Below are 55,275 nucleotides of genomic sequence, written 5' to 3' on the forward strand. Positions count from 1 at the left end.
CTGTCCCTGGTCGTGCAGGGTAGAGCCTAGAGCCTCTCGCGGATGTCGCGCAATGCCCGCTTCTTCACAGGACGCTCGAGGCCGTCGATGAAGAGCTGCCCGTCGAGGTGACCGACCTCGTGCTGGATGAGCCGCGCGACGATGTCCTCGCCCTCGAGGACCACGGGGCGTCCGTCGAGGTCCGTGCCCTCGCAGCGGGCGAAGACGGCGCGGGTGCGGGGGTACCAGAGACCGGGCACCGAGAGGCAGCCCTCCTCCCCGTCCTCCTGGAGCTCCTCGGAGAGCTCAGTGATCTCGGGGTTCAGGACGTAGCCGAGGCTGCGCGAGCCCTCCTCGTCGTCCAGGCGCCAGGAGAAGGCGCGCAGGGTGACGCCGATCTGGTTGGCGGCGACGCCGGCACGGCCCTCGTCGTCCACGGTGTCCAGGAGGTCGGCGACCAGAGTGCGTACCCCGTCGGTGATCTCGCGGACGGGATCGCACACCGTCCGCAGCACGGGGTCGCCGATCACGCGGATGGGCCGGACCGTCATCGCTGCTGCGCCTCGCGCTCGTCGTCCTCGAGAGCGGAGTCCAGGCCGAGGATCTCGTGGTCGACCCCGACGCCCGGGACCACGGTGCGCTGCACCGTGCACGACGCCTCGATGGATCGGTCGATGACCGCGCGGAGCCGGCGGAGCTCGTCGGCCGAGAGCCCGTCGAGGTCCAGCTGGATCTGCTCGTGGATCGCCCCGTAGCGGTTGGAGGTCTCGTCGGAGGTGCCGTGGGCCCAGAGCCGCAGTGCGAAGTCCTCGCCGAGCCGGCGCGAGGCGGGGATGTCCATGCTCATCCCCGCGCAGCCGATCAGTGCAATCTTCAGCAGCTCCCCCGGGTCGACCTGGCCCTCGCCCTTGCCGATGGGGATCTCGACACCGCGGCGGTTGCGGCCGACGAGAGAGCGCTGGCCCACGCGATCCACCCACACGCTGCCCTCGCCGAACTCGTCGGGGAGCGGGAACGTCGCCTCGGGAACGCTGGTCATGATCGCCTCCGGTCTGCCGGCGGTGGGTGACCGCCTCCGCGCCGAGGTCCGTCCCCGCCGCGCGCAGGAACAGGTCAGCCCCGGCCGTGACCGGGGCTGACCTGTTCCTTCTGGCTCCCGCGACTGGACTTGAACCAGTAACCGTTCGATTAACAGTCGAATGCTCTGCCGATTGAGCTACGCGGGATCGCGACCTGGACGACTCTAGCAAAGCACGCCCCGGCTCGCACCCCGGAAAGGGCCTCCACGCGGGGATTATGACGCAGTCCACGTTCGCTCCGAGGCTGCCGTGCGGGCCACGGCGACACGGTGTGCACGGCCAGGGATCGCGGGCGTAGCGTGCGCCGGTGACCACTTCGGAGAACACCCCCGCATCGATCCCCTCCTACGCGCAGGAGGCGATCGAGCACCTCCCGGACCTCGTCGCCCTGCGGCGCACCCTGCACCAGGACCCCGAGCTGGGCCTGGACCTCCCCCGCACCCAGGAGCGCGTGCTCGCGGCCCTGCAGGATCTGGGGCTGCGCATCACCACCGGCGCGTCCCTCAGCAGCATCGTGGCCGTCCTCGAGGGAGGCCGCCCTGGCCCCGTGGTGCTGCTGCGCGCGGATATGGACGCGCTCCCCCTGCAGGAGCGCACGGGCCTTCCCTTCGCCTCCGCCACGGGTCGGATGCACGCCTGCGGGCACGACCTGCACACCTCGGCGCTCGTCGGCGCCGCCCGACTCCTCGCCGCCCATCGCGAGGAGCTCCCCGGCCGGATCGTGTTCATGTTCCAGCCCGGCGAGGAAGGACCCGGCGGGGCCGAGCCGATGATCCGCGAGGGAGTGCTCGAGGCCGCGGGCGAGCGTCCGATCGCCGCCTACGGCATCCATGTGGGCCCGGGGCCCCGTGGCACCTTCATCACGCGTGCGGGCACGGTCATGGCGGGCGCCGCGAACCTGCGCGTGCGCGTGCACGGCGCCGGAGGGCACGGATCCCAGCCCATGCGGGCGATCGACCCGGTCGCGCCGCTCGTCGAGATCGCCGGCTCCCTGCAGACGATGATCTCGCGACGCTTCTCCTCTGCGGATCCCGTGGTGGCATCGGTGACCACGCTCGAGGCGTCCAGCGCCATCAACGTCATCCCGGACTCCGCGGCCCTCGGGGCGACCGTGCGCACGATGACGGCGGAGTCCGCTGATCGCTTCGGGGAGCTCGTGCGGCAGTTCGCGGAGAACATCGCCCGCGCCCACGGAGCGCGCGCCGAGGTCGACTGGGAGATCCTCTACCCGGCGACGGTCAACGACGACGCGGAGGAGTCGTTCGCCGTCGCGGAGCTGCGCGAGGCATTCGGCCCGGCGCGCGTGCACGAGTCGCCCCAGCCGCTGATGGGCTCCGAGGACTTCTCCTACGTGCTGCAGGAGGTGCCCGGGTGCTTCGTGTTCCTGCTGTGCTCTCCCGACGAGCTGCCCGAGGGGGAGCTCGCGGTCAACCACTCCCCGGAGATGCTCTTCGACGACTCGGTGCTGGCCGACCAGTCGGCGGCGCTCGCCTCTCTCGCTCACGGCCGGCTGCGGAAGGCCGACGCCGGCTCCTGAACCGGCGACCGGGCCTCCCCGGTGGTCGGGATCAGACGATGATCCCGACCACCGTGGCGCTCACGAAGGACACCAGGGTCGCGCCGTAGAGGAGGCGCAGACCGAAGCGGGCGATCGTCTCGCCCTGCTCGGGAGCCAGCGACTTCGCGGCTCCGGCGATGATGCCGATCGAGCTGAAGTTCGCGAAGGAGACGAGGAAGGTCTGGGCGATGGCCGTGGCCCGCGCGGACAGCTCGAGCTTGCCGCCGGGGTTCGCGTCGGTGAACGAGAGCATGGCCACGAACTCGTTGGAGATGAGCTTCGTGGCCATCAGCCGGCCGACGTCCACCGACTCCGAGACCGGCACGCCCGTGAGCACGGCCAGTGGCGCGAAGACGTAGCCGAGCAGCTGCTGGAAGCTGATGCCCAGGACGGAGTCGAAGATCCCGTTCAGGATCGCCATCAGCGCCACGAAGCCCACGAGCATCGCGACCACCGAAAGCACCACCTTGCCGCCGTCGGTGATGTACTCCCCCAGCACCTGGAAGAAGGACTGCTTCGAGTGCTCGGGCTCGACGATCACGTCCTCCTCCTCGGTGAGCGTGTAGGGGTTCAGGAGCGAGACGATGATGAAGGCCCCGAAGAGGTTCAGCACGATCGCGGCGACCACGTACCGCGGCTCGATCATCGTCATGTACGCGCCGACGATCGACATCGACACCGTGGACATCGCCGAGGCCGCGATCGTGTAGAGGCGGTGCTCGGGCAGCGTGGGCAGGATGCGCTTGATCGCGATGAGGTTCTCCGACTGCCCGATCATCGCCGAGGAGACCGCGTTGAACGACTCGAGCTTGCCCAGGCCCGTCACCTTCGACAGGACCAGGCCGACGCCCCGGATCACCAGCGGCAGGATTCGCAGGTACTGCAGGATGCCGATGAGCGCGGAGATCACGATGATGGGCATGAGCGAGGTGAAGATGAAGGGGCCGCTGCCGTCCGCCTCGACGTCGACGAGCCCGCCGAACACGAAGCTCACGCCCTCGCGCGCATATCCGAGCAGGGTCTCGAAGACCGCGGCGATCACGGAGATGACCGCCTGCCCCACGCCGGTGCGGAGCATCAGCAGACCGAGCACGAACTGCAGCGCGAGCATGATCCCGATGTAGGGGGCCTTCTTCTTCAGCATCCCCACGTCGCGGGAGGGCAGGAAGGCGAGCGCGAGGAAGACGATGAGTCCGGCGATGCCGACGAGGACGTGCATGAGGGTCCGATCCCTGGGAGGCGGTGGCCGCCAGGCACCCTACTCGCACCGCGCGCGGAGCGGCATTCCAGGAATCGAGGCGCTGGGACGGTGGACGGGCGCGCGGCGCGGAGACGATATGCTCGCTCCCGTTGTCAGGGGCCAGTAGCTCAGCCGGTCAGAGCAGCGGACTCATAATCCGTCGGTCGCGGGTTCAAGCCCCGCCTGGCCTACTTGACCAGCGCAGACGTTCTCAGCGCCTCGCTCGGTCTGTGTTTACTCTGTGTTCTGCTCGGCACGAGGGCGCATCAGGCGCTCGGCAGAGCCAGCCGGTCAGCCACCTCGAGCACCTGCATTGGCACGGTGGCGCGGTCGCTGTAGGTGGCAGCGTTGACCGCTTCGGTGTGTCCCAGGAACCGCGCCGCCGTCACTGCCGGGACGCCCCGCTGCTTCAGTCGCACCGAGAGTGTGTGTCGCAGCCCGTGGTACGTGAGCCACGGAAAGCCTGCCCCGTCCAGCGCAGTGCGCACGTCCTTGTTGACGTTGTCGACGTTGGGGATGCGCCCCTTCGGACTCAGGAACACGTGGGCATCCCGGATCTTCTGCACCTCGCGGTCGCGGTGCTTCGGCATCATCGCCCGCTCGTCTCGACGCCGACGCAGCATGTCGATCACGTCTTGGTGTACCAGGGGGATGGTGCGACGGCTCGCAGCAGACTTCGGCGTCCCGTGCCAGATGATCCCCTGGCCCTTCACTGGCTGGAGAGTGCCGGCGACAGTGAGTGTCGGGTGCTCGGACTCGAGGTCCAGATCCTCCCATCGGAGGGAGACGGCCTCGGCGATGCGCAGCCCTTGGTACGTCCCCAGCAGAAGAAGGTCGGCGATGCCCTTCCGGGCGGCGTCGGGGTCGGCGTAGACCTTCCGCAGCAGAGTGCTCGACTCCTCCTCGGTGAGGACACGGGACGTGTCGTGCGCAGCGCCGTTGCTGTGCGTCCGCCCCTTCGGCTTCTCCAGCTCGAGCGGCTCCATCAGGCGAACGGGGTTCACTGTTACCGCCCCAGCGAGGACGGCCTCGCGGAAGACGGCAGACCAGATCGCCTTAGCGTGGTGGACATGCGAGGCCATACCCTCCTCCCCCATCGCTTGCGCTTCGCGCATGAGGTCCAGCGGGGTGATGTCTGCCAGCGCCATGCCTGAGATGAGCGACGACTCGCGCAGTACGTAGCTGTTGACCACCTGCCGGTAGGTGCGCACCGTCGACGGAGACCGCTTCGGCTTGCCAGCCTCGAGGCCCTCGAGGTACTGCCGCACGCCCTGCTCGAGGGTCCGCCGGCCTAGCTCGGGTGCAGCAGACTTCGTCGTCTCCTGCTCCATCCGCACAGAGATCCTCGTCCTCGCTCGCTCCTTCGCCGTGTCCTCGGCAGAGAGCGGACGGGGGCGCTTGGCCTTGCCGTCTTGGTAGAGCACGGTTGCCCTCCACCTCGAGGGCCGCAGCTTCTCAGCCTTGACCGTCTCCTCCTTGACCCATCGTCCTTCGACCAGCCCGGAGAGCTTCACCTCTCCGAACTCCCCACGTGCTAGCGCCCTGCGTGCCATGTCGTCCTACTCCTCGTGCGCCGTATCAGGCAGCGCTGCTCGTGCCGTCGGCGATGTCTGCCAGCTCTTCGCGTCGATCTGTCGGCAGCCAGTCGGATGCCAGGCAGCCCCTGCAGTCGCACTCGCGGGCGTCCTGCCGGGCCTTGGCGATGATCCGCTGATCGTTGGTGTCCATGTCGTCTCCTTCATCGGGTGCTGATGGAGGCACCGTACACCAATACACAGACTTTGTCACCGGGTTCTAAGCCGCGTCATCCCAGCGCACGCCGGCAACGGAGCATCACAGCAGACCCCTGGGGTATGAACCCTCGAGCGAGAATCCACTTCCCCCGCCCGGTCACAGCCGGCCCGCAGGTGTACGGGTTCCAGTAGGCCCGAGTCTCGGGAGATTTCTACTCCTCGGGAGGCTTTGGCGACGGCGGTTCCAAGCCAAGTTCCGCTAAGAACTGCGAACTCTCGTCGACGTACTTTCGTTGCTTGGTCCACCTCCACAGCACGCGCGGCAACCAACGGCGCTGGCTATCCTTGAAGCCCAGGTGCACTTGGTAGTACTTGTCGAACTTCTCCAGCTCTTCGTAAGCCGACTTGAGCATCGTGATGTTGCCTAGTGGCTTCTCGCCGGCGATGAAGCAGCGGCCGCGTAGGTACCCCAGGTACATGGCGGTCCTGCCGATGTGGGAGCGATGCTTCACCACGTAAGGGAGCCCGAGCCCCGAAAGGGCTCGAGAGGCAGCATCCGTCGCAGCGTCAAGCTCCGAGATCGCACTCTTTGCGAACTCGTGCAGCCTGGGGTTGCGAGCCAGGAAGTCATCGCTGGGGAGCGCTCCCGCGAGTTGTCCCACTCGCTGCATGGCGAGTGTGAACGCGTCGACCGCAGCCCGGTTCTGAAGCAGTCGCACCTTGCGAGCTTCGAGGCGAGGCTTCGCCAGGTACTCAACCAACAGTGTGCCGACGACGGCGACAACGATCGGCGTAACGATGCTTCGCCAAAAGAAGTGATCCATCGGCGCACTGTAGCCGCCCTAGCGGACTGGGTGCCCATGCGCACAGCGCGCCGCGCAGAGCTAGGAGAGGTCAAAACAGGCCTACCCCTCCCCGGGCACCCCGGACCCTAGTTCTCGTCTCCAGTGCTCGCCCCTCGCACTGTCTGAGCGATGTTCTGCTCCCACTGCAAGCTAGTAGGTTTCGAGCCGGGAGAGCGTCTACCCCACTACGGGTGCCCCTCGGGCATCACGCTTCACGAAACGCACTGGTGGACTGTAGACAACTGAGTGTCTCGAGGGTCTCGAGGCTCCCAGCAGACGACAGAAAGCGCCCCTGCCCCGACGTGATGTCAGGACAGGGGCGCTGTCTGTTGCAGGTGCAGCGGACGGTCAGCCGGCGAGTGCTCGCGCGTCGGCGATCAGAGCCTCGGTGTCAGCGATGATCTGATCCCGTTCGGCGATCAGCTCTCGCCGGATCTTGGCTCCGACCTTGCCGGCGTAGTTATCCTTCTCGCAAGAAGGACGGACGTTCTCGAGGCTGTGGTGACCTCCGTCCTGCACGGCCACGGGGAAGTGGTCCAGATGTTCCCACGGACCGCCGCAGTGGAAGCACTGATCTCCCCAGCGGGCCGCAACGTCTGAGCGATCGAACATCTCCACTGCGGGCTCATGGCCGGCTCGACGTGCCCGGCGCCGGTACTCCATCCGCCAGTGGTTCGCCTCGACCCTGTCCCGGTTCTGCTCGCGCCACGCCTTGCCGGTCGCGGCGACCTGCTCCGGGTGAGCATCTCGCCATGCCCGAGATGCTGCTCGGACCTTGGCGGGATCCTCGGCGTAGCGCCGCCGGGCGTACTCGGCCGCGCACTCTCGACAGTTCGGACGCCTCCCGTCCTTCGCCTTTCGGTTCCGATGAAACTCTTCGAGCGGCTTCACGATGGAGCACTTCGTGCACCTCTTGGTTTCCTCGCTCATCGCCGGCCGTTCGCCGTGATGTCGAACCGGAGGCGGTAGCGGATCTTCTCCGCCTTCAGACCCGACGGGAGATCGGCAAAGCCGGCACCTGCTCCCAGCGTTGCCCCGGTGATGCTCACGTCGCCGACGGAGAGGTCCACGGAGCCGAAACGCAGGGTGCCATCTTCGGGTGCGTAGTGGGACTCCGATGCAGGGATCGTCTCGCCGAGACGGAGGATGTCCCGAGCCAGAGGTGCGATGGGCTCGAGGCGCTCGTGCTTCGCAGGGTCGCGGTAGCAGACAGCCTCGAGGATGAGGACGTACTCGCCGAGGCCCGGCAGCGCGTCCACGGGGTCGTGCGCGATGTTCACCTTCGAGGCGACGAGCCGCCGGCGGAGAAGGTGGACGGGGGACACATGGCCCGTGGGGTCGAACGGGAAGAGGTCCACGTCTCCATCTGCTCCTCGGAGGATCTGCTCAGCGAGAGTGAGGACATCAGCCCTCTGATCCCCGGTGAGAGTGTCCTCGTCGAACGAGACGATGGCGGCGAGAGGGGAAGCGGTGGTGGTGGTGCTCATGGTGTTCTGCTCTTTCGTGATGGTGCCGTCGTGTTCGGTGGTGTCTTCGATCAGCGCCACGCCTGCCCCAGGTAGTCGGCCTCGCGGCTCTGGGCAATGTGGCGGCGCACTCCGGCGTCGCCCTTGGAGACGACATCGCCGACCACCGTCGATGCCGACTGGTCTCGGTACTCGTCACCGTCAGCGAGGACGGCAGTGATGTTCCCGCTGTGGGAGTCGTAGGGTCGAGCGACCCGAACCTGCACCCGGTGCAGAGGATCCGTCACCCCCTCGACCAGACCAACGGCCCGGGCCTTGGTGGCGATGGAGTTGTACGCCGTGGACCACTCGTCCGTGGCACTCTTCAGCTCCTCGATCCCGGCGAGTATCTTCTCCTCGGCGAGAGAGCGATCATGGGTGAACCTGTCCCATGCGGCAGGGAGTGAACCCGCCCCGTCGGCTCCGAGGGAGGCCAGCTCCAGGGCGGTGATGCTCTGCTCGGCGATCCCCTTCACCCGCTCGAGGTGCTCGAGGCGCTCATGCTTCCTGGGAAGGTGCTCCTCCTCCAGCTCAGAGAGTCGCTCGACATCGGCGAGGATGGAGCCGGCCTCGATGTCAGCGAGGATCTGATCCCGTTCTCCCTCGAGCTTGTCCACCTCAGCCGCGACAGCGGCGAGGGCGTCCTCGGCTTCGGCGAGGGACTGATGCGCCGCGTCAGCGGCGCTAGGGGTCTTGGACTTCTGGGTCTTCGATGAAGTAGACATCTTGAACTCCTCTTCGTTGGTGGGCCGCTTCGCGGCCCTTTAGGCGCAACGAGTAGGAGAGGTTCTCCTCTTCGACTCCTCGTTGCAGTGGGTCTAGAACTCCGATGGCCGACAGGCCAGGGAGCGCTTGGGCTCTTGGGAACTAGGGATCCTTGAACCCCTAGAACTCTTGTCCTCGTTGCACCTCGAACTAGAACTCCCGATGGCCGGTAGGCCAGGGGACGCTTGGGCTCTTGGGATCTAGGGATCCTTGGTCAAGCTGTCCATCTCTCCTCTTCGTTGCCCTATAGATAGTGGACATATCTCTGACCTGCACTGTTACCCGTGAAAGCGCATGGATACCTTGCGGATTTCTGCTCGTTTGGCAACAGACGGCAACAAGATCTAGGAACGTGGTCGCGATGGACCGGCGTACCGCCTGCCGATGGTCTCCATGTGCCTACGCTCAGCCAGCCGGCGCGCTTGCCCGGTGCCATTCGAGACGCCGACCAGGAAGACGTGGCGAGAGGTCGACTCGTCGGCAATCACGCCCGCTCGCTTGAGCTTGGCTAGGGCCGTACGGACGGCTTGCCCGCTCACGTTGAGGATCGCCTCAAGCTCCCGTGAGTCGAACAGTGCGTGCCCCACGTAGTCGCACCTCTCGGATGCCGCCATCCAGAGCCGCATGGACGTGGGCAACTCCTGCTCGAGCATGAACGCCTCGGCGTGCCCGTGACTCAGCATGGAGAAGGTCATGCGGCCACCGTCTCCGAGTCCAGGGAGGGCAGGTGCCCACCGATCTGCCGGCGCTGGGCGCTATCGGGCTCCTGCGCAGCCGCCGCGAGGACACGCTCAGGCATCGCCAGCGCCGGCCTCCAGGTGGTCGCGTAGTCGGCGAACACCCCCGCCGCCTTGAGGTGCTCGACAGCCTCGGCGATGTCCGCCGGGGACGCCTTCCCCAGAGCCCGCTGGTAGCCCTCACGGAGCCCCACCTCCCAGGCACCGGAGGGCCCGGCATTCTGGAGAGTGAGCGCGAGGAGAAGGAACTCCAGACCCGCCCCGTTCTTCTGCATCGCCTCTACGGAGTCAGCGATCTGCACGCGGTTCATGCGGCCCCCTCGTGCTCCTGCACCTCGGCTCGACGGCCGATCATGCTTCTGAGCTGCTTACGCCTCGATCCTGGAGCCAGCGCCCCGGCCGCGATCACGTGGAGCACCCGCTCACGGCACTCCGGGTACGTGAGCTGCACCTCCCCCGGGCTCAGCCAACGAGGCACAGTGCGTGAGCCGAACGTGGCGATGCCTTCCTCGTCGGCGAACAGCAGGGAAGCCAAGATGATCTTGGCGTCGTCACTGAGTGCCTCCGGTCCCTTCGCTCGCAGTAGGGCCATGACTTCATCCGTGATCAGCTCGACGTGGACGACATCAGGAAGACGGATCCAACTCACTCTGCCCCACCGCCCGTGAGCTGAAGGTGCCTCCACTCGCACTCACGCTCGAGGACGCCCTGAGACTTGAGCTGCCTGATGGCCACCTCGACATCGACGACAGAGCACTTGTCCTCCTTCGGTCCCGCCAGCGCTCGCCGCAGCGAGGCCATGCTCGCCGGCGACCAGTGGCCGCTGTCGTCTCGGTTCTCGTGGATCAGCAGAGCCAGCCTCAAGCCTCGGTAGGCCCCCGACTCCTTCATCCGCCGATGGTGGATCTGCGAATCGAAGACGACTTCGCTCATGCGGCATCACCGCCCTCGAGCTTGTCCATCCATGCGATGAGTGCGCTCTCCCTGTAGCGGACCGAACGGCCGACCTTCAGGAAGGGCGGGGCATCGGCCTTACCGTCGCAGCGCCAGGTGCGCAGCGTGCCGGCGGTGGAGCCGATCATCTCCGCAGCGTTGTGCTCGTTTAGCAGCCGATCGGCGTAGGTGGTGTTGGACATGTCGATGTCCTTCAGTGGTGGATCTCGACGCCTTCAGCCCCGGGACTCATCGGTCCTCATCGGCGGGCGGTTCAGAGATCGGATCTCGGCGAGGGTCGCGGTTCGCTCCGCGTCCTCCTCGTGCAGTGGTCTCAACGCCAGCGCGTTCCATCGCGCCGTCTGGAAATGATCCAACTGCCGCAGGTCCTCGACGCCTGTACGCCTAACTCGCGCACCACGTGGAGTGGGGAACCTGCTCGCCTTCTCGCCGGGAGGCGATGGGGCGGGGCCTGCTAGGTGCGGCCCTCGACCGGAAGTACCCATCGTACACCTGTTCGACTGGGTGTCAAGGTTCATCAGTGGTCGCGCTTTGACCAGCGAGGGTGGACGCGTCCGATAGACCCACACCTATGTACCACGGCTAGGTGATACACTATCAGGTTAACCAGCTACGATGCCTGCATGAACATCACAGAGATCTCGACCCATTGGCACGCCGCAGTCATCGCACCGGAGGCCGGAATCGGCGTGGCCATGGCAGCAACCCCGGTCTGCGACTGCCCCGGCTGTCTCGTCCGGGTGTGGCAGGACCGGGAGTGCTTCGACGCAGAGTTGCGCGTGCTCGGCATGGCGCGCGTGGACCTCGCCCCCGGCGACGGCGAACAGGAAGTGCTCTACGCGCTCGCCGAGGTGGAGCCGCAGTGGACCGAGGGCGGGATGCTCCAGGCTCCGTGGTCGCCTGACGGCTTGCCGGTTGCCGAGTACGGCGGCGATGCGGAACAGCTCCGGGATCACCCGCTCGTGCCGGCGCTGTGGGGACGCCTCGAGGCTCTCGTGCGAGATCTTGACCGCGAGGCCGACGGCGCGTCGGCGTAGATCCCTCAGGACATAGCAGAGCACCCCGGTCCTCCATCTTCGGGAGGCCGGGGCGCTTGTGTGTTCGGAGGCGTCAGGGCCGGGGCGCAAAACACAGACTCTGTGTCTACTCTGTCTTTTGCTCCTCAACTCGGAACATCCCGAGTCATGCCGCACCACTTGGGAAGAATCCTTCTACGCAGGTCACGGATCCGTCATGCGGAGTCACCGCGGGTGACGAATCTGGGTGCCCACGATTCCGTCGGTCGCGGGTTCAAGCCCCGCCTGGCCTACTTCACCAGCGAGGATGCTGACGCGGACGCCTACGGGTAGTCCGGAGTGCGCGAGTGCCTCGCGAGGACGACGGGGACGACCCGCCCCCGACCCTGCGAGGGCCCCTCGTCCACCCGTCCAGTCGTCCACACGGCTGATCGGGTCATCGACCGAGGTCGATGTCGCATGGAACGTTCCGAGCGCTACCGTGTGATCGCACCGTCGACCTCCGAGGAGCCCTCCATGACGTATCCCCCGTCCTCCCCGCTGGGGCAGCCGTCCGCCGGCGATACCGCCGGCGACCCGTCCGTCAACGGCGGTTCCGGCGCGCCCGGGTATCCCGCCGGCCCGGCCTCCGCTGGAGCGCCCGGGTACCCCGGCGGCACCGAGTACCCCGGCGGCACCGGCTCCCCCGGGTACCCCGGCGGCCCCGGGTCCCCCGGTGGCCCAGGCTCCCCGGGCGGACCGGGAACGCCCGGTGGCCCTGGCATCCCCGGTGAGCCGCCGTCGGGCGGGGGCTTCAGTCCCGGTGGCGGCGCGTCGCCCGGCGGGCCGCCGGCACCCAACCTCGTCAACGGCGCGACGACGCACGGGATCCTCGGCCAGCGGGGCATCCGCCACCCGTGGGAGATCCCGCTGCTGATCGTGGGCATCGTCGTCACCCTGAGCGCCTACCTGCTGTGGACGATCCTCGTGGTGATGAGCATCGTCAACGCGATCCGCGGCGAGGGACCGACCCTGCTCGACCTGCAGACCGGCCCCTTCGGATCGCTCGTGATCCAGCTGTTCGCGATCGTGATGCTGCTGCCGCTCATCCTCTGGATCTCCCGTGCGCTGCTGTACGCGCAGCAGCGCGCCTCAGGCATCCGGATGTCGCCCACCCAGTTCCCGGAGGGCTACCGCATGGTGGCCGAGGCGGCGGCCCACCACGGTCTGCGGCGCGTGCCCGATGCCTACGTGGTCCTGGGCAACGGCCTGATCAACGCCTTCGCCTCGGGTCACGGGTTCCGGCGATTCGTCGTCGTCTACTCGGACCTGTTCGAGGTCGGCGGCGCTGTCCGCGACCCGGAGGCACTGCGGTTCGTGATCGGGCACGAGGTGGGTCACCTGGCCGCGGGCCACGTGTCCTACTTCCGTCTGCTGTTCAGCAATCTCCTGGCGCAGATCCCCCTCCTGGGCGCCGCCTACTCGCGCACGCAGGAGTACACGGCGGACAACTTCGGCTACGCCTTCTGCCCGCAGGGCGCCCCGGGCGTGATGGCCGTGCTGGGTGCCGGCAAGTACCTCAATGCCGATGTCAACGTCAACGAGCTCGCCGACCGCGCCGCGACCGAGAAGGGGCTCTGGCTGCACATCGCCAACTGGCAGGCGAGCCACCCGATCAACACCTGGCGCGCCCATGCGCTGCGCGACCGCACCCGACCGGGCCACCTGTGGTTCCGGCCGGGGCTGTTCGGGGGCGGCGCGGGCGCCTGGTACCCGCCGGTCCTGCCCGCGGGGAGCTCGTTCAGCGACCGCTACCCGACGCCCGATCAGGCCCTGTCCCTGCTCGAGCGGGCCGAGGCGCAGCACGCCTCGGGACGCACCGACCAGTTCGGGCGGTTCCCCGGCGTCGACTACGCCCGCCAGCCGAGCGTGCGGGAGGTGCAGACGGCCTCGCCCGTCATCTGATCGGCTCCCGCCCCTCGGGCTCTCACTCGTCCCGCGAGTGCAGGGCCCGTCGGCGTTCCTGGGCGGCGGTGAGCTGGCCGAGGATGCGCTGGTACTCCTCGGGGTCCGCACCGGCATCGGTGCGCTGCAGCCGCTGGCGCAGCACGGAGAACTCGCGGGTGATCGAGAGCTCGGTGAGCCTGTCGAGCAGCGAGGTCGCGAGGCGCTGGAGATCCTGCTCGTCGCGCGCGGGGAGCTCGACGTTGGCGATCTCGATGATGAGCGGGCGCACCGTCTCCCCCGCGATCTCGAGCACCTGATCGATGAAGCGGGCCGCCTCGAGCGTGCCCTCGACCGCGTCGAGCAGGGTGCCGGTCGCCAGGATCACGTCCCACACCCCCTGCAGGGCGGGGACGTGGAAGGAGTCATCGGGCAGGGAGCCGACGCGCTCGACGTCGAGCATCCGCGGCACCTGCAGCATCACGGCGAGGGACTGCAGCTCGACCTGGCCCACGGGGTCCCGGCGGTTCACGACGTCCGCGAGGCGCATGATCGGGATGCCGGCCGCGGCGTCGTCGGCGCCGGCGCGGGCCCCGTCGGCCGAGGAGCCCTGAGAGCCGGTGCCCTGTCCGGCTCCGCCCTGCGGCGCCGTCTCCCCGGGGCGCTCGGCGTGCCGGCCCTGCTGCGGGGCGGTGCGGGCGGCGTCGTGGACCGCGCGCAGCACCGTGCGCTCGTCCATCCCGAGCCAGCCGGCGAGGCGCCGAGCGTACTCGGGGCGCATGGCGCGGTCGCGGATGCGGGCGATCACCGGTGCGGCCATCCGCAGGCCGGAGACCTGGCCCTCGACGGTGTCCAGGTCGACCTGGGCGAGGACGGAGCGGATGGCGAACTCGAAGAGCGGCTTGCGGGAGTCCACCAGATCGCGCACCGCCGCATCGCCCTGGGCGATCCTCAGCTCGCAGGGATCCATGCCGCCGGGCTCGACGGCCACGAAGGTCTGGGCGACGAAGCGCTGGTCCTCCTCGAAGGCGCGCAGCGCCGCCTTCTGGCCGGCGGCGTCGCCGTCGAAGGTAAAGATGACCTCTCCGCCGAGCCCGCGCCCGTCGGCGTTCAGGCGCAGTCCGGCCGAGGGGTTCGTGTCCCCCATGATGCGGCGCACCACCTTCACGTGGTCGGCGCCGAAGGCGGTGCCGCAGCTCGCGACGGCCGTGGTCACGCCCGCGAGGTGCGCGGCCATGACGTCGGTGTATCCCTCGACGACGACCACGCGGTGCTGGGAGGAGATCTCCTTGCGGGCGAGGTCGAGGCCGTAGAGCACCTGGGACTTGTGGTAGATCGGCGACTCGGGCGTGTTGAGGTACTTGGGGCCCTGGTCGCTCTCGAGCAGCCGGCGGGCGCCGAAGCCGATGGTCTTGCCGGTGACGTCGCGGATGGGCCAGACGAGCCGGCCGCGGAAGCGGTCGTAGACCCCGCGCTGGCCCTGGGAGACGAGGCCGCTCGCGGTGAGCTCGGGCTCGGTGAAGCCGCGCCCGCGCAGATGTCCCAGCAGGCTGTCCCAGCCCTCCGGGGCGAAACCGACGCCGAAGCGCTCGGCGGCCTCGCGGTCGAAGCCGCGCTCTGCGAGGAAACGCCTACCCACCTGCGCGCTCGCGGTCGCGAGCTGCTCGCGGAAGTACTCCTCGGCGATCGCGTGGGCGTCCAGCAGGCGCTGGCGGGTGCCGAAGTCGGGGCGATCGCCGCCTCCGCGGCCGACGTCCTCGTAGTGCAGCTCGACGCCGTAGCGGCCGGCGAGCATCTCCACGGCTTCGACGAAGCTGAGGTTGTCGATCTTCTGCACGAAGGAGATGACGTCCCCGCCCTCCCCGCAGCCGAAGCAGTGCCAGTGGCCCAGCTGCGGACGGACGTTGAAGCTGGGAGTCTTCTCGTCGTGGAAGGGGCACAGGCCCTTCATCGAGCCGATGCCCCCGCTGCGCAGGGTGACGTGCTCGCCGATGACCTCGTCCAGGCGTGCGGTGCCCCGGACCTTCTCGACGTCCTCGCGGCGGATCCTGCCCTGGCTCATCGGCTCCTCGTCCCCTCCTTCGGTCCTTCTCGTGGTGCTGCGGGCGCTCCCCCGCCGCTACAGGTCCGAACCGAGTCCCGGGAGCGGCGTGTCCGCGGCGGTCACGTGCGTGGTGCCGCCGCGGTAGAGCGTCTCGTGCAGGCGGCGCGCGGTGACGTCGGTGAACGAGGCGATCTGGTCGATGACGACGCGGGCCCTTCCGGCATCGTGCTGGGCATCCTCCCAGAGCTCGGAGAAGATCGGGCTGAGATGCACGCTGCCGGTGTTCCAGAGATGCGCGTAGAGATCCCGCAGGATCTGCTCCTGCTGCGCGTAGACGGGCCGCTGGGCCGCGGAGCTCATGACGTAGGCGGCCGCGAGCCCCTTGAGCACCGAGATCTCCAGCCGCGTCTCCTCGGGGACGACGACCTCCCCAGCGAAGCGCGCGATCGGGCCGTCTCCGTGGCGCTCGCGCGTCGCCTCGACGACGGCGTGGGTGAAGCGGCCGATGAGCTGGCTGGCCATGTCCTTGAGCGCGGCGGCGTCCCGCATCGAGCCGGTGTAGCGCAGCACCCACCAGGGCTGGTCCTCGAGCCGGGCGAGGGCCGCGTCGAGCACGTCGATCGGGTCGGTCGGCGTGTACCAGTCCTGGACGACGTACAGCGCGGCGGCGCGCTCCATCGGGTCCGCCAGGACTGCGAGGTCGAGGGCGCCGCCGGTGACCGAGTCCTCGATGTCGTGCACCGAGTAGGCGATGTCGTCGCTGATGTCCATGACCTGCGCCTCGGAGCACTTGCGGATGCCCGGAGCGCCGTTGCGCGCCCAGTCGAAGACGCCCTGGTCATCGGGGTAGACGCCGAACTTCGAGGAAGCGGGGTCCGGTCCCTCGCCGCGGCGCCACGGGTACTTGATCGCGGCGTCCACCGTGGCGCGGGTGAGGTTCAGCCCGAAGGGGCGGTCGGCCCCGATGAGCTTGGGCTCGAGCCGCGTGAGCAGGCGCAGGGTCTGCGCGTTGCCCTCGAAGCCGCCGATGCCGGATGCGAGCTCGTCGAGCACCTTCTCGCCGTTGTGGCCGAACGGCGGGTGGCCGAGATCGTGCGAGAGGCAGGCGGCGTCGACCACGTCGGGATCGCAGCCGAGGGCCGCGCCGATGTCGCGGCCCACCTGGGCGACCTCGAGGGAGTGGGTGAGGCGGGTGCGCACGAAGTCGTTGGCGCCGGCGCCCAGGACCTGGGTCTTCGCACCGAGGCGACGCAGCGCCGAGGAGTGCAGGACGCGCGCGCGGTCCCTCTGGAAGGGCGTGCGAGTGTGCGACTTGGGAGGCTCCTCGCCCCAGCGCTCCTGGTCGGAGGCCGTGTACCCCGGCGGGAGGGCGACCAGCGGGGAGTCCGCGGAGGTGCCCCGCTGCGTCAGGTGCTCCATGCGGGCGCTCATCCTCCCGAGGTGTCCAGCTCGGCCTCGTGGAGGCGGGCGCGGTGCTCGTCGCTCAGCTCCCGGGAATCCATCCATCCCTCGGGGCAGACCGCTCGCTTGGGGGTGCCGGCGCGGCCGCGGGGCCCTTCGGCGTCGGCCCCGGGGTAGGGCGAGTCGAGATCCAGCTCGGCGAGCTTCGCGTCGAGGTCGGCGAGCGACTCCATGGTCGCGAGCCGGTGCCGCATCTCGCCGCCGACGGGATACCCCTTGAAGTACCACGCGACGTGCTTGCGCAGGTCGCGCATGCCGCGGCCCTCGTCCTCGAAGAACTCCACGAGGAGCTCGCCGTGGCGGCGCATGGTGCGGGCGACGTCGCCGAGGGTGGGACGGATGCGCTCGGGACGGCCCGCGAAGCCGGCGGCGAGGTCTGCGAACAGCCACGGGCGGCCCTGGCAGCCGCGGCCGACGACGACGCCGTCGGCGCCGGTCTCCTCGACCATGCGCAGGGCGTCCTCGGCCGACCAGATGTCGCCGTTGCCGAGGACGGGGATGTCGGTGACCAGCTGCTTGAGGTCCGCGATGGCCTCCCAGTGCGCCTGGCCGCTGTAGTGCTGGACGACGGTGCGCCCGTGCAGCGCGATCGCGGACGCGCCGACCTCCTGGGCGATCAGGCCGGCGTCGCGGTACGTCAGATGGTCCTCGTCGATGCCCATGCGGGTCTTCACGGTTACCGGGACGTCCGCGGCGGCCTCGACGGCCCCGCGGACGATGCGCGTGAACAGCTCGGTCTTCCAGGGCAGGATGCCGCCCCCGCCGCGGCGCGTCACCTTGGGCACCGGGCAGCCGAAGTTCAGGTCGATGTGGTCGGCGCGGTCGCGCTCGACGAGCATCTCGACCGCGCGGCGCACGGTGGTCGGGTCCACGCCGTAGAGCTGGACCGAGCGCGGCGTCTCGCGCTCCCCCATCGTCACCAGGCGCCATGACTCCGCGTGGTCCTCGACGAGGGCGCGAGAGGTCACCATCTCGGAGACGAACAGACCGCCGTCGTCCTCCGAGTGCAGCGCGCCGAACTCGCGGCACAGCAGGCGGAAGGCCATGTTCGTGATGCCGGCCATCGGCGCGAGCACGACGGGCGTGTCGACGGTGTGCGGGCCGATGGCGAGGGTGCGCCGCTGCGGCTCCGCGGACGGGGACGCCGGGGAGCTCGGTGCGGTGGGGGCGTCGAGGGTGGTCATCACCGCCGATTGTCCCATCCCCTGTGCCGCACCGGGAGGCCCGGGAAGGGTGATGTGCATCGGAGGGGCCTGGGGAGGACCCGTGAGAGGGCCTGCGCGCCTACGATGCGGCTATGCCCCAGGTGAGCGACCAGCAGCGCGTACCCGCGGCCCCACTCGACTCCCCCACGGAGGACCGATGACCACGCAGACGCACTCCCCCGATCGACGTCGGCCCCGGAGTCTGGGCTTCCTCGCCTTCGTCGACCACACGGGCATCGAGCCCGCGCGCACGGCGGGCGGGCGCTCCCAGGGTCTCGACGACGGCCTCGACCTCTTCGAGCGGGCCGAGGGCATGGGAATCGACGCGGGATACGTCCGGCACCGTCATCTCCAGGACTTCCTCTCCGCGCCGCTCCCCTTCCTCGCGGCCGCCGCCCAGCGCACGCGCACGATGGCGCTCGGCACCGCGCTGATCCCTCTGCGCTTCGAGCAGGCGGGCCGTCTCGCCGAGGACGCCGCGACCACGGATCTGCTCGCCGGCGGCCGACTGCGTCTGGGCGTGGGATCCGGGTACGCGAAGCAGGACGCCGTGAACGAGCGCGCCTTCGGCCCGGTCGACGGCGACGTGCGCGCACGGGTCGACCAGGTGCTCGAGGACCTGCTCGCCTTCGTCGACGGCGAGGTGGTCGCGACCGCGGACGAGTTCTTCGAGACCGAGGACGCCGGCACACCGCTGCGCGTGCGCCCGCAGGCCCCCGGCCTCCGCTCGCGCATCGCCTACGGCGCCGGCTCGATCGCGAGCGCCGAGAGGGCGGGCCGGCTCGGGATCGGCCTACAGGTCTCGACCCTGCAGCCGGCCGACGGCACGGGCCGTTCCTTCGAGGAGCTGCAGAGGGCGCTGATCGAGGCCTACCGCGCCGCGAGCCGGACATCCGGCCACGGCGAGGGGCACGTCTCCGCGAGTCGGCAGGTGCTTCCGGTCACGCGCCGGTCGGATCTGGACGATTTCGCGCACCTCATCAAGCGGGACCGGCAGCGGCAGGCGGCGATGCGCGAGGGCACGGCGCTGATCGGAGGACGGCCCGCCGCCTTCGGACGCGTGGTCGCGGACTCCCCCGAGGAGGTCGCGCGCTTCCTCGCCGACGACGTCGCCCTGCAGGCGGCCGACGAGGCGATCCTCGCGCTCCCCTTCGGCCATCCCTACGACGTGGTCCGGCGGATCACCACGGTCTTCGCCGAGCAGGTGGCGCCGTCGCTGCGGCAGGCATGGGTCTGAGGCGCATGGGTCCCGGGACCGCGGACGCCCCGCACGGCACGCGCACGGCTCGCGGGGATCGGGCGGCGCGCTGGGAGCGGACCACGCGCTGGCCGCTGCTCTCGATCTCGCTGCTGTTCCTCGCGTCCTACTCCGTGCAGGTGATCGCGCAGCCGGACGGGCTCGTGCGACATCTTCTCAACGGGATCACCTGGGTGGTGTGGGCGGCATTCGCCGTCGACTACGTGGTCAGCCTCGTCCTCGCGCAGCACCGTCTGCGCTGGATCGTGCGCCATCCGCTCGACCTCGCGCTGGTGATCTTCCCGGGCCTCGCGATGCTGCGTCTGGCGCGGTTCATCTCGCTGGTGGTGCTGCTGCAGCGGCACGCGGGCGCCCTCGTGCGCGGGCGCGTGGTCACCTACGTGGTCGGTGCGTCCTCCCTGGTGACGTGGGTGGCCGCCGTGGGCGTGCTCGACGTCGAACGGGGCGCGCCCGGAGGGAACATCGAGACCATCGGCGACTCGCTCTGGTGGGCGATCGCGACCATCACGACCGTCGGCTACGGCGACTACACCCCGGTGACGCTGCCGGGTCGGCTGATCGCCGTCGGCCTCATGATCTGCGGGATCGCCCTCGTCGGCGTCATCACCGCGACCTTCGCTAGCTGGCTCATCGGCCAGGTCCGCACCCCGGCGACCGCCGGGACGGGGGCCACGGGGCACGACGCCCCGCAGCCCCCGGCCGACGCCGACCGGTCCTCCGTCAGGCCCCGATCAGACGCTGCGCCAGGTAGCCCTTCACCTCGGTGAGGGCCACGCGGGTCTGCTCCATCGAGTCGCGCTCGCGGATGGTCACGGCCTGGTCCTCGGCGGTGTCGAAGTCGACCGTGATGCAGAAGGGCGTGCCGATCTCGTCCTGGCGGCGGTAGCGGCGGCCGATCGCCTGCGAGACGTCCATCTCGACGTTCCACAGCGGGCGCAGCTCGTCGGCCAGGGCCCGGGCGCGCGGGACCAGGTCCTCGCTCTTGGACAGCGGCAGCACGGCGACCTTGACGGGCGCGAGGCGCGGGTCGAGGCCCAGCACGGTCCGGGTGTCGACGCCGCCCTTGGTGTTGGGGGCCTCGTCCTCGCGATAGGCGTCGACCAGGAAGGCCATCATCGAGCGCGTGAGCCCGAAGCTGGGCTCGATGACGTACGGCGTGTACCGCTCGCCCGAGGCCTGGTCGAAGTACTGCATCTTCGTGCCGGAGACCTCCGTGTGGCGCCCCAGGTCGAAGTCCGTGCGGTTGGCGATGCCCATGAGCTCGCCCCACTGCCCGCCCTGGAAGCCGAAGCTGTACTCGATGTCGATGGTGCCGTCGGAGTAGTGGGCGCGATCCGCCTCTGGGACGTCGAAGCGGCGCATGTGGTCGGGATCGATGCCCAGGTCCACGAACCAGTTCCAGCAGTCCTCGACCCAGCGGTCGAACCACTCCTGGGCCTGCTCGGGCGGGGTGAAGAACTCGATCTCCATCTGCTCGAACTCGCGGGTGCGGAAGATGAAGTTGCCGGGCGTGATCTCGTTGCGGAACGCCTTGCCGACCTGGCCGATGCCGAAGGGCGGCTTCTGGCGCGCGGCGGTCACCACGTTCAGGAAGTTCACGAAGATGCCCTGCGCGGTCTCGGGCCGCAGGTAGTGCAGCCCGGACTCGTTGTCCACGGCGCCCAGGTAGGTCTTCATGAGCCCCGAGAACTGCTGCGGCTCGGTGTACTCGCCGCGGGTGCCGCAGTTCGGGCACGGCACCTCGGCCAGCCCGCCCTCGGGGGCGCGGCCCTTCTTCTCTTCGAAGCCCTCGAGGAGGTGGTCCTCGCGGAACCGGCTGTGGCAGCTGCGGCACTCCACCAGCGGGTCGGTGAAGGTCTTGACGTGCTCGGAGGCCTCCCACACGCGCGTGGGCAGGATGATGGCCGAGTCCAGGCCGACCATGTCCTCACGGCCCTGCACGAAGGTGCGCCACCACTGCTTGCGGATGTTCTCCTTGAGCTCGACGCCGAGGGGACCGTAGTCCCAGGCGGAGCGGGTGCCGCCGTAGATGTCGCCCGAGGGGAACACGAACCCGCGCTTCTTGGCGAGGGCGATGACGTTGTCCAGGGTGCTGGCGGGGGCCTTGGCCACGGTGTGACTCCTGCGATGCGGCGGTGGTGGCGCTCCGCGGAGGCCCTGGAGGCCGGCCCTGCGCGAGGACGCGGAGGGGTGCGACGGATCCAGGTGCGGCGTGGGCCGCGACGGCGGGCGGAGCGCCGGGACGAGCGTCCAGCATATCGACGAACGCGCCCGGCGTCGGCGCGCGCCAGGACCGACCCGGCGCGCCGCCGGGGGTCCGCTCCCCCGTCGGCCGACGAGGCGCGATGCGCGCCACATCCGCCACCTCCTCGAGCGCCGCGAGCTTGCACTCGGACGAGGTCAACTCTGATAATCACTCTCATGTTCGCCACGCCCCGCTCCCCCCGCCGCCCCTCGCGCACGCACCCGTCCGACGCCGCCGCAGCGCCCGCACTCCTGCGCTCGACGACGACCACGCGACGATCGCTGCTGGGCCTCGCAGGCATCGGCGCGGCCGGTCTCGCGCTGAGCGCGTGCGGAGGGACGTCCGGATCCTCCGGGAAGCCCGTCGTCATCACGGGCTGCTACGGCCTCACCTACGCCGCGCAGCAGGTGGCCGGCGACCTCGCCGAGGTGGTGAGCCTCGCCCAGCCCGGCGTCGACCCCCACGACCTCGAGCTCTCCGTCGCCCAGGTCGCGCAGGTCCAGGAGGCGGCGCTGATCGTGCAGATCCCCGGCTTCCAGGCCTCCCTCGACGACGCGATCTCCTCGAAGGAACTCTCGGACGCCACGCTGGACGTGTCCGCCGTCGTCACCATGCTCTCCGGCAGCGGCGAGGAGGACGAGCACGATCACGGCGACGAGGAGTCCGAGGAGGGCGCGTCCGACGAGGGCGGACACGAGGGCCACGACCATGGCGCCCTCGACCCGCACTTCTGGAACGATCCCGTGCGCCTCGGGAAGGTCGCCGAGGCCATCGGCGAGCACCTCGCGAAGGCCGATCCGGACAATGCCTCGACGTTCCGGGAGAACGGCGCGAGCGCCCGCAGCGCCCTCGAGGACCTGGACGCCGAGCTGAAGAAGGAGTTCGACGCCGTGAAGGGCGACAAGCCCTTCGTCACCAGCCACACCGCCTTCGCCTACCTCGCCGACCGCTACGGCCTCGAGCAGATCGGCATCACCGGGATCGATCCCGAGGTCGAGCCCTCCCCCAAGCGCCTCCTGCAGCTGCAGAAGGTCATCAAGGACCAGCACGTGACGACGGTCTTCTTCGAGACGACCGCGTCGCCGAAGGTCGCCGAGACGCTCGCGGATAACGTGGGGGCGAAGGCCGAGGAGCTCGACAACCTCGAGACCCAGCTCTCCGAGGACACGGACTACCCTGCCGTCATGCGTGAGAACTGCTCGAAGCTCGTGGCGAGCTGGTCATGACGCCGGGGTCCGCGACGCCGGCGGTCTCCGTCGAGCACCTGGACGTGGACCTCGGCGGCGCCCCGGTGCTGCACGACGTGTCCCTCGAGGTCGCCGCCGGCGAGCTCGTGGGCCTGCTCGGGGCGAACGGCTCCGGCAAGTCGACGCTGCTGCGCGCGATGGTCGGCGTCCAGGCCGCGAGCGCCGGCACGATCAGCCTCTTCGGCCGCCCCGTGAAGGACCGGAGGGTCCATGCGAAGGTCGGCTACGTCCCGCAGTTCGCCGCGGGCGGCGGATCGATCCCGGCGACCGCCCGGGAGACCGTCGCCACCGGGCTGCTCGGGCCGGGCCGCTGGTTCTCCCGGCTCCACGACCCGCGCGTGGACTCGCTGCTCTCGGACGTCGGCCTCTCCGGAATGGCCGACCGGCCGATCACCCAGATGTCCGGCGGACAGCGACAGCGCGTGATGATCGCGCGCGCCCTGGTGCGCTCCCCGCAGCTGCTCGTGCTCGACGAGCCCTTCTCGGGCGTCGACGTCGCGACGCAGGACGCGATCGCCGCGATCTTCCGCCGTCTCTCCCAGCGCGGCACCACGGTGGTCGTGGTGCTGCACGAGCTCGGCCCGCTGAGCGAGGACGTGCGTCGCGCCGTGGTCCTGGACCGAGGTCGCGTCGTCCACGACGGAGCGCCCGAGGATCGCCCGCTGTTCGACCCCGGACACGACCACCAGGCGCTGCACGAGGAGTGCCTGGGACAGGAGATCCACCCATGACCATCGCCCCCTGGGACCTTCTGACCAGCGACATCATGCGCTACCCGCTGATCATCGCCGTGCTCATCGGCCTCACCGCGCCGATCGTGGGCACGTACCTCGTCCAGAAGAACCTCTCGCTGCTCGGCGACGGCCTCGGGCACGTGGCGCTCACGGGAGTGGCCGTCGGCTGGCTCGTCGGCGCCTGGATCAGCGCCTCCCCGCAGGACCTGCTCGCGATACCCGGAGCGCTCGTCGCCTCCGTGATCGGTGCCGTCGTCATCGAGATCGTGCGCGAGGTCGGGCACACCAGCCGCGATGTCGCCCTCGCGATCCTCTTCTACGGCGGCATCGCGGGCGGCGTCGTCATCATCCAGCTCGCGGGCGGCGGCTCGCAGAGCCTCGTCGGCTACCTCTTCGGCTCGCTCGCGACGGTCACCGCGACCGACCTCGTGATCGCGGTGGTCCTCGCCGTGATCGTCATGGTGATCGGCATCGGGCTCAGCCGCGTGCTGTACACGGTGACGGGCGACGAGGAGTTCGCGCGCGCCTCGGGCCTGCCCGTGCGGGCGATGAACATCCTCATCGCCGTGATCGCGGCGCTCACCGTGACCCTCGCGATGCGGATCGTCGGCGCGCTCATGGTCTCCGCCCTCATGATCGTCCCGGTCGCCGCCGCCCAGAGCGTGGTCGTGGGCTTCACCCGCACGATGCGCACCGCGATGGCCATCGCGGTCGTGTGCGCGCTGGGCGGGCTCGTGCTCACCGCCTACGTGGACCTGCCGCCCGGAGGCGTGATCGTGCTGCTCACGATCGCCTGCTACGCCGTGAGCCTGATCCTGCGTCCGATCGTCCAGCGCCTGCGCGCACGACGGACCGAGGCCGAGAGCCGTTCAGGCGTGAGCGAACCGATGCCCGCGGACCGCTGAGTCCTGGGATGATGGTGAGCATGCAGCGAAACACGAGGCAGCGCACCGCGATCCTCGACGCGCTCGGCCGTCAGGACGACTTCCGCAGCGCGCAGCAGATCCACGAGCAGATGCGGGCCGACGGCGAGACCGTGGGCCTGGCCACCGTGTACCGGAACCTGCAGACCATGGCCCACGGCGGCCAGGTCGACGTGCTCGTGACCGACGACGGCGAGTCCATCTACCGCCAGTGCGCGCAGAGCGGCCACCATCACCACCTCGTGTGCCGGGAGTGCGGGCGCACCGTCGAGTTCCAGGCGCCGCAGGTCGAGGACTGGGCGCGCCGTGTGGCCCGCGAGCACGGCTTCACCGACGTCGACCACACCATGGAGATCTTCGGTCTGTGCCCCGAGCACTCGGGCGCCCCGTCCGACGACGCCTCCTCCTCCGGGGCGTGACGGGGTGCTCGACTGGATCGGCTCGCTCCCGCTGCTTCCGGCCGTCGGCCTGCTCTGGGTGATCGTGCTGTGCCGCGCGGGCGGCACGTACCTGCTGGGGCGCGGTGCGCACCGGCTCGCGCACCAGGGACGGCTCGCGAGGATGATCGAGAGCCCGTCGGTGGATCGTGCGATCACGATCGTGAACCGGTGGGGCGCGCCCGTCGTGGCGCTGAGCTTCCTCACCGTCGGCTTCCAGACCGCCGCGAACCTCTCGGCCGGCCTCACCCGCATGCCGGCGGTGCGCTACGTCCCGGCACTGCTCATCGGCGGCCTCGCCTGGGCCGTCATCTACGCGACGATAGGACTGGCCGTCGTGATCACCTGGATCGAGCTGTTCCTGCTGAGCCCCTGGGTCGCCATCCTGGTGCTCGCGCTCGTCATCGCGCTGGTGGTCGTGCTCGTGCTCAGACGCCGCCGGTCGCGCGAGCGTCGGGCGCGGGAGACTCCCGCGCCAGAACGTCGGGAGACGCTCCCCCCGGAGCCTCGGGAGTCGGAGCGTCCACCGCTCCCCCGTAGCGACGATCCCTCCGCGCGTACTCGGTGACCGCGCGCCACAGCACGCGACGATCCACGTCCGGCCACAGCTCGGGGACGAACACGAGCTCCGCGTAGGCGGCCTCCCAGAGCAGGAAGTTCGACGTGCGCTGCTCGCCGCTCGTGCGCAGGAAGAGGTCGACGTCGGGCATCTCGGGGTCGTCGAGGTACCGGCGGAACGAGGACTCCGTGATCGCGCGCGGGCTCAGGCGGCCCTCCCTGGCCAGCGCCGCGACCTCGCGGATGCCGTCGACGATCTCGGCGCGGCCGCCGTGGTTCACGCACATGTACAGGGTCATCCGGGTGTTGCCCGCGGTGAGGCGCTCGGCCTCCTTGAGCTCCTTGATGACGGAGCTCCACAGCCGCTGCTCGCGGCCGATCCAGCGGATGCGCACCCCCCAGGAGTGCAGGGTGTCGCGCTGGCGGCGCAGCACGTCGCGGGAGAAGCCCATGAGGAAGCGGACCTCGTCCGGGGAGCGCTTCCAGTTCTCGGTGGAGAAGGCGTAGGCCGAGAGGTGGGTGACGCCGATCTGCAGGGCGCCCGCGACCACGTCGAGCAGCGCCGCCTCTCCGGCCTCGTGGCCCGCCGTGCGCGGCAGTCCGCGCTGGTTCGCCCAGCGCCCGTTGCCGTCCATGACGACAGCGACGTGCCCGGGGATGGTCTGCGGCGGCAGCTGCGGGGGCAGCGCTCCGCTGGGATGCGCGAAGGGCTCCTCGGGACGGCGCGGGGCATCGGCCCGCCGGCGTCCGGCGTCACCGCGCGCGGCGCGCTCCGCGCCGGGCCGTTCCCTCCGCTGCGTGCTCCTGCGTGCCACGACTGCTCCTCAGCGCTCGACGTACCCCAGGGAGCGGACCGATCGCTCCAGGTGCCAGGTGATCGTATCGGCGATCAGGCGGCTGGCCTCCTCGCGCGTGGTCTGCTCGGAGTCCAGGACGTTCTCCCAGTCGCCCGCCATGAGGAAGATCATGTGCTCGATCGCCGCCTGCCGGATCGCGACGGCGCCGGGACGGCGGCACGCGGTGCATACGAGGCCGCCCGCCGAGACGTCGAAGGCGTGGTGGGGCCCGTCGGCCCCGCAGGTCGCGCACACGCGCAGCTCGGGCGACCAGCCGGCCAGCGCCAGGGTGCGCAGCAGGAACGAGTCGAGCACGAGCGAGGCGGGGATCGCTCCGGCGGCGACGGTCCGCATCGCCCCCACGAGCAGCAGGAATCCGCGCTGGGAGGGATCCACGACGTCGTCGGTGAGGCGGTCCGTGGTCTCGAGCATGGCGGTGGCGGCGGTGTAGCGCGAGTAGTCCGCGGCGATGGGGCCTGCGAAGCCCTCGATGGTCACGGCCTGGGTGACGGTGTGCAGGTTCCGTCCCGCGTGCAGCTGCAGGTCCACGAGGGTGAAGGGCTCCAGGCGCGCCCCGAAGCGGCTGCCGGTGCGCCGCACGCCCTTCGCCACGGCGCGCACCTTCCCGTGGCGTCGCGTCAGCAGGGTGACGATGCGGTCGGCCTCGCCGAGCGGGTGGGTGCGCAGGACGATCGCGTCGTCCCGGTAGAGCTTCTGCATGATGGGTCGAATCTACCGCCGGGGGCCGACGGACGGCGCCCGCCGCGCCCCGTCGGCGCGCGCCCCGTCGGCCCGCATCTCGTCGGCCCGCATCTCGTCGGCCCGTGCCCCGTCGGATGGTGCAGGATCAGGCCCGGCGCGCGACGGCGAAGATCCTGCGGAACGGGAGCACGCCCCCGTGGCCGTCGTCGGGGTAGGCCTCGCGCAGCCGCTCCTTGAACGCGGCGACGAAGCGCTCTCGCAGATCGGGAGGCAGGGCCTGCAGCGTGGGCCGCGCCCCCGTGCCGCTGACCCACTCGAAGACCGGGTCCTCGCCGTGCAGGACGTGCAGGTAGGTCGTCTCCCAGGCGTCGACCTCGCAGCCGGCTCCCTGGAGCGCGCGCAGATAGATCGCGGCGTCGTGGGAGGCGGGGCTCGCGATGCCCTCGAGGTGCTCGGCGAAGGGGTGCTGCGAGGCGAGATAGCGGCGGATCGTGTGGCTGGGCTCGTCGAAGTTGCCGGGCACCTGCATGGCGAACCAGCCGCCGGGGGCGACCTGGTCGATCAGCTGCGGGAGCAGGTCGAGGTGGCCGGGGACCCACTGCAGGGCGGCGTTGGTCACCAGGACGTCGACCGGCCGCGGGGCGCGCCAGGTGCTGAGGTCCGCGAGCTCGGCGCGCACTCCGTCGACCGTCGCGGCGCGCTCGATCATCGCGGGGCTCGAGTCCACGGCGACCACCTCGGCCTCGGGCCAGCGCCGGGCGAGCAGGGCGGTGAGCGTCGCGGGCCCGGCGCCGAGGTCGACGACGAGGCCCGGCGCGTGCGCGCCGATGCGCGAGGTGAGGTCGAGGAACGGCCGGCCGCGCTCGTCGCCGAAGGCGAGGTACTGCGAGGGGCTCCAGGTGTGCGGCGGGACGGGAGCTGGGGGCGTCATCGGGACTCCATCTGTGAGTGCGGGGCTGTTGCGGGCCTATGCGGTGCGGTGCGGTCCGGTGCAGGGCGACCCTGCGCAGTGCGGCACGGCGCACACCCACTTTATCTTGATCTCAAGAGAGTTTCGGCGGGACCGCGGAATCCAGCGAGGCGGCGGCCTCCGCGAGGGCCGTGCGCAGCGCCCGTGTGGCCGGGTGATCACGGCGGCCGCTGCGCACCGCCGTATGGACCCGCCGACGGGGCGCACCGGCGAGCTCGAGGAGCCTCGCCGACCCCAGGTGCTCGCGCGCCACGAGTCCGGGGATGATCGCGACCGCGTGTCCCGAGCGCACCAGATGCGCCTGCAGGAGAAGGTCGATGGTCTCGAAGCGCACGCGCGGCTCGACGCCGAGCCCGCGCAGGTGGTTGCGCACCCAGACGCCCGGCATGACGGTCTCCGGGTCCGCCGTCCAACTGGCGTCGGCGAGGTCCTCGATTCCTTCCGGGTCGCACCATGGGCCCGACGACGGGACGGCCAGCAGGAGCGGGTCCTCGAGCAGCGGCTCCCGCTGGACGCCCGGTCTGTGCGGCTCGTCGAGCCCGGGATACTCCTCCCCCAGCACCAGATCGAACTCATGGGCGAGGAGCCCCTCGTAGGCGGGCTCTACCTCCCGCTGGTGGACCTCGATCTGCAGATCGGGATGCTCGGCCGAGAGCACCGTGAGCGCGGGCGGGATGAGCGAGAGCATCACCGACTGGAACGAGGCGACCCGCAGCACGCCCGAGAGCGCGGGCCGGGTCGCGGCGAGATCGGACTCGGCGCGCTCGACGCCCTCCAGGAGCACGGCGGCGTGCTCGGCGAGGACGCGTCCCGCGTCGGTGAGCACGAGGCGCCTGCCCACCTGCTCGGTGAGGCTCGTGCCGGTCTCCTTCTCGAGCTGGGCCAGCTGTTGGGAGACGGCCGACGGCGAGTACGAGAGGCTGCGCGCGACCGCGCCGACGGTGCCGAGGCGTGCGAGCTCGTGCAGCGTGCGCAGCCGGGAGAGGTGGAGCATTGGGCCTCCTGGAGCCTTCGACCGACCATTCAGCAACGCTTCACGATATCGCGCACGGATCCTCGCGCTGCTGATCTTCCACGAGCGGGAGATCGAGCGGAGAATCGATCCGTGACCTCCTCGTCCGTGCACTCCACCGCCGCTGCGCAGCCCGGCACGGCGCCGACCGCATCCGCGCAGCCCGCCCCCTCGTCCCCCGTCGCTCCCGCGGTGCTCATGATCCTGGGCTCGTGCACCTCACTGCAGTTCGGGGCGGCGCTCGCCGCGCAGCTGTTCCCCGCGCTCGGCTCGTGGGGCGTGACGTGCCTGCGCCTCGGGATCGCGGCGATCATCCTGCTGGTCATCGTGCGCCCCGCAGTGCGCGGCTGGAGCGGCGGGCAGTGGCGGGCGGTGGTCGCCTTCGGTCTCGCCCTGGGTGCGATGAATGGGAGCTTCTACGCGGCGATCGAGCGGATCCCGCTGGGCACCGCGGTCGCGATCGAGTTCCTGGGACCGCTCGTGCTCTCCGCGATCCTCTCGCGCCGCCTCGCCGACCTGGCCTGCGTGCTGCTCGCCCTCGCGGGCATCGGGATGTTCGGACTCGAGAGCCTCGCGGGTGCCGGGGCCCTCGATCCCGTCGGGGTCCTGTTCGCGCTGATCGCCGCCGTGTTCTGGGGGTTCTACGTGCTCGCGAGCGCGCACGTGGGCAGGCACGTCCCCGGCCAGGGCGGACTCGCGGTCGCGCTCGCGATCGGAGCGCTCGCCCTGCTCCCGCTCGGTGCCGGCGGCGTCCTCACCGCCGTCACCCGCCCCGGACTCCTGCTGCTCGCCGTGGCCACCGCCCTGCTCGCCTCGGTCATCCCCTACACCCTCGAGCTCGCGGCGCTGCGTCGACTGCCCCGGCACGTGTTCGGGATCCTGCTGAGCCTCGAGCCCGGGATCGCCACGATCGCCGGCCTGCTCCTGCTCGCACAGGTGCCCAGCGTGTACGGGCTGCTCGCCGTGGTGCTCGTGGTCGCCGCGAGCGCAGGGACCACGATCACCGCCCGGCGCGCCCAGGCCCGCGGCGCGGACGATGCGGACCGGGCGGAAGGCCGCCCAGCGCCCAGCGACGGCGAGCTCGAGACGCTCCCGGCCGACGAGTATCCCGCCGCGCTGTCCGTGCAGGCGATCGCCGAGCCGGAGGCCATCACCGGGCAGTTCCCGGTCCTCGACCCTCAGGAGGGCGAGGCCGACGACGTCGGCGGTCCCTCCGGTCGTCCCTGACGGTCGCCGGGCCCGGATCGCTCCGGGTCAGCAGCCCGCGATGCCGCTGCTCCAGCCCCGTGCGACGAGCTCGCGCACCACGTCCCCGTCGATGTCCTTGAGGCCGTTGACGTACACGCAGCCCGCGCCGCGTCGGTGCCTGCCGAGCGTCTCGAGCAGCGCCGACGCCCCGACATCGCCCTGCAGGCCGTACAGGGAGATAGTGGCCTTCCGGGGGCTGAAGCCGACCCGGAACCAAGTGGCGTGCGAGGTGCGGCCGTGGTACTCCATCTCGCCGTAGCCGATCATGCTCGGGCCCCACATGACGGGAGTCACCCCGGTCACCTCGCCGAACAGGTCGAGCAGGCGGGCGCCCTCCTCACGGCGGCGCGGCGTCGGGAGCTGTGCGCAGTAGGCGACGGGATCCTCCTGCGTCGGCTTCGTCTTCACCTCGTGCGCCATGGCGCGAGCCTACTCAGACGCCAGGAGCTGGAGAGCACGCGGAGCGGCGGCCTGCCAGAGGTCGGTCGCCGTGCGCCGGCCGTGCGGTGTCGTAGAAGGGCCGTGGGTGGGGAGCCGTGGCATATATGCCACGGCTCCCCACCAGTGGCCCGTCGAGGACACGTCGGCCCGTGGAAGATATGTCGGCCCGTGGAGGACACGTCGGGCCGAGAAGTCCGTCTCAAGAGGAGGGGACGCGAGGGGCCGACGGGAATGCCCCCGTCGGCCCCTTCCACGGCGCGATGCAGCGCCCGGTCACCCCTTCGCGCGCTCGGCGCGGTTCAGCGCCGACACGATGGCCTGCAGCGAGGCGCGGGTGATCGAGCCGTCGATGCCGACGCCCCAGAAGATCCGCTCCCCGATCTCGCACTCGATGTACGAGGCGGCCAGGGAGTCGTCGCCCTCGGTCAGCGCGTGCTCGGCGTAGTCGAGGATGCGCAGCTGCACGCCCTGGCCCGCCAGGGCCTTGACGAAGCCGTCGAGCGGGCCGTTGCCGTACCCCTCGACGGTCTCCTCGTGGTCGTCCACGCGCAGCTCGACGGTGATGCGGTCCGAGCCCTCGCCGGCCGACTCCTGGTGCACTCCGTGGAAGCCGAAGCGTCCCCAGGTGCGGGCCGGGTCCTGCGCGGGCAGGTACTCGTCGGTGAAGCAGTCCCACAGGGAGGCCGCGGAGACCTCGCCGCCCTCGGAATCGGTGATGTTCTGGACGATGCCGGAGAACTCGATCTGCAGACGTCGCGGCAGGTCCAGGCCGTGCTCCGTGCGCAGCAGGTAGGCCATGCCGCCCTTGCCGGACTGCGAGTTCACGCGGATCACGGCCTCGTAGGAGCGGCCGATGTCCTTGGGGTCGACGGGCAGGTAGGGCACCCGCCAGACCATGTCGTCGATCTCCTTGCCGGCGGCCTCGGCGTCGGAGCCCATCCGGTCCAGTCCCTTCTTGATGGCGTCCTGGTGGGAGCCCGAGAAGGCCGTGAACACGAGGTCGCCGCCGTAGGGGACGCGCTCGGGCACGCGCATCTGGTTGCAGTGCTCGACGGTGCGGCGCACCTCGTCGAGGTCGCTGAAGTCGATCTGCGGATCGACGCCCTGGCTGAACAGGTTCAGGCCCAGGGTCACCAGGTCCACGTTGCCGGTGCGCTCGCCGTTGCCGAACAGGCAGCCCTCGATGCGGTCGGCGCCGGCCATGTAGCCGAGCTCGGCGGCGGCGACGCCCGTGCCGCGGTCGTTGTGGGGGTGCAGGGACAGCACGATGGCCTCGCGGGGCTCCAGGTGGCGGCTCATCCACTCGATCGAGTCGGCGTAGACGTTCGGGGTCGCCATCTCGACGGTCGCCGGCAGGTTCACGATCATCTTGCGCTCGGGCGTGGGCTTGATGATCTCGGCGACCGCGTTGCACACGCGCACCGCGTACTCGAGCTCGGTGCCCGTGAAGGACTCCGGCGAGTACTGGTAGGTGATCTGCGTGTCCGGGACGGTCTCCTCGTACTTCTTGCAGAGCAGGGCGCCTTGCACGGCGATGTCGAGCACGCCGTCCTCGTCGGAGCGGAAGACCACGTCGCGCTGCACGATCGAGGTCGAGTTGTACAGGTGGACGACGGCCCGCTTCGCCCCGGCGATCGCCTCGTAGGTGCGCTCGATCAGGTGCTCGCGCGACTGGGTGAGCACCTGGATCGAGACGTCGCCTGGGATCCGGTCCTCCTCGATCAGCGTGCGCACGAAGTCGAAGTCGGTCTGGCTCGCGGCGGGGAACCCGACCTCGATCTCCTTGTACCCCATGCGCACGAGCAGCTCGAACATCCGCAGCTTGCGCTCGGCGTTCATGGGGTCGATGAGCGCCTGGTTGCCGTCGCGCAGGTCGACCGCGCACCAGCGCGGGGCGCGGGTGATGCGCACGTCGGGCCAGGTGCGATCGGGCAGCTCCGCGCGGATCTGCTCGTGGAAGGGCAGGTACTTGTGGATCGGCATGCCCGAGGGCTGCTGGGGCGTCTCGCCGTCGGAGCCGACGACGGGGAGCGACGGGTCGGCGGTCGCGGCGCGGGCCGGTACCGGGGGAACCTCGCCGGTGTGCGCGTCGGTGCGGGGATCAGCGGGAGCCGACGGGGCGCTCGCGCCGGCGGCGGAGGGCTGGGAGGTGCTGGTCGCAGTGGTGTTCACGGAAGATCCTTCGTCTGCTGATGCGGGTCGCCGGGTGGGCAGAGGAGCAGCCGCGGCGAGGTCCCGGCGTATCAGGCCTCGACGCGGCGGCTAAGCAGGAGGATCGTTCCCAGCACGTGAGTCACCGTACACCCGGTGCCGCGCGCCCGATCCCCGTCTCAGAATCCGAGCCGCCCGAGCTGGCGGGGGTCGCGCTGCCAGTCCTTGGCGACCTTCACACGCAGGTCCAGGTGCACCGTGCGGCCGAGCAGCTGATTGATGCCGGCGCGTGCGTGGGAGCCGACCTCCCGCAGCCGGGAGCCGCCGCGGCCGATGATGATGCCCTTCTGGCTGTCGCGCTCGACGAAGAGGCTCGCCCGCACCACCAGGCGTCCCTCTCCCGGGGCGATCTCGGCGAAGGGATCGCCGTCGGGATCGGTCTCGGCGATCTCCTCGACCACCACGGCGATCGAGTGCGGGAGCTCGTCGCGCACGCCCTCGAGGGCCGCCTCACGGATGAGCTCGGCGATGCGGTCCTCGTCGCTCTCCTCGGTGAGCTGCCCGTCGGGGTACAGCTGCGGGCTCTCCGGCAGGAGGCCGGCGATCACGCCGACGAGGTCGTCGATCTGGCGCCCGGTGACGGCGCTGATCGGGACGATCGCATCGACGTCGAGCAGCTGGTCGACGTCCATGAGGTGCTCGGCGATCCGTTCGGGACGCACGAGGTCGCACTTGGTGACGATCGCGACCACCTTCGGCCCGCGACGGCCCTGGCGCATCTCGACGAGGTCCTCGGCGATGAAGCGGTCGCCGGGGCCGATCTTCTGATCGGCGGGCAGGCAGAAGCCCACCACGTCGACCTCGGTCAGCGTCTCGCGCACGAGGTCGTTCAGGCGCTCCCCCAGCAGCGTGCGCGGGCGGTGCACCCCGGGGGTGTCCACGAGGATGATCTGTGCGTCCTCGCGGGTGAGGATGCCGCGGATCGCACGGCGCGTGGTCTGCGGCTTGGAGGAGGTGATCGCGACCTTCTCCTCCACCAGGGCGTTGGTGAGCGTCGACTTGCCGACGTTCGGCCGGCCGACGAGCGCGACGAACCCGGCGCGATGCTCCCCGACGCCGCCCGCCTCGCCGGGCCCGCTGGCCCCATCCGTCCTGTCGGCCCCGTCCGTCCCGTCGGCCCCGTCGGCCTCGCCGCTCCCGATGACGCTCTCAGGCATGGTGCTCCTCCTCGGAGGCGGCGGCGCCGCTCTCGTCCTCGTGCGCGGCGACGACGGGCACCGCGCCGGTGCGGGTGTCCTCGCGCTCGTCCTTGGGTGTGCGGCTGACGAGCACGGTCGCGAGCTGCTTGCGGCGCCCGCCGGTGCGGTCGGCCTCCAGATGCAGGCCCAATGCGTCGGCCTCCGCGCCGAGGATCGGGATGCGCCCGAGCGCCTTCGCGAGAAGGCCGCCCACGGTGTCGACGTCCTCGTCCTCGATGTCGAGGCCGAAGAGCTCGCCGGCGGCCCCGATGCTCTCCCGCGCCGGGACGCGGAACACGCCCTCGCCGAGCTCCTCGATGCGCAGCTCGGCGCGGTCGTGCTCGTCCGCGATCTCGCCCACGATCTCCTCGAGGACGTCCTCGATGGTGACCATCCCGGAGACGCCGCCGTACTCGTCGACGAGGATCGCGATGTGCACGCGGCGGGTCTGCATCGCGTGCAGCACCTCGTCGGCCCCGAGGAACTCGGGCAGCACCATCGGTGCGCGCATGATCTCGGCGACGGGCCGCTCGGGGCGGGGGTCCCACGGCGAGTGGATCGTGCGCATGACGTCCTTGACGTAGAGCACGCCCTGGAGGTCGTCGACCGTCTCGCCGACCACGGGGATCCGGGAGTACCCGGAGCGGACGAACAGCCGCATGGCCTTCTCCGCGGTGGTGTCCGCGGTGACCGTGACGATGTCCGTGCGCGGGACCATGATCTCGCGCACGAGCGTGTCCCCGAGGTCGAAGACGCCCTGGATCATGTCGCGCTCGGAGTCCTCGAGCTCCTCGTTCTCCATGGCCCGGTCCACGTACTGGCGCAGCTCCGCCTCGGTCGCGTACGGGCCGCCGGAGATCTTGCCGCCCGGCGTGAAGGCCGAGCCCACATGGATCATGAGGCGCGCGAGCGGGCCGAGGAGGCTGCGCACCACGCCGATCAGGCCCGAGAGCAGCGTGGAGAAGCGCTCGGGCCGGCGCCGTCCCACCGTGCGCGGGGACACCGAGACCACGAGGAAGGAGCCGACGACGGCGATCGCCACGGAGATCAGGGTGGGCAGCACCCAGCCGTCCATGGTCTCGAACACGATCGCGGTGATCGCGACGGCCATGATCGACTCGGAGATCACGCGGCCCAGGCTGATCGCGGCGAGGGTGTGCGGGGCGTCCTCGTGCTGGTGGAGCACGCGGCGGCGCACGCGCTCGGGGGCCTCGGCCTCCTCGAGGTGGCGCTCGAGGGCCGCGCGGGACGTGCCCAGCAGCGCGGCGTCGGCCGCGGAGAGCAGACCGCCGCAGACCATGCCGAGCACGGCCAGGGGGATGAGGACGAGGAGCAGCGCCGTCACTCGGCGTCCTGGCCGCGCGTGGAGAGGAAGGTCAGCAGCAGGCGACGCTGGAGGTCGAACATGACCTTCTTCTCGTCCTCCTCGGCGTGGTCGTAGCCCATGAGATGGAGCATGCCGTGGGTGGCCAGCAGCAGCATCTCCTCGACCGCGCTGTGCCCGGAGGAGGCGGCCTGCTTGGCGGCGACGCTCGGGCAGATCGCGATGTCTCCGAGGAGACCCTCGGGGGCGGCCTGGTCCTCGGTGCCCGGCGTGAGCTCGTCCATGGGGAAGCTCAGCACGTCCGTCGGCCCCGGCTCGTCCATCCACTGGATGTGGAGCTGCTCCATGGCCGACTCGTCCACGAAGAGGATCGAGAGCTCGGTGAGCGGGTGCATCCGCATCTTCTCGAGCACGAAGCGCGCGAGGTCCACGAACTCGCGCTCGTCGATGCGGGTGGTGGTCTCGTTGCGGACCTCGGTGCTCATCGGCCGGTGCTCCTGCTCTCGTGCCGGCGCTGGCCGGATCCTCCACGGCCCCCGGAGGAGCCCCTGCCCGTGCGTCCGCCCGCGCCGCCGGGACCGCCGCGCCCGTCGCGGCCGCCGATCTCCCAGCGGCCGTAGGCCTCGACGATCTCGGAGACCAGGCGGTGGCGCACGACGTCCTGCGGCGTGAGGCGGCAGAAGGAGATGTCGTCGATCCCCTGCAGGACCTGCTCGACGACCTTGAGGCCGCTGGGCTGGCCGCCGGGGAGGTCGACCTGGGTGACGTCGCCGGTGACGACCATCGTCGAATTGAAGCCGAGACGCGTCAGGAACATCTTCATCTGCTCGGGGCTCGTGTTCTGGGCCTCGTCGAGGATGATGAAGGCGTCGTTCAGGGTGCGCCCTCGCATGTACGCCAGCGGCGCCACCTCGATCGTGCCGGCGCCCATCAGCCGCGGGATCGACTCGGGGTCGAGCATGTCGTGGAGCGCATCGTAGAGCGGGCGCAGGTAGGGGTCGATCTTCTCGTTGAGCCCGCCCGGGAGGAATCCGAGGCGCTCCCCCGCCTCGACAGCGGGTCGGGTGAGGATGATGCGCTCGACCTGCTTGCTGAGGAGCATGCGCACCGCGACGGCGACGGCGAGGTAGGTCTTGCCGGTGCCGGCGGGGCCGATGCCGAAGGTCACCGTCGAGTTCTCGACGGCGTCGATGTACTGCTTCTGGCCCAGGGTCTTGGGGCGGATCGTGCGCCCGCGCGAGGAGAGCACGGCCTGTGAGAGGACGGTGTCGATGCGCTCGCCGGCGGCGCGCTCGTCGCCGTAGAGGGCGGCCGCGCGGCCGACGGCCTCGGGGGTGACGGTCTGCCCCTGCTGCGCGATCTGGATGAGCGAGCGCACGATGTGCTCGCCGCGGCGCACCGCGTCGGCGGTGCCGCGCAGCGCGACGCGGTGCCCGCGCACGACGATGTCGGCCTCCGGGACAGCCCCCTCCAGGGCGTCCAGGGCGCTGTCGGACTCGCCGAGCACCTGCAGGGGGCTGAGGTGGTCGGGGATCGAGAGGTGCCTCTCGGTGACGGAGGGCTCGGGGCCCGGTGCGGGAGTGGCGGGGTCGCTCACATCTCTCCTTCTGCGAGCTCTCCGCCCGCGAGCACGTGCGCGTGCACGTGGAAGACGGTCTGGCCGGCGTGGGCGCCGGTGTTGAAGACGAGGCGGAAGTCGCCGTCCGCGAGATCGGCGGCGAGGTCGCCGGCCACGGAGGCCACGTGGGCCAGCAGGGACGGCTCGGTCGCGAGCTCGCGGACGTCGCGCAGGTGGGTGCGCGGCACGACGAGGACGTGGACGGGGGCCTTCGGCGAGAGGTCCTTGAAGGCGATCACCGACTCGTCCTCGTGGACGCGCTCGGAGGGGATATCCCCCGCGACGATCCTGCAGAAGACGCACTCGGGGTCGACGCGGATCGCGGCCGCGGACCCGGGCGTCGGGGCGCTGGCGGACTCGGTGCTCATCATGGTCCCGATTCTACGGGCCACGGGCCGACCGGGCATGCGCGTGGGGTCGACCACAGCTGGTTCATGATCCTGGCTTTCGAGGGTCCCAAGGAGTTGACTGTCCCCGACTGGTTCAGTTGTCAACTACTTTCAAGGGGTCCTCGGAATGCCCAAGCTCGGAATCATCCTCTCCAGCGCCCGACCGAACCGCGTCGCCGACCATGTGGCGCGCTGGGTCTCCGATGCGGTCGACGACCGCTTCGAGGTGGACCTGATCGACCTGCGCGAGGTCGCGCTGCCCGCCTTCGACGAGCCTCAGTCCCCGAAGTCCGGGGCCGACAAGACCACCGACCACGGCCGGACCTGGGGCGAGCGCATCGCCGCCCTCGATGCCGCCGTGATCCTCACGCCGCAGTACAACGGCTCCTACCCCGGCGCCCTCAAGAACGCCGTCGACTTCCTCTACGGCGAGTGGAGCGGTCTGCCGGTGCTGCTCATCGGCTACGGCTGGAACGCCGCGAACGAGGTGCTGCCCCTCCTGGAGACCCTCATGAGCCGCGTCGGCGCCGACGTCGTCGACACGCTCGGCCTGGGCTTCCGCGAGGACCTCTCGCTCGAGGGCGAGCTGTTCGTCGCCGAGGAGAAGGTGGCCCGTCTGGCCGCGGACCTCGCCTCCCTCGAGGAGAAGGCGCTGCAGCCCGCCGCCTGACGCGCGCGACGCGCGCTGGGAAACGCGCGCTGGTGCGGAGCACCATCGCACACCGGGAGGGCCCGGGATCCCCGAGGGGTCCCGGGCCCGCTCGCGTCCGCGGCCGGGCGGCGACCCGGTCGGCGGGGCCTCAGTTCCCGGGGCTCGTGTACCAGCGGGACATGAGGCGGAAGCAGAGGACGCCCGCCACCAGCAGCGCGGGCCCCGCGAGCGGCGAGAGCACGGCGACGGCCGACGGGACCACGGCCTCGTCGGCCCGTCCGAGCACCACGGTGATCGGCAGGTACGCCATGAACGCGAGCGGGATCAGCACCGTCAGCAGCCAGCCGCCGACGACGCCGAAGATGCTCATCGGGTAGGCGCCGAAGTCCGTGAGGATCCGGTCGATCGTGTCCTTGACGCGGGTGACCGGGCCCCAGCGGAAGTCGAGTCCCGAGATCGCGATCTGCATGCCCGCCTCCACGAGCCCGCCACCGATCGCCGCGAGGGCGAGGTAGGCGATCCGCCACGGCGTCCAGTGGACATCGACCATGCCGGCGGCGGTCACGAGGATCGCGAGGCCCAGCACCAGGTCGCCGATCGTGCCGGGGTTGAACATGCGGGTGAGCAGCTGCATCAGCGGCGGCGCGGGCCGCAGCAGGAAACGGTCCCAGTCGCCGTCGCGGATCGCCTGGGCGCTCCCGCGGTGCTGGCCGAAGTTGATGGTGCAGACGCCGTGCGCGGTCAGGCGCAGCCCGTACAGGAGCGCGACCTCCCCCACGCTCCAGCCGGCGATCGCGCCGAAGGCGTTGAGCAGCACGCCGATGAAGGCGAGCTGCGTTCCCTGCAGCGCCGCGCTGCCCAGGAACGTCATCGCGAGGTTCAGACGATGCACGCGCATGCTGCGCCAGGTCGCGCGCACCAGGATCGTGTACGTGTGCCAGGCGGGGACGGGTGTCGCGAGGGTCTCGGCCCGACGCGCGGGCCCCGTCGGCCCGGCGGGTTCCGAGGGTCCGTGCGTCTCAGCCACCGAAGATCACCAGCCGTCGGATCGCGCGGCGCCAGACGAGCGCCGACAGCACGATCAGCAGTCCGATCCACAGCAGCTGGCCGCCGATCGCGCTGACGGTGTGCCACCCGGGGTCGGGGTCGACGTAGAGGGAGATCGGCACGAAGATCTGCGCGGAGAACGGCAGCCAGCCGAGCACCGCGCGCAGGGCGCCCGGCATGAACCACAGCGGTATCAGCGCTCCGGAGCTGAACTGGGCGAGCATGCGGTAGACGAGGAATGCGCCCCCGACCTCGAGCGTCCAGAAGCCGACGAGACCCACGGTGAAGTTCATGATCTGGGCGATCACGAGGCCCAGCGTGATCGAGACCGCGAAGGCGACGCCCGAGGCGAGCGTGGGCGGAGGATCCACGGCGCCGAGCGCGAGCCCGACGACGAGCGCGCAGCCGGCGGCGGGCAGCTGCGCGAGGCTCGAGCCGAGCTGCTGGGCCAGAGCCATGGGCACCGCGGAGACCGGCCGCATCACGTCGAAGGCGATCGCGCCGGTGCGGAGGCGGCCGTAGAGGGTGTCGAAGACGAAGGGCTGGAAGACGAGGGTGGCGAGCACGCCGAGGACGGCGTAGGTGATCGCGACGGACTGGTCGACCCCGGCGACGCTCTCTCTGCTGCCGTAGACCGCAGTCCACACCAGGTGCACGAGGATCACCTGCAGGACGGCGCCCACGATGCCGCTCCACATGGAGGCCCGGAACACGAACTGCGAGCGCCATGACTGCCCGCACGCGGCAGCGAGCGCACGCGCCGCGAGCGCCAGGGGCAGGGCGCTGCCCGCGCGGACCGTGTCGTGGGCGGGGACGGTCTGCGCGCCGGTCGTCATCGTCCGTCCCGTCCGACGCTCCCACTGAGGTAGATCCGACGGATCACGTCCTCGACGCCCGGCTCGCGGGAGGTGATGTCGAGGACCTCGAGCGCGTCGGAGAGCCTGCTGATCGCGGCCGGGGCGGGGATCCGCTCCGGGTCGAAGCGGAAGGCGGTGAGGTGGTCGTCACCGTCGGGCCGGGTGGTCGTGCGCTCGATGTCGCCGACGTGCGCGAGCGTCGGCTCCTCCCGCGTGCGCACGACGATCTCGCGGTACGGGGCGTACTCCCGGCGCAGCTGGGCGAGCGTGCCGTCGTAGAGGATGCGGCCCTCGTCGATGATCACCACGCGGTGCGCGAGCTGCTCGATGTCGGCGATATCGTGCGTGGTCAGCAGCACCGTGGTGCCGGCGTCCTGGTTGCGCTGGGCGATGAACTCGCGGATGCGCACCTTGGCGACCACGTCGAGCCCGACGGTCGGCTCGTCCAGGTAGAGCACCGGCGGGCGGTAGAGCATCGCCGCGACGATGTCGCCGCGCATCCTCTGGCCGAGCGACAGCGAGCGCACCGAGGTGTCCATGAAGGGCCCCATGTCCAGCAGGTCGACGAACTCGTCGAGGGCTCGGCGGTAGTCCTCCCGTCCCAGTCCGTAGAGCCTGGAGATCAGCTCGAAGGAGTCCCGCAGGGGCAGGTCGGTCCACAGCTGCGTGCGCTGGCCGAAGACGGCGCCGATGTTGCGGGCGTTCGCGCGCCGGTCCTTCCAGGGCACGATCCCCTCCACCTCGACGTTGCCGGCAGTGGGCACGAGGATGCCGGTGAGCATCTTGATGGTGGTGGACTTCCCGGCACCGTTGGGTCCGAGGTAGCCGACGATCTCGCCGTCGTCGATCTGCAGCGACACGTCGTCGACCGCGCGGGTGAGGACCCGGCGCGTGCTGAACAGCGAGCGCACGGAGGACAGGGGCCCCTCGACGCGCGCGGGTCGGGAGAACGCCTTGACGAGGTGCTCGGCGCGGATCATCCGCCGAGCATCCCGGCCGCCGCTCCGCCGTCGGTCCCCGATCCCGTCGACAGCGGGGCGCCCGGTGGGATCACGGTGCGCCGGATCATCGAGGAGCGGAGGGACGGAGCGGCGCGTAGCGACATGGGTCGCTAGGTTTCCATGGCGTGACCCACCACACAAGGACATTCGGTGCGTGCCCCGGGGTCGGGCCACGCATCGAGCCCGCTCAGAGGACCGCTCTCAGCCCCACCGGCCGACGAGTGCGCTGATCACGGCGATGGCCGCGGGGCCGGCGGTCGAGGAGCGCAGAACCTCAGGGCCCAGCAGCACGGATCGCGCCCCAGCCTCCTTCAGCTGCGCGAGCTCCTCCGGAGAGATCCCGCCCTCGGGCCCGACGACCACCACGATCTCAGGCACCCCGGCAGGCACCTCGTCGGCCCGCAGGGCGCGCAGCTGCTCGGCGAGTCCCATAAGACCCACCGACTCCTGCTCGTGCAGCACGAGGACCATGGCCCCCGCCGCGTTGCGCTCGCGCAGATCCTCGACGAGCTGGGCGCTGGTCCGGGCCTCGTCGACCGCGGGGATCCCCCGCCGGCGGCACTGCTTGACCGCCGCGCGCACGGTGTTCTCCCAGCGCGCACGGCCCTTGCGCAGCTTCTCGCCCTTCCAGACGGACACCGAGCGGTGCGCGATCCAGGGCGTCACCCTGTCCACGCCCAGCTCGGTCGCCGACTCGACCGCCTGCTCGTCGCGTCCGCCGGTGGCCAGCGCCTGCACGAGGGAGAGGCGCGGTGAGCGGGTCACCGGATCCGAGGGAGCTTCGAGCAGACGCAGGGAGAGCTCCTCCTTGCGGGCCTCGGTCACCTCGGCGCGGGCCTGACGGCCGTCCGCGTCGCTCAGCAGGATCCGCTCCCCCGCGCGGATGCGCGCGACCTTCGCCGCGTGCCTGCCCTCCTCACCGGTGAGGTCGTAGCGCGATCCCTCGTCGAGCGCGGCGAGGGCGTCGTCGAGCGTGAGGAAGGCGGCGGGGGTGTCGGGCACGGGGTTGCTCCTCGGCGGATCGGGTCTCAGCGCTCGCGGAGGCGATCGCGCAGCTTGCCGAACATGCCGTGCGATCCGCGCCGGCCGGAGGTGGCGGCGGGCTTCTCCTCGTCGCGGACGCTCGCGAGCTTCTCGAGCAGCTCGCGCTGCTCGTCGTCGAGCCGGGTGGGGATCTGCACGTCGAGCTCGACGCGGATGTCGCCGCGGGTGCTGCGGCGCAGCGGGGTGACGCCGAGGCCCTTGAGGACGATCTCCTCCTCGGGCTGGCTGCCCGCCTGGATCTCCACGGTGCGCTCGCCGTCGAAGGTCTCCAGGGGGATGCTCGCGCCGAGCGCCGCGGCGGTCATCGGGATCCGCAGGCGGGTGACGAGGTCCGAGCCCTCGCGCACGAACACGTCGTCCTCGGCGACGGAGAGCTCGACGAAGAGGTCGCCCGCGGGGCCGCCTGCCTCGCCGACCTCGCCCTCTCCGCGCAGCTGGATGCGGGTGCCGTCCTCGACGCCCGCGGGGATCCGCACGGTCACGGTGCGCTCGCTGGGGGTGCGGCCGTGGCCGGAGCACTGGGTGCAGGGGGACTCGATGACGTCGCCGTGGCCGCCGCAGACGGGGCACGGAGCCATCGTCACCATCTGGCCGAGCAGCGACTGGGCGACGCGCTGGACGTGGCCGCTGCCGCTGCAGTTGGTGCAGCGGGTGGGGCTCGTGCCGGGCTCGCAGCAGGAGCCCTGGCAGCGATCGCAGGCGACGGCGGTGCGGAAGGTGACGTCCTGCTCGGTGCCGAAGACGACGTCGCGGAGGCTCACCTCGGTGCGCCGCAGCACGTCGCCTCCGCGGCGCTGGCGCGGGGTGGGGCCCTGTCCGCGGCCGCGCATGCCCGAGCCGCCGGCGAACATGTCGAAGATGTCCGAGAAGTCGAAGGACGCCCCGCCGGGGAACCCGCCCATGCCCGGGCCGCCGCCCATGTCGTACTGGCGACGACGGTCAGGGTTCGAGAGGGTCTCGTAGGCCTGGGAGACCCGCTTGAACTTCTCCTGCGCCTCGGGGTCGGGGTTGACGTCCGGGTGCAGGGAGCGGGCGAGCTTGCGGTAGGCCTTCTTGATCTCGTCGGTCGAGGCCTCGCGGCTGACGCCGAGCAGCTCGTAGTAGTCGTCGTTCACGAAGGGGTCCTTGCTGTGGCGGTGGTTCGGTGGGGCGCGGGCGGAAGCGTCGGGAGCCTCATCACGGGGACGAGCATCAGCCCAGGAAGCGGGAGACGTAGCGCGCGAGGGCCTGGACGGTGGAGATGCCGGTCACGTAGTCCATCCGGGTGGGGCCGAGGATCGCCAGGTGCGAGCCGTCACGGTACCCGGCGCCCACGAGGGACGCCTGGGCGAGCGCGTGCTCGGGGATCTCCTGGCCGATGCGCACCTCGACCGCTCCGGGCTCGGCGCGCATCGAGCCCAGCAGGCGCAGCAGCACGAGCTGCTCCTCGAGCACGTCCAGGAGCGGCTCAACCTGCGTGGTGAAGTCCCCCGCCGAGCGCGCGAGGTTCGCGGCGCCGGCCATGATGATGCGGTCCTCGGTGCGGCTGTCGGCGAGGCCCAGCAGGCCGTCGACGACCTCGCGGCACGCCTCCTGGGCCCCGGCGGGGCTGCGGGTGACGAGCTCGGCGAGCGGATCGTGGAGGTCGGTGACCTCGCGGCCGACGACGGCCTGGTTCATGCGTGCGCGCAGGTCGGCGTAGAAGTCCGTGTCGAACTCGACGGAGCGCCCTGCGAGCAGCGGGATGGTGCGCTGGTCGACCTGGCCGGACTCGGTGATGAGGACGACGAGCAGGAGCGCGTCTGCCACCTTCACGAGCTCGACGTGGCGCACCCGGGCCTGTCGCACCGCCGGGTACTGCACGAGCGCGACCTGGTGGGTGAGCTGGGCGAGCAGGCGGACCGTGCGCGTCAGCAGCTCGTCCAGGTCGCCCGCGTCGTCGAGGAAGGAGCGGATCGCCCGCTTCTCCGGCGAGGACAGCGGCTTGATCGCGGCGACGTGGTCGACGAAGGCGCGATAGCCCTTGTCGGTGGGGACCCGGCCGGCGGAGGTGTGGGGCTGGGTGATCAGCCCCTCCTCCTCGAGCAGCGACATGTCGTTGCGGACCGTGGCCGCCGAGACCCCCAGATCGTGGCGATCCAGAAGGGATTTCGAGCCCACGGGCTCGCGAGTGGCGACGTAGTCCTCGACGATCGCGCCCAGGATCTGCAGCCTGCGCTCCTCCACGTGCTCACCTCCCATGCGCTGGCACTGTTCGCTTCCGAGTGCCAATCCTACGCGTCGCCGACGCCGCTCCACGAGAGGTGTTCGCCACCGGTGTACGGTGTCGGCCGTGTCACCGCGATCCTTCCCCGACCGCTACGGCCAGGACGTCCTCTCCTCGCCCGCGCCCTCCCACCACCGCCGCGCCCCGCAGGCCGCCGACGTGCCCGCGCAGCGGGATCTCGTCGTCGAGGAGGCGTCCACGGGCTTCACCGGCGCGATCGTGCGCCTCGAGAAGATCGCCGGCGAGCTCGTCGTCGAGCTCGAGGACGGACGCGGCCGGCGCCGCGGCTTCCCGATGGGCCCCGGCTTCATGATCGACGGCAGGCCGGTGCGCCTGGTGCCGCCGCAGCGCGCCGCGGCCGCCGCTCCCGCCCGGCAGCGCTCCGCCTCCGGCTCCGTCTACGTGCAGGGCGCGAAGGCCCGCACCGCCCGCGCCTCGCGGATCTGGGTCGAGGGCAAGCACGACGCCGAGCTGGTGCAGAAGGTGTGGGGACACGACCTGCGCATCGAGGGCGTGGTCGTCGAGATGCTCGACGGCGCCGACAACCTCGCCGAGCGCGTGCGCGACTTCGCCCCCGGCCCGGGCCGACGCCTGGGCGTGCTGGTCGACCACCTCGTCAAGGGCTCGAAGGAGACGCGACTTGCCGAGGACACCATGCACCTTCCCGGCGCACGCGGGAATGTGCTGATCCTCGGCCACCCGTACGTCGACGTCTGGCAGGCCGTGCGCCCCGCGCGCGTCGGACTCCAGGCGTGGCCCCACGTGCCCCGCGGCACCGACATCAAGGTCGGGACGCTGCGGGCGCTGGGCTGGCCGCACGCCGAGCAGGCCGACATCGCCGAGGGCTGGCAGCGGATCCTCGCGACGGTCCGCTCCTACGCCGACGTGGAGCCCACCCTCTCCGGACGCATCGAGGAGCTCATCGACTGGGTGACCACCGAGTCCTGAGCCGTGCGACGGGGGCTTTCCCCCGGGACGCGCAGCGGATCTCCCCCGCGCGCGGGCGTGATGCGCCCGATAGGCTCGTGGCGCACGTGAACCCGCTCGGCCTGCGCGACCGCGCTGCGGAGCGATCGAACCGGACGAGGAGCGATCCCATGAGCGAGAACAACGGACCCGTCGACCCGTATCGGCCGACGCAGGACGACGGCACGGACCGGACCGGGTGGGCGGCCGACCCTTCGCAGGCCGGCGCCGCACCCGAGGGCGTCCCCGGTGCCGAGGGGACGGACGCGCCCGGTGGCAGCGCATCCGCCGAGAACGCCGCCGTGGACGGTGCAGAATCGGCGGGCGCCGGGGACACGGCGGATGTCGCGGACCACGCGTCCGTCGACGGCGGCGGGTCGTTCAGCGTGGACAACGAGTTCTCCGCTCCCCGACCGACGGACGACGGGCAGACCACTGCGTATGGGCAGGCCTCCCCCTATGGGCAGGAATCGCCCTACGGGCAGGCATCGCCCTACGGGCAGGCATCGCCCTACGGCGCGGGTGACGCGTCGCAGTCGTCCGCCGCGGGCGCGCCTCCGAGCGGCGAGCAGAGCGGCTACGGCTACGGCCACGGCGGGTCCGCGCAGAGCTCCGGGCAGGCAGGTCCCCAGGGCGCGGCTCACCAGAACCCCGCCGATGGGCAGGGCGGATACCAGGAGAACTCCGGGTACGCGCAGAACACCGGATACCCGCAGGGTGCGAGTGGGCAGCAGGGCGCAGGCGGACAGCAGGGCGCCTACCAGCAGATCCCGGGCCCGACCCCCGCGGGCGACTGGTCGAACACTCCCCCTCCGCACATCAAGGGCGTGTACCCGGGGCCGCTCACCGGACAGCCGACGGCCCAGTCCGACGTGAAGCTGTGGTCGATGCTCGCGCAGCTCGCCGTGGTGATCGGGTACCTCATCAGCTTCGGAACGCTCGGCTGGCTCGGGCCGCTGATCATCTTCCTGGTCTTCAAGGACCGCAACCGCTTCATCCGCTTCAACGCGGCCGAGGCGCTGAACGCGGCGATCGCCGTGATCATCGCGGAGATCGTGCTGACGATCGTGTGCGGGATCCTCGCCCTGATCTCCCTGGGGATCCTCTCGTTCCTCTTCGTGGTGGTCGCCGTCCCCGCGGTCCTGCACATCATCTTCGCGATCATGGGCGCCGTGAAGGCGAACGACCGCCAGTGGTGGAACTACCCCATGAACATCCGCCTCGTGAAGTGAGCGGGTGGCCGCGCGAGCGGTCGCCGCATCGGACGACGGGAGGGCCCGGGATCATCTGCTTGATCCCGGGCCCTTCCGTCGTCCGGATGATGCCGATGCCGGCACGCCGACTACCTCCAGGTGACGCCGTCCACCTCGTACTCGCGGAGACGATGGCGCATCATCTCGCGCAGCAGGTCCACCGGGGCCGGCCGCCCGTACGGGAGCTTCACGGTGCCCTTGCCGGTCTCGAAGTCCTCCAGCTGCGCATCGAAGGCCTCTCGGGTGCTGGGCGTGAAGGCCGCGTTCGCGTGCTTCGCGTGGGTGCTGACCACGAACAGGATCATGCCCTGCGGGTGCACCCAGGCGACGTTGCCCCACTTCAGCTGCTCGCTCGCCTCGGGGACGACCTCGCGCGCGAGCTCGCGCAGCTGCTGGGCGAGCTCGAGGGCGGGCCCGTCCAACCCGGCGAAGTAATCCTCGACGGTCTTCGGCTTCTCGGTGCGCGAGGCCATGCGGACAGTCTGGCACCGGCCCTGCGCCCGTGCACGGGATCCCGTGCATCCGCACCCGGAGGACGCGGCGCTGGTGGCCCCTGACGTCAGGGCACGAGGTCGCGGATGACGGCGTCGGCCAGCAGGCGGCCCTCCCGCGTGAGCACCGCCCTGCCCTCGGCGAGGGCGTGGGGATCGAGGTGGCCGCGATCCCGGTGGACGGCGAGCATCCCACGGGTCTGCCCGGGCACCTCCTCGACCGGGAGCCCGTCGGCGATGCGCAGCTCGAGCATGATCCGCTCGAGGAGTCGGTCCTGCGCGGTCAGCTGCTCGAACTCCTGCACGGGCAGGACGCCCTGGGAGAGCATGCCGGCGTAGCGGCTGGGGTGCTTGACGTTCCAGGCCCGCATGCCGCGCCGATGCCGGTGCGCACCGGGGCCGATCCCCCACCAGTCCGCACCGCGCCAGTAGGCGAGGTTGTGACGGCAGCGCTCGGCGGTGCTGCGGGCGAAGTTCGAGACCTCGTACCACTGCAGTCCGTGCGCGCTGGTGAGGTCGTCGATGAGCTCGTACTTGTCGGCCATGTCGTCCGGATCGGGCTCTGAGATCTCGCCGTGGCGCAGCCGACGGGCCATCGCCGTGTTCCCCTCGATGATCAGCGAGTAGGCGGAGAGATGGTCGACATCGCAGGCCAGGGCCGCGCGCACCGACGTCTCCACGTCGGCGACGGTCTCCCCCGGCGTCCCGTAGATCAGATCGAGGCTCACCGAGAGCCCCGCCTCCTTCGCCCAGGCGACGGCCTGCGGGACCCGCTCGGGATCATGCGTGCGGTCGAGCGTCGCGAGCACGCTGCGCACTGCGGACTGCATGCCGAAGGACACGCGGGTGATGCCGCCCTCCACGAGGGTGCGCAGCGATGCGGGGGTGACCGAGTCCGGGTTCGCCTCGGTCGTGACCTCGACGTCCGGCGCGAAGGGCACGAGCGAGCGCAGATGGGAGAGCATCGCGACGAGATCGTCGGCGGGCAGCAGGGTGGGCGTGCCGCCGCCGAAGAACACCGTGGAGACCCGGTCGTAGTCGATGCCGTGGGCCGCGTCGTCCGCGAGGGTCAGGTCCATCTCGCGCATGGCGTTGGCCGAGTATTCGCGCTGGGACCCGCCGCCGCCCAGCTCTGTCGCGGTGTAGGTGTTGAAGTCGCAGTATCCGCAGCGCACCGCGCAGAACGGCACGTGGATGTAGACCGAGAGGTCTCCGCCGCCGTACGGCGTGGACAGCGATGAAGGGACAGCGGAGACCGCGCTCACTTCTTCTTCGCGTCCTTGCTGCCGCTGTCGCCGCCGCCGTCGGAGGAGAGCGCGGCAATGAAGGCCTCCTGCGGCACCTCGACGGAACCGATGTTCTTCATGCGCTTCTTGCCCTCCTTCTGCTTCTCCAGCAGCTTGCGCTTGCGCGAGATGTCGCCGCCGTAGCACTTGGACAGCACGTCCTTGCGCATAGCGCGGATGTTCTCGCGGGCGATGATGCGGGAGCCGATGGCGGCCTGGATGGGCACCTCGAACTGCTGGCGCGGGATGAGGTTCTTGAGCTTGCCGGCCATCTCGACGCCGTAGTGGTAGGCCTGCTCGCGGTGCACGACGGCGCTGAAGGCGTCGACCGGCTCGCCCTGCAGCAGCATGTCGACCTTCACGAGGTCGGCCGCCTGCTCTCCCTCGACGTCGTAGTCGAGGGAGGCGTAGCCCTTGGTGCGGGACTTCAGCTGGTCGAAGAAGTCGAAGACGATCTCCGCGAGCGGCAGCGTGTAGCGCAGCTCGACGCGATCCTCCGAGAGGTAGTCCATGCCCAGCAGGCTGCCGCGCTTGGACTGGCACAGGTCCATGATCGCGCCGATGAACTCGCTCGGGGCCAGCAGCGTGGCCCGCGTGATCGGCTCGCGGATCTCGCGCACCTTGCCCTCGGGGAAGTCCGAGGGGTTGAGGACGTCGACCTCCGTGCCGTCCTCCATGGTCACGTGGTAGATCACGCTCGGAGCGGTGGCGATGAGGTCGAGATCGAACTCGCGCTCGAGTCGCTCGCGGATGATCTCGAGGTGCAGCAGCCCCAGGAAGCCCACGCGGAAGCCGAAGCCCAGGGCCGTGGACGTCTCCGGCTCATAGTTCAGGGCCGCGTCGTTGAGCTTGAGCTTGTCCAGCGCGTCGCGCAGGTTGGGGTAGTCCGAGCCGTCGATCGGGAACAGGCCCGAGAACACCATCGGCTTGGGATCCGAATAGCCCGCGAGGGGCTCGGTGGCGCCGCGGCGCGCGGAGGTGACGGTGTCGCCGACCTTCGACTGGCGCACGTCCTTCACGCCGGTGATGAGGTAGCCGACCTCGCCCGGGCCCAGGCCCTTGGTGGGGATCGGCTCCGGGGAGATCACGCCGAGCTCGAGCAGGTCGTGCTCGGCGCGCGTGGAGAGCATCTCGATGCGCTCTCGCGCCGAGAGCCGTCCGTCGAAGACGCGCACGTAGGTGACGACGCCCCGGTAGGTGTCGTACACGGAGTCGAAGATCATCGCGCGGCAGGGGCCGTCGGCGTCTCCCGTCGGGGCGGGCAGGGTGCGGACCACGTGGTCGAGCAGCTCGGGCACGCCCGCCCCGGTCTTCCCCGAGACGCGCAGCACCTCGTCGGGATCGACGCCGACGAGCTGGCCGATCTCGGCCGCGTACTTCTCGGGCTCGGCGCCGGGGAGGTCGATCTTGTTGAGCACCGGGATGATGGTGAGGTCGTTCTCCATCGCCAGGTAGAGGTTCGCGAGGGTCTGCGCCTCGATGCCCTGAGCGGCATCGACCAGCAGGATCGCGCCCTCGCAGGCGGCGAGCGAGCGGGAGACCTCGTAGGTGAAGTCGACGTGCCCGGGGGTGTCGATCATGTTCAGCGCGAAGTTCGTCCCGTCGACCTGCCAGGGCATGCGCACGGCCTGGCTCTTCACGGTGATGCCGCGCTCGCGCTCGATGTCCATCCGATCGAGGTACTGGGCGCGCATCGCCCGTTCGTCGACCACGCCGGTGAGCTGGAGCATGCGGTCGGCCAGCGTCGACTTGCCGTGGTCGATGTGCGCGATGATGCAGAAGTTCCGGATGCGCTCCGAGGGCGTCGAGGCGGGCTGGATGTCGCTCGCGGCATCGGCGGGGATCCTCGGGGTCACCGGCATCTGTCCTCTCATCGGGGCGCCGACGGGCACTTCCCGGGGCGCACGCTGGCAGCACCAGCCATGGTCTCATGGCGGGCGCGGATCGCGAGGCCGAGGGGCCGCTTGGGGGCGCACATCACCCGGGCCCTGCCGCGCCCTTCCGTTCGTGCACGCCGCCCTGCCGCGCCGGGCTGCTGTCTACGATGGGCGCGATCCGCACCGCCCCGCAGCGACCGCACCGACCGCGCAGGAGAACCCGCATGTCCCTCGGCTCCCGACTCGGCTCGATCCTCACCCGCGCCGCCCGCTCCCGCACGGTGCGCCGGGCCGCACGCGATCTCGGGCGCAGCGCCGCGGACGCGCTGCGCAACGGCGAGGGCGGCGGCTCCCGCGGCGACGGTCATCGATCCCGGGGGCAGTCCCCCGAGCAGTCCCACGGGACGCCCCGCGGGCAGACCGGCGGTTCCGCCGGCGAGCACGCGGTGCTGCGCGACCGGTCCTCCTCCCCCGCCCCGGCCATCTCCTACGCGCCGAGCGCCGACGGGGACGCCGATCCCGGCGAGATCGTCTGGGCCTGGGTCCATTTCGAGGAGGACATCGCGCAGGGCAAGGACCGCCCGGTGCTCGTCCTCGCCCTCGAGGACGCGTCAGTGGGCGGCGCCGACGGCTCCGGGCAGGCGGTCGTCGCCCTCATGCTCACCTCCCGCGATCGCGGGCAGGGCACCCACACCGACGAGCACGGCGCGACCTGGGTCGACATCGGCACCGGATCGTGGGACTCCCAGCACCGCCCCTCCGAGGTGAGGGTGGACCGTCTCCTGAGGATCCCCGCCTCCGCGGTGCGCCGGGAGGGCGCACGCGTGGACCGCGACCGGTTCGACGCGGTCGTCGCCGAGGCGCGCCGCGTGCACGGCTGGTCGAACTGACCGAGGGGCTGCATGACCTGGGCGCGACACGTCACATGGTCGCGGGATTCCAGGGCCGTTGCTGGTAACCTCATCTGCTGTATGTGTGACATACCGCCCGGTGTGCGCACACCCGGTCGCCCGCCGTGTCAGGGCCGACCGGAGTGAGCGTCTCGGGTGCGTGACCGCGGCAGCGACCCGGCACCGACGTCTCCAGGCGATCCCCACCGCCCGTCCCCGTCGTGGCCGTTCCTCTGCAGCTGCGGACGTTCCACCACATCCCAGAGCAAGAGAAGAGTCCCGTGGCAAACATCAAGTCGCAGATCAAGCGCAACAAGACCAACGAGAAGGCCCGCCTGCGCAACCGCGCCTACAAGAGCGAGCTGAAGACCTACGCGCGCAAGGTGCGCACCGCCGTCGCCGCCGGTGACGCGGATGCCGCGCAGTCCGCGCTGCAGGTCGCCTCGCGCAAGCTCGACAAGGCCGCCTCGAAGGGCGTCATCCACAAGAACCAGGCCGCGAACCGCAAGTCCGGTCTCGCGAAGCTCGTCGCCGGCGTCGCCGCCTGAGACGGCTCCTGCCTTCCACGAGGGCCCCGCACCGTTCGGTGCGGGGCCCTCGTGCATGCGGGGTCAGCGGGTGCGACGGGCGCGCGAGATCTCGATGATCATGCGCTGCACGGACCACTGGGGATCCCGCCCCGCGCCCTTGACCTCGTGATCCGCCTGGGCGACGGCGTTCAGTGCGCGGGCGAGCGAGCGGTCGCTCCACCCGCGCGCGTCGCGGGAGAGGTTCTTGACCATCCACTCGGGCATGCCGAGGCTGCGCGCGGAGGCGCCGGGGGTGGAGACCTTCGCGAGGCCCCGCATCTTCGACGCCATCGCCGCGACGAGCGGCACCGGGTCGGCGCCGGCCAGGCGGGCCTGCTGCAGCAGCACGAGGGCCTCGGCCTCGCGTCCGGCGATGGTGGCGTCGGCGACGGCGAAGGCGGTGGTCTCCACGCGTCCTGCCGTCACCCCGCGCACGTGCTCGAGGGTGACGGGCGCCGCCTGCTCCCCGTTCTCCGGGGTGGTGTCCTCGATGAGCTGGCGGCTGATGGCCGCGAGCTCGGAGAGGTCGGTGCCGAAGGCGTCGACGAGGGCTGCTGCGGCGTCGGGCTGGATGCGGCGCCCGGCGCGGGTGAACTCGGCGGTGACGAAGGTCTGCTTGTCGCCGGCGCGCTTGAGCGGATCGGCCGCGACGCGCTGGACCCCGGCTTTCTTGAGGGCGTCCAGGAGCTTCTTCCCGCGGTTGCCGCCGCGGTGGACGAGCACCAGGGAGACATCGTCCTCCGGGGCCTTGATGTAGCTGCTGACCTCGTTGACGAGCGACTCGGGCGCGGACTGCAGGTCGGGCACGAGCACGAAGCGCCCCTCCCCGAACAGGGACGGGCTCGTGACCTGGGCGAGCGCGCCCGCGACGGCGGTCTCGCCGCCGATCTCGTGGATCGCGACCTCCGGATCCCTCTCGCGCGCGCGGGCCTTCAGCCGCTCGAGGGCGCGTGCGGCGATCAGCGGCTCCGTCCCGTGGACGAGCACCACGGGCGCGAGGTCGACGCTGTGCCAGGCGACGTCGGCCATCGGCAGCTCCTTCGGGATCGGCGGATCGGGCGGGGTCTGAGGAGGCGGCACGCCGCGGCGGGCGCGCGAGGCTGCCCTCCGGGGCGGGCCGGCGGACCCGCTCGATCCTATCCGGCCGGGCCGACGCCCCGCGGACTCAGCGGGTCGTCGACGGGGAGCAGGACCGTGCCGTCGACGTCCGTGCGCGCGGAGCGCGCCCCGAGCCTCTCCGCGATCGAGAGGGTCTGCGGCGAAGGATGGCCGAAGGTGTTGTCCTTGCCGACGGTGAACAGCATGACCTGCGGTGACAGCGCGTCGTAGAGTCCCGCCGTCTGTCGCTTGGAACCGTGATGGGCGGTCTTCACGATGGTCGCCGGGCCTGGCCGGGTGGCGAGCAGGCGCGCCTGACCGACGGGCTCGAGGTCCCCGAGCCCCACGTAGCTCACGCCGTCCGGCCACGTGGCGCGCACGACGACCGAGCAGTCGTTGAAGTCGTCTCCCTCGCCCCCGGTCTCGAGGTGGGAGGCCTGGCGGGCGTCGTCGGCCGATGCCGGCCAGAGGACGTCCAGTCCGAGAGATCCCTCCGTCTGCGTCATGCCGGCGGCGACGGGGGTGACCGGCACGTCGGGGACGGTCTTGGACAACGCCTCGGGCAGAGGGCACACCCATTGCGCAGTCGGCGTCCGCTCCCCCGTGAGGGCGCCGATCCCGCCCACGTGATCGGCATGGGGATGCGTGAGGACGAGCAGGTCGATCCGGGTGACATGCAGACGGTCGAGGCACGAGCGCAGCGCATCGGGGTCGGGGCCCGTGTCCACGAGCACGGTCGCGGGCTCGCCGTCCCCGGGGCTCCCGAGGGCGAGGTCCGCGTCCTCGGGGCGCTCGCGCAACAGCACCGCGTCCCCCTGCCCGACGGCGCAGGCGGCGACGCGCCAGTCGTCGGTGCCGACTCCCGGGACCGGAAGGCGCTGGGCGAGCGGCGGGGCGAGCACGCCCACGAGCACCGCCGCGAGGACGAACCGGACGATCCGCGAACGGTGGCCCAGCACCCCGGCGACGACGAGAGCGATCGCGAGCAGGGCGAGCACCGCACCCCATGCGCCCTCGGGCACGGCGATGCGGGAGCCGGGCAGGGCGTCGGCCGTGCGCGCCACGAGGATGACCAGGTGCGCGCCGCCCGCGGTGAGGTGCCACAGCGGGGTCGCCAGAGCGGGCGCGGCGGGGCCGATGAGCGTCGCGATCATCCCGATGATCGTGGCGGGGCCGACGATCGGGGCGACCGCCATGTTCACGGGCACCGCCCACACCGACACCTCGGGCGTGAGGAGCACGAGCACGGGTGTGCATGCGAGCTGCGCGGCGAGGGGCACGGCGAGGAGCAGTGCCCAGGTGCGCGGGATCCTCTCCCCGCTGATGCTCACGGCCGCGTTCGCCATGGCGGGGGCGAGCACGAGGATCGCGGCGGTCGCGAGGGCGGAGAGCAGGAAGCCGGCGGAGGCGGCCGTCGCCGGGTCGAGGCAGGACCACAGGGCGATCGCCGCGCCGAGCGAGGCGACCGGGGAGGCGCGCACGCCCATGAACCGGGCGGCCAGGAGCGGCGCCGCCATCGTCGCCGCGCGCAGCGCCGACGGCTCGTCCCCGACGAGCGCCACGTACGCGGCGCCGGCGACCGCCGCGGCCGCCACACGGGGGCGCCGTGGGACGCCGAGCAGCAGGGCCGGGACGAGCACGGCGCCGAGGACCAGTGCGATGTTCGCCCCGGAGACCGCGACCAGGTGCGAGATGCCGGCTCGGCGCATGATCTCCTCGGTCTCGGTGGACATGCCGCTGGTGTCGCCCGTGGTCATCCCGCGCGAGAGGGCGGCCTCGTCGTCCGGCAGCGACGCGGTGAGGTCGCGGGCGGTCTTTCGGACGTGCTGGCCGGGGCCGTGCGCCGCCTCGAGGACGTCCACGCGTGCGGCGGCGAGGATGACGATGCCGTCGGTCTGGGCGACGCGGGCGCGCACCCGGATCACGTCGTGGTCGTGCACAGGGTCGAGCAGGTCCTTCCCGCCGGTGACGAGCATGCGTGTCGAGGCGGGCAGCGCCGCCTCCTCGGATCCGATCCGCGCGGGCCCGGGACGCAGGCGGACCATCACCTGGCGGCGATCCTCGGCCCCGGGGAGCGCGCTCGAGGACTCCTGGCTGTCGCCGGTGGCCACCGCCTCGAGCTCGACGATGCGGCCAGTGGCCGAGGCGTCCTCGAGGGTGAGGACCGTGGTCTCGTGACGATCGACCCCGGGGAGCAGCAGTGCGGCGCCGAGGCCCATGAGCACGAGGTGCGCGCCGACGGCGGTGATCGCCCCGGGGCGCCGCAGGCAGGCGGCGACGCACAGGGCGAGCGCGGCGAGTGCGAGCAGGAGGAGGAGTGCGGCCCGGATGCCGCAGGCGATGCCGAGCACCGCGAGGGTCCAGAGCACGGCCGCGGCGGGGACGGTGCGCAGGTCGGCGCGGGTGAGCACGCTCAGACCGTCGCCTGCGGACGGATCTTCTCGAGGGTCGCCGGGCCGATGCCGGAGACCTCGGCGAGGTCGTCGACGCTCGCGAAGGGGCCGTTCTGCTCCCGGTGGTCGATGATGCGCTGGGCGATGGCCGGCCCGACTCCGGGCAGCTCGTCGAGCTGGTCGGCGTCGGCCGTGTTGATGTCGATGGCGCCCGCACCTGGGCCGTCGGCC

The 55,275-nt window shown here is 71.0% G+C and carries 56 protein-coding genes, 2 tRNA genes and 1 pseudogene (1 of these 59 only partly in view); 17 read left to right on the plus strand and 42 right to left on the minus strand.

Features of this window, described 5'->3' with window-relative positions:
- Positions 1–26 precede the first annotated feature (26 nt).
- The 3 genes from def to I8D64_RS01690 all read right to left on the minus strand — a co-directional run bounded on the left by def (position 27) and on the right by I8D64_RS01690 (position 1,205).
- Complete coding sequence (def, locus tag I8D64_RS01680) at positions 27–530, minus strand: peptide deformylase (RefSeq protein ID WP_200500770.1); 504 nt, start codon at positions 528–530, stop codon at positions 27–29.
- Positions 527–1,018, minus strand: coding sequence for an OsmC family protein (locus tag I8D64_RS01685; RefSeq protein WP_200500771.1), 492 nt, complete (start codon positions 1,016–1,018; stop codon positions 527–529). Before I8D64_RS01685 ends, def begins: the two co-directional genes overlap by 4 nt.
- A gap of 111 nt (positions 1,019–1,129) precedes the next feature.
- Positions 1,130–1,205: transfer RNA gene (locus I8D64_RS01690), tRNA-Asn, on the minus strand.
- A 160-nt stretch (positions 1,206–1,365) separates the two neighbouring features.
- On the opposite strand from I8D64_RS01690, the gene I8D64_RS01695 reads away from it, so the two are divergent.
- Positions 1,366–2,595 carry a M20 metallopeptidase family protein gene (locus I8D64_RS01695; RefSeq protein ID WP_425490257.1) on the plus strand — a complete coding sequence of 410 codons (1,230 nt, stop codon included), beginning with the start codon at positions 1,366–1,368 and terminating at the stop codon, positions 2,593–2,595.
- A 31-nt stretch (positions 2,596–2,626) separates the two neighbouring features.
- Here the strand turns inward: I8D64_RS01695 and I8D64_RS01700 are convergent, their stop codons facing one another.
- Entirely contained in the window at positions 2,627–3,835 is a 1,209-nt protein-coding gene (locus I8D64_RS01700; protein WP_200500772.1) for a NupC/NupG family nucleoside CNT transporter, read from the minus strand.
- 138 nt (positions 3,836–3,973) lie between these two features.
- Between I8D64_RS01700 and I8D64_RS01705 the strand changes: the two genes are divergently transcribed.
- Positions 3,974–4,047, plus strand: a tRNA-Ile gene (locus tag I8D64_RS01705).
- Between the two features lie 75 nt (positions 4,048–4,122).
- Here the strand turns inward: I8D64_RS01705 and I8D64_RS01710 are convergent.
- The 11 genes from I8D64_RS01710 to I8D64_RS01760 form a co-directional block, all read right to left on the minus strand.
- Positions 4,123–5,409, minus strand: coding sequence for a tyrosine-type recombinase/integrase (locus I8D64_RS01710; protein ID WP_200500773.1), 1,287 nt, complete (start codon positions 5,407–5,409; stop codon positions 4,123–4,125).
- A gap of 25 nt (positions 5,410–5,434) precedes the next feature.
- Positions 5,435–5,584, minus strand: coding sequence for a hypothetical protein (locus I8D64_RS01715; protein ID WP_200500774.1), 150 nt, complete (start codon positions 5,582–5,584; stop codon positions 5,435–5,437).
- Positions 5,585–5,801: 217 nt separating this feature from the next.
- Positions 5,802–6,413: a hypothetical protein gene (locus tag I8D64_RS01720; RefSeq protein WP_200500775.1), complete on the minus strand. Its 612-nt coding sequence runs from the start codon at positions 6,411–6,413 to the stop codon at positions 5,802–5,804.
- A gap of 369 nt (positions 6,414–6,782) precedes the next feature.
- Entirely contained in the window at positions 6,783–7,325 is a 543-nt protein-coding gene (locus tag I8D64_RS01725) for a hypothetical protein (RefSeq protein WP_200500776.1), read from the minus strand.
- A gap of 35 nt (positions 7,326–7,360) precedes the next feature.
- Complete coding sequence (locus I8D64_RS01730) at positions 7,361–7,921, minus strand: hypothetical protein (RefSeq protein ID WP_200500777.1); 561 nt, start codon at positions 7,919–7,921, stop codon at positions 7,361–7,363.
- Between the two features lie 50 nt (positions 7,922–7,971).
- Entirely contained in the window at positions 7,972–8,664 is a 693-nt protein-coding gene (locus tag I8D64_RS01735) for a hypothetical protein (RefSeq protein WP_200500778.1), read from the minus strand.
- A 384-nt stretch (positions 8,665–9,048) separates the two neighbouring features.
- Entirely contained in the window at positions 9,049–9,399 is a 351-nt protein-coding gene (locus tag I8D64_RS01740; RefSeq protein WP_200500779.1) for a helix-turn-helix domain-containing protein, read from the minus strand.
- Positions 9,396–9,752 carry a hypothetical protein gene (locus I8D64_RS01745; RefSeq protein ID WP_200500780.1) on the minus strand — a complete coding sequence of 119 codons (357 nt, stop codon included), beginning with the start codon at positions 9,750–9,752 and terminating at the stop codon, positions 9,396–9,398. The genes I8D64_RS01740 and I8D64_RS01745 overlap by 4 nt, the downstream gene beginning before the upstream one ends.
- A complete protein-coding gene (locus tag I8D64_RS01750) occupies positions 9,749–10,090 on the minus strand; it encodes a hypothetical protein (RefSeq protein WP_200500781.1) in 342 nt (113 codons plus the stop codon). Before I8D64_RS01750 ends, I8D64_RS01745 begins: the two co-directional genes overlap by 4 nt.
- Positions 10,087–10,374, minus strand: coding sequence for a hypothetical protein (locus tag I8D64_RS01755; RefSeq protein ID WP_200500782.1), 288 nt, complete (start codon positions 10,372–10,374; stop codon positions 10,087–10,089). The genes I8D64_RS01750 and I8D64_RS01755 overlap by 4 nt, the downstream gene beginning before the upstream one ends.
- Complete coding sequence (locus I8D64_RS01760; RefSeq protein ID WP_246482631.1) at positions 10,371–10,577, minus strand: helix-turn-helix transcriptional regulator; 207 nt, start codon at positions 10,575–10,577, stop codon at positions 10,371–10,373. The genes I8D64_RS01755 and I8D64_RS01760 overlap by 4 nt, the downstream gene beginning before the upstream one ends.
- Positions 10,578–11,018: 441 nt before the next feature.
- On the opposite strand from I8D64_RS01760, the gene I8D64_RS01765 reads away from it, so the two are divergent.
- Both I8D64_RS01765 and I8D64_RS01770 read left to right on the plus strand, forming a co-directional pair.
- On the plus strand, positions 11,019–11,432 hold the full coding sequence (locus tag I8D64_RS01765) for a hypothetical protein (protein ID WP_200500783.1): 414 nt from the start codon (positions 11,019–11,021) through the stop codon (positions 11,430–11,432).
- Positions 11,433–11,927: 495 nt separating this feature from the next.
- Positions 11,928–13,355, plus strand: a complete 1,428-nt coding sequence (locus I8D64_RS01770; protein ID WP_200500784.1) for a M48 family metalloprotease — start codon at positions 11,928–11,930, stop codon at positions 13,353–13,355.
- A gap of 22 nt (positions 13,356–13,377) precedes the next feature.
- On the opposite strand, the gene dnaG is transcribed toward I8D64_RS01770, so the two are convergent.
- From dnaG to dusB, 3 genes are read right to left on the minus strand one after another with little or no spacing between them, the layout of a single operon-like run.
- Positions 13,378–15,396, minus strand: a complete 2,019-nt coding sequence (dnaG, locus tag I8D64_RS01775) for a DNA primase (RefSeq protein ID WP_200500785.1) — start codon at positions 15,394–15,396, stop codon at positions 13,378–13,380.
- A 57-nt stretch (positions 15,397–15,453) separates the two neighbouring features.
- The gene (locus tag I8D64_RS01780; protein ID WP_200500786.1) at positions 15,454–16,797 is read right to left on the minus strand and encodes a deoxyguanosinetriphosphate triphosphohydrolase; all 1,344 of its coding nucleotides are present in this window, start codon (positions 16,795–16,797) and stop codon (positions 15,454–15,456) included.
- An 8-nt stretch (positions 16,798–16,805) separates the two neighbouring features.
- Positions 16,806–18,023: a tRNA dihydrouridine synthase DusB gene (dusB, locus tag I8D64_RS01785; protein ID WP_200500787.1), complete on the minus strand. Its 1,218-nt coding sequence runs from the start codon at positions 18,021–18,023 to the stop codon at positions 16,806–16,808.
- A 178-nt stretch (positions 18,024–18,201) separates the two neighbouring features.
- Here dusB and I8D64_RS01790 point away from each other — a divergent pair, with 178 nt between their 5' ends.
- Both I8D64_RS01790 and I8D64_RS01795 read left to right on the plus strand, forming a co-directional pair.
- Positions 18,202–19,281 carry an LLM class flavin-dependent oxidoreductase gene (locus I8D64_RS01790; protein ID WP_200500788.1) on the plus strand — a complete coding sequence of 360 codons (1,080 nt, stop codon included), beginning with the start codon at positions 18,202–18,204 and terminating at the stop codon, positions 19,279–19,281.
- Between the two features lie 5 nt (positions 19,282–19,286).
- On the plus strand, positions 19,287–20,069 hold the full coding sequence (locus I8D64_RS01795) for a potassium channel family protein (protein WP_200500789.1): 783 nt from the start codon (positions 19,287–19,289) through the stop codon (positions 20,067–20,069).
- Here the strand turns inward: I8D64_RS01795 and I8D64_RS01800 are convergent.
- A complete protein-coding gene (locus I8D64_RS01800) occupies positions 20,023–21,414 on the minus strand; it encodes a glycine--tRNA ligase (protein WP_200500790.1) in 1,392 nt (463 codons plus the stop codon). The two genes, I8D64_RS01795 and I8D64_RS01800, sit on opposite strands and share 47 nt — an antisense overlap.
- Before the next feature lie 309 nt (positions 21,415–21,723).
- Between I8D64_RS01800 and I8D64_RS01805 the strand changes: the two genes are divergently transcribed.
- The 5 genes and pseudogenes from I8D64_RS01805 to I8D64_RS17945 form a co-directional block, all read left to right on the plus strand.
- A complete protein-coding gene (locus I8D64_RS01805; RefSeq protein WP_200500791.1) occupies positions 21,724–22,773 on the plus strand; it encodes a metal ABC transporter substrate-binding protein in 1,050 nt (349 codons plus the stop codon).
- Entirely contained in the window at positions 22,770–23,525 is a 756-nt protein-coding gene (locus I8D64_RS01810; protein WP_200500792.1) for a metal ABC transporter ATP-binding protein, read from the plus strand. Before I8D64_RS01805 ends, I8D64_RS01810 begins: the two co-directional genes overlap by 4 nt.
- Positions 23,522–24,433, plus strand: coding sequence for a metal ABC transporter permease (locus tag I8D64_RS01815; protein WP_200500793.1), 912 nt, complete (start codon positions 23,522–23,524; stop codon positions 24,431–24,433). The genes I8D64_RS01810 and I8D64_RS01815 overlap by 4 nt, the downstream gene beginning before the upstream one ends.
- 20 nt (positions 24,434–24,453) lie before the next feature.
- Positions 24,454–24,870: a Fur family transcriptional regulator gene (locus I8D64_RS01820; RefSeq protein ID WP_200500794.1), complete on the plus strand. Its 417-nt coding sequence runs from the start codon at positions 24,454–24,456 to the stop codon at positions 24,868–24,870.
- Between the two features lie 4 nt (positions 24,871–24,874).
- Positions 24,875–25,204: pseudogene (locus I8D64_RS17945) on the plus strand (DedA family protein); the annotation flags it as partial.
- A 112-nt stretch (positions 25,205–25,316) separates the two neighbouring features.
- Here the strand turns inward: I8D64_RS17945 and I8D64_RS01825 are convergent.
- From I8D64_RS01825 to I8D64_RS01840, 4 genes are all read right to left on the minus strand, one after another.
- Entirely contained in the window at positions 25,317–26,132 is an 816-nt protein-coding gene (locus I8D64_RS01825) for an isoprenyl transferase (RefSeq protein ID WP_214651035.1), read from the minus strand.
- Between the two features lie 138 nt (positions 26,133–26,270).
- Positions 26,271–27,002 (minus strand): DNA repair protein RecO, encoded by a 732-nt coding sequence (recO, locus tag I8D64_RS01830; RefSeq protein ID WP_200500796.1) that lies wholly within the window; start codon positions 27,000–27,002, stop codon positions 26,271–26,273.
- Between the two features lie 127 nt (positions 27,003–27,129).
- Entirely contained in the window at positions 27,130–27,915 is a 786-nt protein-coding gene (locus I8D64_RS01835) for a methyltransferase domain-containing protein (protein WP_200500797.1), read from the minus strand.
- Between the two features lie 112 nt (positions 27,916–28,027).
- Complete coding sequence (locus I8D64_RS01840) at positions 28,028–28,948, minus strand: LysR family transcriptional regulator (RefSeq protein ID WP_200500798.1); 921 nt, start codon at positions 28,946–28,948, stop codon at positions 28,028–28,030.
- A 111-nt stretch (positions 28,949–29,059) separates the two neighbouring features.
- Between I8D64_RS01840 and I8D64_RS01845 the strand changes: the two genes are divergently transcribed.
- Entirely contained in the window at positions 29,060–30,193 is a 1,134-nt protein-coding gene (locus tag I8D64_RS01845; protein ID WP_343068388.1) for an EamA family transporter, read from the plus strand.
- A 27-nt stretch (positions 30,194–30,220) separates the two neighbouring features.
- Here the strand turns inward: I8D64_RS01845 and I8D64_RS01850 are convergent, their stop codons facing one another.
- The 7 genes from I8D64_RS01850 to I8D64_RS01880 form a co-directional block, all read right to left on the minus strand.
- Positions 30,221–30,634 carry a DUF1801 domain-containing protein gene (locus tag I8D64_RS01850; protein WP_200500799.1) on the minus strand — a complete coding sequence of 138 codons (414 nt, stop codon included), beginning with the start codon at positions 30,632–30,634 and terminating at the stop codon, positions 30,221–30,223.
- A 294-nt stretch (positions 30,635–30,928) separates the two neighbouring features.
- The gene (gene leuA / locus I8D64_RS01855) at positions 30,929–32,638 is read right to left on the minus strand and encodes a 2-isopropylmalate synthase (protein WP_246482692.1); all 1,710 of its coding nucleotides are present in this window, start codon (positions 32,636–32,638) and stop codon (positions 30,929–30,931) included.
- A 347-nt stretch (positions 32,639–32,985) separates the two neighbouring features.
- The gene (gene era / locus I8D64_RS01860; RefSeq protein ID WP_200500801.1) at positions 32,986–34,023 is read right to left on the minus strand and encodes a GTPase Era; all 1,038 of its coding nucleotides are present in this window, start codon (positions 34,021–34,023) and stop codon (positions 32,986–32,988) included.
- Positions 34,016–35,389, minus strand: a complete 1,374-nt coding sequence (locus I8D64_RS01865) for a hemolysin family protein (RefSeq protein WP_239202755.1) — start codon at positions 35,387–35,389, stop codon at positions 34,016–34,018. The genes era and I8D64_RS01865 overlap by 8 nt, the downstream gene beginning before the upstream one ends.
- Positions 35,386–35,853 carry an rRNA maturation RNase YbeY gene (gene ybeY, locus I8D64_RS01870; RefSeq protein WP_200500802.1) on the minus strand — a complete coding sequence of 156 codons (468 nt, stop codon included), beginning with the start codon at positions 35,851–35,853 and terminating at the stop codon, positions 35,386–35,388. The genes I8D64_RS01865 and ybeY overlap by 4 nt, the downstream gene beginning before the upstream one ends.
- Entirely contained in the window at positions 35,850–36,965 is a 1,116-nt protein-coding gene (locus I8D64_RS01875) for a PhoH family protein (RefSeq protein WP_200500803.1), read from the minus strand. The genes ybeY and I8D64_RS01875 overlap by 4 nt, the downstream gene beginning before the upstream one ends.
- The gene (locus I8D64_RS01880; protein WP_200501239.1) at positions 36,962–37,354 is read right to left on the minus strand and encodes a histidine triad nucleotide-binding protein; all 393 of its coding nucleotides are present in this window, start codon (positions 37,352–37,354) and stop codon (positions 36,962–36,964) included. The genes I8D64_RS01875 and I8D64_RS01880 overlap by 4 nt, the downstream gene beginning before the upstream one ends.
- A gap of 148 nt (positions 37,355–37,502) precedes the next feature.
- Here I8D64_RS01880 and I8D64_RS01885 point away from each other — a divergent pair, with 148 nt between their 5' ends.
- Complete coding sequence (locus tag I8D64_RS01885; protein ID WP_200500804.1) at positions 37,503–38,045, plus strand: NADPH-dependent FMN reductase; 543 nt, start codon at positions 37,503–37,505, stop codon at positions 38,043–38,045.
- A 130-nt stretch (positions 38,046–38,175) separates the two neighbouring features.
- Here the strand turns inward: I8D64_RS01885 and I8D64_RS01890 are convergent, their stop codons facing one another.
- The 6 genes from I8D64_RS01890 to hrcA form a co-directional block, all read right to left on the minus strand.
- A complete protein-coding gene (locus I8D64_RS01890) occupies positions 38,176–39,054 on the minus strand; it encodes an ABC-2 family transporter protein (RefSeq protein ID WP_200500805.1) in 879 nt (292 codons plus the stop codon).
- The gene (locus I8D64_RS01895) at positions 39,047–39,910 is read right to left on the minus strand and encodes an ABC transporter permease (RefSeq protein ID WP_200500806.1); all 864 of its coding nucleotides are present in this window, start codon (positions 39,908–39,910) and stop codon (positions 39,047–39,049) included. Before I8D64_RS01895 ends, I8D64_RS01890 begins: the two co-directional genes overlap by 8 nt.
- Positions 39,907–40,911, minus strand: a complete 1,005-nt coding sequence (locus tag I8D64_RS01900; RefSeq protein WP_200500807.1) for an ABC transporter ATP-binding protein — start codon at positions 40,909–40,911, stop codon at positions 39,907–39,909. Before I8D64_RS01900 ends, I8D64_RS01895 begins: the two co-directional genes overlap by 4 nt.
- A gap of 222 nt (positions 40,912–41,133) precedes the next feature.
- Positions 41,134–41,934: a 16S rRNA (uracil(1498)-N(3))-methyltransferase gene (locus I8D64_RS01905; protein WP_200500808.1), complete on the minus strand. Its 801-nt coding sequence runs from the start codon at positions 41,932–41,934 to the stop codon at positions 41,134–41,136.
- Positions 41,935–41,960: 26 nt separating this feature from the next.
- Positions 41,961–43,091 (minus strand): molecular chaperone DnaJ, encoded by a 1,131-nt coding sequence (dnaJ, locus tag I8D64_RS01910; RefSeq protein WP_200500809.1) that lies wholly within the window; start codon positions 43,089–43,091, stop codon positions 41,961–41,963.
- Between the two features lie 76 nt (positions 43,092–43,167).
- On the minus strand, positions 43,168–44,196 hold the full coding sequence (gene hrcA / locus I8D64_RS01915) for a heat-inducible transcriptional repressor HrcA (RefSeq protein ID WP_200500810.1): 1,029 nt from the start codon (positions 44,194–44,196) through the stop codon (positions 43,168–43,170).
- A gap of 82 nt (positions 44,197–44,278) precedes the next feature.
- Here hrcA and I8D64_RS01920 point away from each other — a divergent pair, with 82 nt between their 5' ends.
- Positions 44,279–45,169: a DUF3097 domain-containing protein gene (locus tag I8D64_RS01920; RefSeq protein ID WP_343068389.1), complete on the plus strand. Its 891-nt coding sequence runs from the start codon at positions 44,279–44,281 to the stop codon at positions 45,167–45,169.
- A gap of 149 nt (positions 45,170–45,318) precedes the next feature.
- On the plus strand, positions 45,319–46,419 hold the full coding sequence (locus tag I8D64_RS01925; protein WP_200500812.1) for a DUF4870 domain-containing protein: 1,101 nt from the start codon (positions 45,319–45,321) through the stop codon (positions 46,417–46,419).
- Positions 46,420–46,529: 110 nt separating this feature from the next.
- Here I8D64_RS01925 and I8D64_RS01930 read toward each other — a convergent pair whose 3' ends face one another.
- From I8D64_RS01930 to lepA, 3 genes are all read right to left on the minus strand, one after another.
- Positions 46,530–46,913, minus strand: coding sequence for an iron chaperone (locus I8D64_RS01930; RefSeq protein ID WP_200500813.1), 384 nt, complete (start codon positions 46,911–46,913; stop codon positions 46,530–46,532).
- 86 nt (positions 46,914–46,999) lie between these two features.
- The gene (gene hemW / locus I8D64_RS01935) at positions 47,000–48,196 is read right to left on the minus strand and encodes a radical SAM family heme chaperone HemW (RefSeq protein WP_200500814.1); all 1,197 of its coding nucleotides are present in this window, start codon (positions 48,194–48,196) and stop codon (positions 47,000–47,002) included.
- Positions 48,193–50,079, minus strand: a complete 1,887-nt coding sequence (gene lepA / locus I8D64_RS01940) for a translation elongation factor 4 (protein ID WP_214650973.1) — start codon at positions 50,077–50,079, stop codon at positions 48,193–48,195. The genes hemW and lepA overlap by 4 nt, the downstream gene beginning before the upstream one ends.
- 239 nt (positions 50,080–50,318) lie before the next feature.
- Here lepA and I8D64_RS01945 point away from each other — a divergent pair, with 239 nt between their 5' ends.
- Entirely contained in the window at positions 50,319–50,984 is a 666-nt protein-coding gene (locus I8D64_RS01945; protein ID WP_200500815.1) for a type II toxin-antitoxin system PemK/MazF family toxin, read from the plus strand.
- Between the two features lie 281 nt (positions 50,985–51,265).
- A complete protein-coding gene (gene rpsT, locus I8D64_RS01950) occupies positions 51,266–51,532 on the plus strand; it encodes a 30S ribosomal protein S20 (RefSeq protein ID WP_200500816.1) in 267 nt (88 codons plus the stop codon).
- A gap of 63 nt (positions 51,533–51,595) precedes the next feature.
- Here rpsT and holA read toward each other — a convergent pair whose 3' ends face one another.
- From holA to I8D64_RS01965, 3 genes are all read right to left on the minus strand, one after another.
- Positions 51,596–52,582 (minus strand): DNA polymerase III subunit delta, encoded by a 987-nt coding sequence (gene holA / locus I8D64_RS01955; protein ID WP_200500817.1) that lies wholly within the window; start codon positions 52,580–52,582, stop codon positions 51,596–51,598.
- 107 nt (positions 52,583–52,689) lie between these two features.
- Positions 52,690–55,062: a ComEC/Rec2 family competence protein gene (locus tag I8D64_RS01960; protein WP_200500818.1), complete on the minus strand. Its 2,373-nt coding sequence runs from the start codon at positions 55,060–55,062 to the stop codon at positions 52,690–52,692.
- A gap of 2 nt (positions 55,063–55,064) precedes the next feature.
- Positions 55,065–55,275, minus strand: the 3' end of a protein-coding gene (locus tag I8D64_RS01965; RefSeq protein WP_200500819.1) for a ComEA family DNA-binding protein. It continues 857 nt past the right edge of the window; 211 of the gene's 1,068 nt are visible here — the last part of the coding sequence; its start codon lies beyond the right edge, outside the window; its stop codon occupies positions 55,065–55,067.

This window comes from Brachybacterium halotolerans, assembly GCF_016623465.1.
In the GTDB taxonomy this organism is placed as follows: domain Bacteria; phylum Actinomycetota; class Actinomycetes; order Actinomycetales; family Dermabacteraceae; genus Brachybacterium; species Brachybacterium halotolerans.

Coding starts and splice junctions, on each gene's coding strand:
- I8D64_RS01850 (WP_200500799.1), bottom strand. CDS start 30,634: ATGGCGCACGAGGTGAAGACGAAGCCGACGCAGGAGGATCCCGTCGCC.
- dusB (WP_200500787.1), bottom strand. CDS start 18,023: ATGACCACCCTCGACGCCCCCACCGCACCGAGCTCCCCGGCGTCCCCG.
- I8D64_RS01745 (WP_200500780.1), bottom strand. CDS start 9,752: ATGAACCGCGTGCAGATCGCTGACTCCGTAGAGGCGATGCAGAAGAAC.
- I8D64_RS01780 (WP_200500786.1), bottom strand. CDS start 16,797: ATGGAGCACCTGACGCAGCGGGGCACCTCCGCGGACTCCCCGCTGGTC.
- I8D64_RS01730 (WP_200500777.1), bottom strand. CDS start 7,921: ATGAGCACCACCACCACCGCTTCCCCTCTCGCCGCCATCGTCTCGTTC.
- leuA (WP_246482692.1), bottom strand. CDS start 32,638: ATGCCGATCCACAAGTACCTGCCCTTCCACGAGCAGATCCGCGCGGAG.
- I8D64_RS01735 (WP_200500778.1), bottom strand. CDS start 8,664: ATGTCTACTTCATCGAAGACCCAGAAGTCCAAGACCCCTAGCGCCGCT.
- I8D64_RS01685 (WP_200500771.1), bottom strand. CDS start 1,018: ATGACCAGCGTTCCCGAGGCGACGTTCCCGCTCCCCGACGAGTTCGGC.
- I8D64_RS01930 (WP_200500813.1), bottom strand. CDS start 46,913: ATGGCCTCGCGCACCGAGAAGCCGAAGACCGTCGAGGATTACTTCGCC.
- I8D64_RS01760 (WP_246482631.1), bottom strand. CDS start 10,577: ATGTCCAACACCACCTACGCCGATCGGCTGCTAAACGAGCACAACGCT.
- hrcA (WP_200500810.1), bottom strand. CDS start 44,196: ATGGGAGGTGAGCACGTGGAGGAGCGCAGGCTGCAGATCCTGGGCGCG.
- I8D64_RS01805 (WP_200500791.1), top strand. CDS start 21,724: ATGTTCGCCACGCCCCGCTCCCCCCGCCGCCCCTCGCGCACGCACCCG.
- lepA (WP_214650973.1), bottom strand. CDS start 50,079: ATGCCGGTGACCCCGAGGATCCCCGCCGATGCCGCGAGCGACATCCAG.
- def (WP_200500770.1), bottom strand. CDS start 530: ATGACGGTCCGGCCCATCCGCGTGATCGGCGACCCCGTGCTGCGGACG.
- I8D64_RS01925 (WP_200500812.1), top strand. CDS start 45,319: ATGAGCGAGAACAACGGACCCGTCGACCCGTATCGGCCGACGCAGGAC.
- era (WP_200500801.1), bottom strand. CDS start 34,023: ATGCCTGAGAGCGTCATCGGGAGCGGCGAGGCCGACGGGGCCGACGGG.
- recO (WP_200500796.1), bottom strand. CDS start 27,002: ATGCAGAAGCTCTACCGGGACGACGCGATCGTCCTGCGCACCCACCCG.
- I8D64_RS01835 (WP_200500797.1), bottom strand. CDS start 27,915: ATGACGCCCCCAGCTCCCGTCCCGCCGCACACCTGGAGCCCCTCGCAG.
- holA (WP_200500817.1), bottom strand. CDS start 52,582: ATGGCCGACGTCGCCTGGCACAGCGTCGACCTCGCGCCCGTGGTGCTC.
- I8D64_RS01700 (WP_200500772.1), bottom strand. CDS start 3,835: ATGCACGTCCTCGTCGGCATCGCCGGACTCATCGTCTTCCTCGCGCTC.
- I8D64_RS01880 (WP_200501239.1), bottom strand. CDS start 37,354: ATGAGCACCGAGTCCGCCAGCGCCCCGACGCCCGGGTCCGCGGCCGCG.
- I8D64_RS01790 (WP_200500788.1), top strand. CDS start 18,202: ATGACCACGCAGACGCACTCCCCCGATCGACGTCGGCCCCGGAGTCTG.
- I8D64_RS01895 (WP_200500806.1), bottom strand. CDS start 39,910: ATGACGACCGGCGCGCAGACCGTCCCCGCCCACGACACGGTCCGCGCG.
- dnaG (WP_200500785.1), bottom strand. CDS start 15,396: ATGAGCCAGGGCAGGATCCGCCGCGAGGACGTCGAGAAGGTCCGGGGC.
- I8D64_RS01820 (WP_200500794.1), top strand. CDS start 24,454: ATGCAGCGAAACACGAGGCAGCGCACCGCGATCCTCGACGCGCTCGGC.
- I8D64_RS01720 (WP_200500775.1), bottom strand. CDS start 6,413: ATGGATCACTTCTTTTGGCGAAGCATCGTTACGCCGATCGTTGTCGCC.
- I8D64_RS01795 (WP_200500789.1), top strand. CDS start 19,287: ATGGGTCCCGGGACCGCGGACGCCCCGCACGGCACGCGCACGGCTCGC.
- I8D64_RS01765 (WP_200500783.1), top strand. CDS start 11,019: ATGAACATCACAGAGATCTCGACCCATTGGCACGCCGCAGTCATCGCA.
- I8D64_RS01945 (WP_200500815.1), top strand. CDS start 50,319: ATGTCCCTCGGCTCCCGACTCGGCTCGATCCTCACCCGCGCCGCCCGC.
- I8D64_RS01885 (WP_200500804.1), top strand. CDS start 37,503: ATGCCCAAGCTCGGAATCATCCTCTCCAGCGCCCGACCGAACCGCGTC.
- I8D64_RS01740 (WP_200500779.1), bottom strand. CDS start 9,399: ATGACCTTCTCCATGCTGAGTCACGGGCACGCCGAGGCGTTCATGCTC.
- I8D64_RS01710 (WP_200500773.1), bottom strand. CDS start 5,409: ATGGCACGCAGGGCGCTAGCACGTGGGGAGTTCGGAGAGGTGAAGCTC.
- I8D64_RS01810 (WP_200500792.1), top strand. CDS start 22,770: ATGACGCCGGGGTCCGCGACGCCGGCGGTCTCCGTCGAGCACCTGGAC.
- I8D64_RS01815 (WP_200500793.1), top strand. CDS start 23,522: ATGACCATCGCCCCCTGGGACCTTCTGACCAGCGACATCATGCGCTAC.
- I8D64_RS01755 (WP_200500782.1), bottom strand. CDS start 10,374: ATGAGCGAAGTCGTCTTCGATTCGCAGATCCACCATCGGCGGATGAAG.
- I8D64_RS01715 (WP_200500774.1), bottom strand. CDS start 5,584: ATGGACACCAACGATCAGCGGATCATCGCCAAGGCCCGGCAGGACGCC.
- ybeY (WP_200500802.1), bottom strand. CDS start 35,853: ATGAGCACCGAGGTCCGCAACGAGACCACCACCCGCATCGACGAGCGC.
- I8D64_RS01900 (WP_200500807.1), bottom strand. CDS start 40,911: ATGATCCGCGCCGAGCACCTCGTCAAGGCGTTCTCCCGACCCGCGCGC.
- I8D64_RS01840 (WP_200500798.1), bottom strand. CDS start 28,948: ATGCTCCACCTCTCCCGGCTGCGCACGCTGCACGAGCTCGCACGCCTC.
- I8D64_RS01770 (WP_200500784.1), top strand. CDS start 11,928: ATGACGTATCCCCCGTCCTCCCCGCTGGGGCAGCCGTCCGCCGGCGAT.